Annotated in this window: 51 protein-coding genes; 27 read left to right on the top strand and 24 right to left on the bottom strand. The window is 56.9% G+C overall.

The window, feature by feature from the left end:
- The first annotated feature begins 399 nt into the window (after positions 1-399).
- The gene (locus THS5294_RS00750) at positions 400-915 is read left to right on the top strand and encodes a winged helix DNA-binding protein (RefSeq protein WP_038010086.1); all 516 of its coding nucleotides are present in this window, start codon (positions 400-402) and stop codon (positions 913-915) included.
- 19 nt (positions 916-934) lie between these two features.
- Here the strand turns inward: THS5294_RS00750 and THS5294_RS00745 are convergent, their stop codons facing one another.
- The 3 genes from THS5294_RS00745 to THS5294_RS00735 form a co-directional block, all read right to left on the bottom strand.
- Positions 935-2,236 (bottom strand): TRAP transporter large permease, encoded by a 1,302-nt coding sequence (locus tag THS5294_RS00745; RefSeq protein WP_038010088.1) that lies wholly within the window; start codon positions 2,234-2,236, stop codon positions 935-937.
- A 1-nt stretch (position 2,237) separates the two neighbouring features.
- On the bottom strand, positions 2,238-2,762 hold the full coding sequence (locus tag THS5294_RS00740) for a TRAP transporter small permease (RefSeq protein ID WP_038010098.1): 525 nt from the start codon (positions 2,760-2,762) through the stop codon (positions 2,238-2,240).
- Between the two features lie 105 nt (positions 2,763-2,867).
- Positions 2,868-3,830, bottom strand: coding sequence for a TRAP transporter substrate-binding protein (locus THS5294_RS00735; RefSeq protein ID WP_038010089.1), 963 nt, complete (start codon positions 3,828-3,830; stop codon positions 2,868-2,870).
- 111 nt (positions 3,831-3,941) lie between these two features.
- Here THS5294_RS00735 and THS5294_RS00730 point away from each other — a divergent pair, with 111 nt between their 5' ends.
- Positions 3,942-7,574 (top strand): hydantoinase B/oxoprolinase family protein, encoded by a 3,633-nt coding sequence (locus THS5294_RS00730; protein WP_038010092.1) that lies wholly within the window; start codon positions 3,942-3,944, stop codon positions 7,572-7,574.
- Complete coding sequence (locus tag THS5294_RS00725; protein ID WP_038010094.1) at positions 7,571-8,968, top strand: Glu/Leu/Phe/Val family dehydrogenase; 1,398 nt, start codon at positions 7,571-7,573, stop codon at positions 8,966-8,968. Before THS5294_RS00730 ends, THS5294_RS00725 begins: the two co-directional genes overlap by 4 nt.
- A gap of 354 nt (positions 8,969-9,322) precedes the next feature.
- On the opposite strand, the gene THS5294_RS00720 is transcribed toward THS5294_RS00725, so the two are convergent.
- The 5 genes from THS5294_RS00720 to THS5294_RS00700 are packed head-to-tail and all read right to left on the bottom strand — an operon-like array spanning position 9,323 to position 12,033.
- A complete protein-coding gene (locus THS5294_RS00720) occupies positions 9,323-10,027 on the bottom strand; it encodes a hypothetical protein (RefSeq protein ID WP_082644916.1) in 705 nt (234 codons plus the stop codon).
- Positions 10,024-11,136, bottom strand: a complete 1,113-nt coding sequence (locus THS5294_RS00715; protein ID WP_058122213.1) for a helix-turn-helix domain-containing protein — start codon at positions 11,134-11,136, stop codon at positions 10,024-10,026. Before THS5294_RS00715 ends, THS5294_RS00720 begins: the two co-directional genes overlap by 4 nt.
- A complete protein-coding gene (locus tag THS5294_RS00710) occupies positions 11,133-11,528 on the bottom strand; it encodes a VRR-NUC domain-containing protein (protein WP_058122212.1) in 396 nt (131 codons plus the stop codon). The genes THS5294_RS00715 and THS5294_RS00710 overlap by 4 nt, the downstream gene beginning before the upstream one ends.
- Entirely contained in the window at positions 11,525-11,788 is a 264-nt protein-coding gene (locus THS5294_RS00705; protein ID WP_058122211.1) for a hypothetical protein, read from the bottom strand. Before THS5294_RS00705 ends, THS5294_RS00710 begins: the two co-directional genes overlap by 4 nt.
- Positions 11,785-12,033 carry a MerR family transcriptional regulator gene (locus THS5294_RS00700; RefSeq protein WP_058122210.1) on the bottom strand — a complete coding sequence of 83 codons (249 nt, stop codon included), beginning with the start codon at positions 12,031-12,033 and terminating at the stop codon, positions 11,785-11,787. Before THS5294_RS00700 ends, THS5294_RS00705 begins: the two co-directional genes overlap by 4 nt.
- Positions 12,034-12,625: 592 nt before the next feature.
- Between THS5294_RS00700 and THS5294_RS00695 the strand changes: the two genes are divergently transcribed.
- Positions 12,626-13,891: a tyrosine-type recombinase/integrase gene (locus tag THS5294_RS00695; protein ID WP_058122209.1), complete on the top strand. Its 1,266-nt coding sequence runs from the start codon at positions 12,626-12,628 to the stop codon at positions 13,889-13,891.
- A 15-nt stretch (positions 13,892-13,906) separates the two neighbouring features.
- Here the strand turns inward: THS5294_RS00695 and THS5294_RS00690 are convergent, their stop codons facing one another.
- From THS5294_RS00690 to THS5294_RS00660, 7 genes are all read right to left on the bottom strand, one after another.
- Positions 13,907-14,503 (bottom strand): hypothetical protein, encoded by a 597-nt coding sequence (locus THS5294_RS00690; protein WP_058122208.1) that lies wholly within the window; start codon positions 14,501-14,503, stop codon positions 13,907-13,909.
- 944 nt (positions 14,504-15,447) lie between these two features.
- Positions 15,448-16,383 (bottom strand): sugar kinase, encoded by a 936-nt coding sequence (locus THS5294_RS00685; RefSeq protein ID WP_048599992.1) that lies wholly within the window; start codon positions 16,381-16,383, stop codon positions 15,448-15,450.
- Between the two features lie 2 nt (positions 16,384-16,385).
- On the bottom strand, positions 16,386-17,471 hold the full coding sequence (locus THS5294_RS00680) for an L-idonate 5-dehydrogenase (RefSeq protein WP_233486374.1): 1,086 nt from the start codon (positions 17,469-17,471) through the stop codon (positions 16,386-16,388).
- Positions 17,444-18,721 carry a TRAP transporter large permease gene (locus tag THS5294_RS00675; RefSeq protein ID WP_048599994.1) on the bottom strand — a complete coding sequence of 426 codons (1,278 nt, stop codon included), beginning with the start codon at positions 18,719-18,721 and terminating at the stop codon, positions 17,444-17,446. The genes THS5294_RS00680 and THS5294_RS00675 overlap by 28 nt, the downstream gene beginning before the upstream one ends.
- Positions 18,721-19,224, bottom strand: coding sequence for a TRAP transporter small permease (locus THS5294_RS00670; protein WP_233486373.1), 504 nt, complete (start codon positions 19,222-19,224; stop codon positions 18,721-18,723). The genes THS5294_RS00675 and THS5294_RS00670 overlap by 1 nt, the downstream gene beginning before the upstream one ends.
- A gap of 66 nt (positions 19,225-19,290) precedes the next feature.
- Positions 19,291-20,244 (bottom strand): TRAP transporter substrate-binding protein, encoded by a 954-nt coding sequence (locus THS5294_RS00665; protein ID WP_233486377.1) that lies wholly within the window; start codon positions 20,242-20,244, stop codon positions 19,291-19,293.
- A gap of 13 nt (positions 20,245-20,257) precedes the next feature.
- Entirely contained in the window at positions 20,258-20,998 is a 741-nt protein-coding gene (locus THS5294_RS00660) for a GntR family transcriptional regulator (RefSeq protein WP_048599996.1), read from the bottom strand.
- A 126-nt stretch (positions 20,999-21,124) separates the two neighbouring features.
- Here THS5294_RS00660 and uxuA point away from each other — a divergent pair, with 126 nt between their 5' ends.
- The 10 genes from uxuA (at position 21,125) to THS5294_RS00620 (ending at position 31,161) form a co-directional block, all read left to right on the top strand.
- A complete protein-coding gene (gene uxuA, locus THS5294_RS00655) occupies positions 21,125-22,330 on the top strand; it encodes a mannonate dehydratase (RefSeq protein ID WP_048599997.1) in 1,206 nt (401 codons plus the stop codon).
- Between the two features lie 2 nt (positions 22,331-22,332).
- Positions 22,333-23,799, top strand: coding sequence for a mannitol dehydrogenase family protein (locus THS5294_RS00650; protein WP_048599998.1), 1,467 nt, complete (start codon positions 22,333-22,335; stop codon positions 23,797-23,799).
- Between the two features lie 56 nt (positions 23,800-23,855).
- The gene (locus THS5294_RS00645) at positions 23,856-24,914 is read left to right on the top strand and encodes an Ldh family oxidoreductase (RefSeq protein WP_058122207.1); all 1,059 of its coding nucleotides are present in this window, start codon (positions 23,856-23,858) and stop codon (positions 24,912-24,914) included.
- A gap of 622 nt (positions 24,915-25,536) precedes the next feature.
- A complete protein-coding gene (locus tag THS5294_RS18930) occupies positions 25,537-26,007 on the top strand; it encodes a phage integrase N-terminal SAM-like domain-containing protein (protein ID WP_170863247.1) in 471 nt (156 codons plus the stop codon).
- A complete protein-coding gene (locus THS5294_RS18925) occupies positions 25,986-26,057 on the top strand; it encodes a site-specific integrase (protein ID WP_233486376.1) in 72 nt (23 codons plus the stop codon). The genes THS5294_RS18930 and THS5294_RS18925 overlap by 22 nt, the downstream gene beginning before the upstream one ends.
- 49 nt (positions 26,058-26,106) lie before the next feature.
- The gene (locus tag THS5294_RS18920; RefSeq protein ID WP_170863248.1) at positions 26,107-26,412 is read left to right on the top strand and encodes a tyrosine-type recombinase/integrase; all 306 of its coding nucleotides are present in this window, start codon (positions 26,107-26,109) and stop codon (positions 26,410-26,412) included.
- A 12-nt stretch (positions 26,413-26,424) separates the two neighbouring features.
- Positions 26,425-27,621, top strand: a complete 1,197-nt coding sequence (locus tag THS5294_RS00635; RefSeq protein WP_058122206.1) for an IS91 family transposase — start codon at positions 26,425-26,427, stop codon at positions 27,619-27,621.
- A 653-nt stretch (positions 27,622-28,274) separates the two neighbouring features.
- Complete coding sequence (locus THS5294_RS00630) at positions 28,275-29,570, top strand: sulfite oxidase (protein WP_058122205.1); 1,296 nt, start codon at positions 28,275-28,277, stop codon at positions 29,568-29,570.
- 57 nt (positions 29,571-29,627) lie between these two features.
- Entirely contained in the window at positions 29,628-30,338 is a 711-nt protein-coding gene (locus tag THS5294_RS00625; protein ID WP_058122204.1) for a c-type cytochrome, read from the top strand.
- A 73-nt stretch (positions 30,339-30,411) separates the two neighbouring features.
- Positions 30,412-31,161: a sulfite exporter TauE/SafE family protein gene (locus THS5294_RS00620; protein WP_058122203.1), complete on the top strand. Its 750-nt coding sequence runs from the start codon at positions 30,412-30,414 to the stop codon at positions 31,159-31,161.
- Here the strand turns inward: THS5294_RS00620 and THS5294_RS00615 are convergent, their stop codons facing one another.
- From THS5294_RS00615 to THS5294_RS00595, 4 genes are all read right to left on the bottom strand, one after another.
- Positions 31,162-31,902, bottom strand: coding sequence for a hypothetical protein (locus tag THS5294_RS00615; protein WP_058122202.1), 741 nt, complete (start codon positions 31,900-31,902; stop codon positions 31,162-31,164).
- Positions 31,899-32,609 (bottom strand): sigma-70 family RNA polymerase sigma factor, encoded by a 711-nt coding sequence (locus tag THS5294_RS00610; protein WP_233486372.1) that lies wholly within the window; start codon positions 32,607-32,609, stop codon positions 31,899-31,901. Before THS5294_RS00610 ends, THS5294_RS00615 begins: the two co-directional genes overlap by 4 nt.
- 977 nt (positions 32,610-33,586) lie before the next feature.
- Entirely contained in the window at positions 33,587-33,877 is a 291-nt protein-coding gene (locus THS5294_RS00605) for a hypothetical protein (RefSeq protein WP_058122200.1), read from the bottom strand.
- Positions 33,878-34,723: 846 nt separating this feature from the next.
- Positions 34,724-35,614 carry a LysR family transcriptional regulator gene (locus THS5294_RS00595; protein WP_058122198.1) on the bottom strand — a complete coding sequence of 297 codons (891 nt, stop codon included), beginning with the start codon at positions 35,612-35,614 and terminating at the stop codon, positions 34,724-34,726.
- A 192-nt stretch (positions 35,615-35,806) separates the two neighbouring features.
- Between THS5294_RS00595 and cuyA the strand changes: the two genes are divergently transcribed.
- The 5 genes from cuyA (at position 35,807) to THS5294_RS00570 (ending at position 41,211) form a co-directional block, all read left to right on the top strand.
- Positions 35,807-36,823 (top strand): D-cysteate sulfo-lyase, encoded by a 1,017-nt coding sequence (gene cuyA, locus THS5294_RS00590; protein ID WP_233486375.1) that lies wholly within the window; start codon positions 35,807-35,809, stop codon positions 36,821-36,823.
- Positions 36,824-36,857: 34 nt separating this feature from the next.
- A complete protein-coding gene (locus tag THS5294_RS00585) occupies positions 36,858-37,817 on the top strand; it encodes an ABC transporter substrate-binding protein (RefSeq protein WP_038003991.1) in 960 nt (319 codons plus the stop codon).
- A 75-nt stretch (positions 37,818-37,892) separates the two neighbouring features.
- On the top strand, positions 37,893-38,951 hold the full coding sequence (locus tag THS5294_RS00580; RefSeq protein ID WP_058122196.1) for a quaternary amine ABC transporter ATP-binding protein: 1,059 nt from the start codon (positions 37,893-37,895) through the stop codon (positions 38,949-38,951).
- Entirely contained in the window at positions 38,948-40,489 is a 1,542-nt protein-coding gene (locus THS5294_RS00575) for an ABC transporter permease (RefSeq protein ID WP_058122195.1), read from the top strand. The genes THS5294_RS00580 and THS5294_RS00575 overlap by 4 nt, the downstream gene beginning before the upstream one ends.
- A complete protein-coding gene (locus tag THS5294_RS00570) occupies positions 40,486-41,211 on the top strand; it encodes an alpha/beta fold hydrolase (protein WP_058122194.1) in 726 nt (241 codons plus the stop codon). The genes THS5294_RS00575 and THS5294_RS00570 overlap by 4 nt, the downstream gene beginning before the upstream one ends.
- 6 nt (positions 41,212-41,217) lie before the next feature.
- On the opposite strand, the gene gph is transcribed toward THS5294_RS00570, so the two are convergent.
- The 5 genes from gph to THS5294_RS00545 form a co-directional block, all read right to left on the bottom strand.
- Complete coding sequence (gph, locus tag THS5294_RS00565; protein ID WP_058122193.1) at positions 41,218-41,868, bottom strand: phosphoglycolate phosphatase; 651 nt, start codon at positions 41,866-41,868, stop codon at positions 41,218-41,220.
- The gene (locus tag THS5294_RS00560; RefSeq protein WP_058122192.1) at positions 41,865-43,181 is read right to left on the bottom strand and encodes a TRAP transporter large permease; all 1,317 of its coding nucleotides are present in this window, start codon (positions 43,179-43,181) and stop codon (positions 41,865-41,867) included. The genes gph and THS5294_RS00560 overlap by 4 nt, the downstream gene beginning before the upstream one ends.
- Entirely contained in the window at positions 43,178-43,747 is a 570-nt protein-coding gene (locus tag THS5294_RS00555; RefSeq protein ID WP_306434187.1) for a TRAP transporter small permease, read from the bottom strand. Before THS5294_RS00555 ends, THS5294_RS00560 begins: the two co-directional genes overlap by 4 nt.
- Before the next feature lie 38 nt (positions 43,748-43,785).
- On the bottom strand, positions 43,786-44,805 hold the full coding sequence (locus THS5294_RS00550; protein ID WP_058122191.1) for a TRAP transporter substrate-binding protein: 1,020 nt from the start codon (positions 44,803-44,805) through the stop codon (positions 43,786-43,788).
- A gap of 71 nt (positions 44,806-44,876) precedes the next feature.
- A complete protein-coding gene (locus THS5294_RS00545) occupies positions 44,877-45,539 on the bottom strand; it encodes a fumarylacetoacetate hydrolase family protein (protein WP_058122190.1) in 663 nt (220 codons plus the stop codon).
- 143 nt (positions 45,540-45,682) lie between these two features.
- Here THS5294_RS00545 and THS5294_RS00540 point away from each other — a divergent pair, with 143 nt between their 5' ends.
- The 8 genes from THS5294_RS00540 to THS5294_RS18480 all read left to right on the top strand — a co-directional run.
- Positions 45,683-48,088 (top strand): GcvT family protein, encoded by a 2,406-nt coding sequence (locus tag THS5294_RS00540; RefSeq protein ID WP_058122189.1) that lies wholly within the window; start codon positions 45,683-45,685, stop codon positions 48,086-48,088.
- Positions 48,088-49,626 carry a trimethylamine methyltransferase family protein gene (locus THS5294_RS00535; RefSeq protein ID WP_199484372.1) on the top strand — a complete coding sequence of 513 codons (1,539 nt, stop codon included), beginning with the start codon at positions 48,088-48,090 and terminating at the stop codon, positions 49,624-49,626. The genes THS5294_RS00540 and THS5294_RS00535 overlap by 1 nt, the downstream gene beginning before the upstream one ends.
- A complete protein-coding gene (locus tag THS5294_RS00530) occupies positions 49,623-50,243 on the top strand; it encodes a TetR/AcrR family transcriptional regulator (RefSeq protein WP_058122187.1) in 621 nt (206 codons plus the stop codon). Before THS5294_RS00535 ends, THS5294_RS00530 begins: the two co-directional genes overlap by 4 nt.
- A 360-nt stretch (positions 50,244-50,603) precedes the next feature.
- Positions 50,604-51,788: a site-specific integrase gene (locus THS5294_RS00525; RefSeq protein ID WP_058122186.1), complete on the top strand. Its 1,185-nt coding sequence runs from the start codon at positions 50,604-50,606 to the stop codon at positions 51,786-51,788.
- Positions 51,785-52,579 carry a hypothetical protein gene (locus THS5294_RS00520; protein WP_133244398.1) on the top strand — a complete coding sequence of 265 codons (795 nt, stop codon included), beginning with the start codon at positions 51,785-51,787 and terminating at the stop codon, positions 52,577-52,579. The genes THS5294_RS00525 and THS5294_RS00520 overlap by 4 nt, the downstream gene beginning before the upstream one ends.
- Before the next feature lie 57 nt (positions 52,580-52,636).
- Positions 52,637-52,849 carry a helix-turn-helix transcriptional regulator gene (locus THS5294_RS00515; RefSeq protein ID WP_058122185.1) on the top strand — a complete coding sequence of 71 codons (213 nt, stop codon included), beginning with the start codon at positions 52,637-52,639 and terminating at the stop codon, positions 52,847-52,849.
- Between the two features lie 410 nt (positions 52,850-53,259).
- A complete protein-coding gene (locus THS5294_RS00510) occupies positions 53,260-54,426 on the top strand; it encodes a hypothetical protein (protein ID WP_058122184.1) in 1,167 nt (388 codons plus the stop codon).
- A 96-nt stretch (positions 54,427-54,522) separates the two neighbouring features.
- On the top strand, positions 54,523-54,778 hold a 256-nt coding region (locus THS5294_RS18480), incomplete at its 3' end, for a hypothetical protein (RefSeq protein WP_233486371.1).

The raw sequence follows: 54,778 nt of genomic DNA, 5'->3' as shown, positions 1-54,778 counted from the left end.
TCCGTCCGGGGTCAGGGGAAACACGTCCCCAAGCGGGTTTGTGCAACAAAGCCGTCACACCAAGGTCGATAGCACAGTTCGTTATCTTGGAGTCGAGCTCGAAGATGCTTTGAGTATCGCCGAGCGTATCGACCTTTAAAGTGCTTTGGCGAATGGCCCTGTCGTTCGCCATTTCAAAGGCGGCTGTCTGTCACGCCACATTTGCTGATACTCAACCCGAACTAATGATACCAGATGCTCAACCCGGTGTGAAAGACTGCAGCCTTTGGCTGACCGGCACACCCATACCATACTCCATTAGCTTCTTGAGCAACGCCTAGTAGTGTTGTTTATCTAGAAGTCCGCACAGATTTCCATGTATAACGGTGTCGAAATCTCAACAATATATCGATAAAACACATGGAAAAATCTGCAAAACGCAAAATTGTATCTTCTCGTCACCTAGCAGATGGTGAAGGGTGGGAAGCCTCAGAATTCGAGTTTGGCCTCATCATTGCATTTAACGCGTTCTCGCGCTGGATGGTCAAATGCATGGCGGCAGCCGGACATACTGACATGAGCCCTCTGGAAATTCTGGTTCTTCACAACGTGAACCATCGTGGGCGAGACAAGCGTCTGAGCGACATCTGCTTTCTGCTCAACATCGATGATACCCACACCGTCAACTACGCTTTACGGAAGCTCGCCAAGGCGGATCTGATCGTGTCCGAGAAGCGTGGCAAGGAAGTGTTTTATAGCACATCCAACGAAGGAGCGGCTTTGTGCGACGAATACCGCACCGTTCGGGAACGCTGTCTTATTGATGGTCTGGGCCGCATGGACATTTCGGGAGAAGAGTTAAGCACCATCGCGGCAAGTCTCCGTGCCCTCTCAGGCCAATACGACCAGGCAAGTCGGGCCGCGTCTTCTTTGTGACGCCGCCCGACATGCAGATTTAGCGGCTCATCGCATCCGGCAGATATGTCACAATCTGCGGGAATAGCGTGATCAGGACAACGGCCAGCAACAGCAGAAAGAAGAACGGAAGTGCCGCTTTGGCGATGCGCAGGATGTCGATGCCTGTCAGTCCTTGAATGACAAAGAGGTTGAAGCCGACCGGCGGTGTGATCTGGCTCATCTCAACGACAAGCACCAAATAGATGCCAAACCAGATTGGGTCGATCCCGACGGCAAGGACCATCGGCATTATGATGGAGGTCGTCAGAACCACAACCGAGATACCATCGAGAAACAGCCCCAGCACGATAAAGAAGATCGTCAGGACCGCCAACAGTACATAAGGCGAGAGGCCCATCTCTCCGATCCACGAGGCGAGGTTACGGGGCAAGCCCGTGAAGCCCATTGAAACGGCGAGGAAGGCCGCACCAAGAAGGATGAAGGCGATCATGCAGGACGTGCGCGCTGCCGACAAAAGGGCATCCATGAAATCGGAACGCGTGAAGCTACCTGACAGGACGGCCAAGAGGATTGAAAGCAGCACACCGAGTGCGGCAGCGTCCGTTGGGGATGCAATGCCGGTATAAATGGCGCCGATGACGCCAGAAATGAGCAAGGCCACAGGGATCAGCCCGCGCGCTTCCCAGACCTTCTCTTTGAGGTTCAGCTTGATTGATTCCGCCGGGATAAGAGTGGGGTCCATCCATGCGCGGACAGCGACATAGGCGCTAAACAAGCCCACAAGCATGGCTCCTGGGATAAGTCCGGCTACGAACAAACGGGCAATCGATTGTTCGGTGGCCACGCCATAGACGATCAAGATAATCGAAGGCGGGATGAGCAGACCGAGGGTAGCAGAGCCCGCAAGGGTGCCCAGGATAAGGCTTTCGGGGTAACCGCGCGATTTCAGCTCGGGGATGGACATTTTGCCAATCGTCGCCGCCGTAGCCGCAGATGAACCGGAAACAGCCGCAAAAATCGCGCACCCCAGCACGTTCACATGCAGCAAACGCCCCGGAAGACCGCCGAGCCAAGGGGCAAGGCCATTGAACATGTCTTTGCTGAGCCGTGACCGAAGCAGGATTTCACCCATCAAGATGAACAGCGGCAGCGCGGTAAGAGACCATGAATGGCTGTGTCCCCAGAAAGTGACGGCGAGGTTCAAGCCAACGGACGAGTTCGAGAAGAATGCAAGGGCGAAAGCGGCGACGGCCGACAAGGACAGCGCGATCCAAAGCCCCCCTGCCAAAAAGACGAACAAGAGCCCAAGCAGAATAAGGCCAACGACAGGATCAGACATTTCAGGCTTCCTCTGATGCGGCGATAACGGGCTCGCCGCGCAAAAGTGTTTCAATCAGGCTGTGGATGACGGAGATGCACAAAAGCGTCATTCCGATGCCCATAGCGGTTTGAGGGATCCAAAGCGGGATGGGGATTGTCCCGTTGGAGACATCCCCAAAGTGGATGCTCTCGGCGACAAGGACCCAGATGTAGTAGACTGCGAAAGCGGTGAGAGCGGTGGCCGCAAAAAGTGCGATTACTTCAGCGACCAGACGCACCCGGACCGGCAATCGTGCGGTGACCAGAGACACCTTGATGTGGCCACCCGTGCGGAACGTGTAGGGCATCGCAAGGAAAGTGGCGGCAGCCAGCATGAAACCCGAGAAATCAGCATAAGACGGGATTGTGGACGGCAGCGGCAGGCCAAAGACTCGCGTCGCAAAATTCAAGAAGATCTGCGCGCTGATCAAAACGGCAATCGCCAGGATTGTGAAGGCCGATATCCAACCCGCAGCAAGATAGAGTCGATCCAGAAAAGTTCGCATGATGTGCCCCTCGTAAATTAGCCCGGCGCTTGGGCGGGAGAAGACCAGCGCCGGGCTCATGTTGGCAAACGAAAACCGACCTTAGGTCGGCCTTCGTTCGTCCGGTTACTGCTGATAGGTGCTCAGAATGGACAGCGCAGACTCAGATGCGCTGGCTTCCCAGTTCGTGAGCATCTGTGCACCAATCTCTTGCAGACCTGCAGTCAATGCCTCACTCGGCTCGACGATGATCATACCATTTTCTGCCATGATCGCCGTTTTGGCGTCTGCTTCGGCGGCTGACATTTCCCAACCGCGCGCCTCAGCTGCGGCGGCGGTTTCCAGGACGGCGGCTTGCACCTCGTCAGGCAAACGCTGGAACGCGCGCATGTTTACGACAACGATGTTCTTGGGAACCCAGGCGTTGATTGGCGTGTAGTGCGTGACAAAATCCCAGGCTGTGGAATTCGCGCCGGTGGATGGGGACGTGACCATCGCTTCGACCTGGCCAGTTGCAAAGGCCTGCGGGATGTCAGGGGCTTCCACCTGCACCGGAGCCGCGCCGGCCAGTGTTGCGAATTCTTCCAAGGCTGCGTTGTACGCACGGAAGCGCAGACCTGCGAGACCCTCGACCGTTTCAATTTCGCCATTGGTATAGAGCCCTTGGGCAGGCCACGGCACGGAGAAGAGTGGCATAAGACCTTGTTCAGCCAACAGCTCGGTCACAACCGGCTGCTGCGCCGCCCAAAGCCGCTGCGCATCTTCATAGCTCGTCGCCACAAAGGGCTGGCTGTCGATCCCGAAGGCGGCATCGTCGTTGACCAGGCGCGACAGGAAGAACTCGCCGATGGGAACCTGCCCGGACCGAACCACATTGCGAATTTCACCGTGCGGGAACAGGGAGCCGCCAGAGTGAACCGTAATTTCTAGCGCCCCATCCGTAGCGGCGGCAACGTCCGCTGCGAATTGGTTGATGTTTTGAGTGTGGAAGGTCGCGTCACCGTAAGGGGTCGGCATGTCCCATGTATCTGCGGCTGCGGCACCGCTCAGACCAACGGCAAGACCCGCGGCCAGGATGAAGTGTTTCATTGTTAAGCTCCTGTGTTGAACCGAACCCGGATAGGAATTCCAAATTCATTACGTTGACAAATTGTCAGCGTTTTGCACATAAAGCAACAACTTTATGTTCAGGAGATGAAAATGACTTTGCGCGCTGATTCCAAGTGGGACTTCTGGATTGACCGTGGCGGCACGTTCACGGACATCGTTGCACGAACGCCGGAAGGCGATCTCAAAACCCACAAGATTCTTTCCGAAAAACCAGAGTCTTACAAAGATGCCGCCGTACAGGGCGTGCGCGAAATCATGGGACTTTCCAAGGAAGACGCGATCCCGGAAAACGCGATCTCTGCTATAAAAATGGGCACGACGGTCGCGACAAATGCGCTGCTCGAACGCAAGGGTGAGAAGACAGTTCTGTTTATCACGCGTGGGTTCAAAGACCTCTTGCGAATCGGATATCAGAACCGCCCCGACCTGTTTGCGCTCAATATCCAGCTGCCGGATCTGCTCTATTCGGACGTTATCGAAATCGACGAACGGCTAGATGCCGACGGGACTGTCATCGAAGCTATGGACCTGCAGAAAGCACGAGAGGCCATCTGCCGCGCATACGGCAAGGGATATCGCTCCGTCGCCGTCGCCCTGCTGCACAGCTATCGCAACCCGGAACATGAAAAGAAGCTGGGCGAAATGGCGGTCCAGCAAGGCTTTGAACAAGTCTCCCTGAGCTTTGAGGCAAGCCCACTTATCAAACTGGTTGCGCGCGGGGATACAACGGTCGCTGACGCCTATCTGACGCCGATCCTGAAGCGCTACGTGAACCAAGTTCGCAGCGCTCTCGGTTCTGACGCTGTTGAAAGGCTGATGTTCATGCAGTCCAACGGTGGCCTGACCGATGCGGACCTCTTCCATGGGCGGGATGCCATTCTGTCAGGGCCTGCAGGCGGTGTCGTTGGCATGGTGGGTACGGCCACACAGGACGGCTTTGACAAGCTCATCGGTTTCGACATGGGAGGCACCTCAACCGATGTGTGCCACTATGCCGGTGAATACGAGCGCAGCTTTGAAACCGAGGTGGCCGGCGTGCGGATGCGCGCGCCGATGATGAACATCCACACCGTGGCTGCAGGCGGCGGCTCGATCCTGTCGTTCCGCGATGGAAGGCTGCAGGTTGGCCCCGAAAGTGCGGGTGCCGATCCCGGCCCGTCCTGTTATCGGCGCGGTGGCCCCCTGACAGTGACCGATTGCAACGCAGTCCTTGGCAAACTCCAGCCTGAGAATTTTCCAAACGTCTTCGGGCCAGACAGCAACGAGCCACTGGATGTGGACGCCCCGCGCCGCCTCTTCGAAGCACTTGCACAGGAAATAGCAGAGCAAACAGGCGAAGCGCCCTTGTCCGTCGAGGCTCTGGCGACAGGTTTCCTGCGCATCGCCGTCGACAACATGGCGAACGCGATCAAGGAAATCAGCGTCTCGCGCGGATATGACGTCACCGGCTACACCTTGAACTGCTTTGGTGGCGCGGGTGGCCAACATGCCTGTTTGGTCGCGGATGCGCTTGGCATGACGTCGGTGTATTTGCATCCCTTCGCCGGGGTCCTGTCTGCTCTCGGCATGGGGCTCGCGGACATCGTGTCGATGCGCGAACAGCAGTTACTTGTGCCCGTGTCGGACCTGGCCGCAATCACAGCCGCCTCTTTCGCCTTGACCACAGAAGCCACAGAAGAGGTCCTGCAACAGGGCGTCGCACGCAGCAACATCTCGGCTAGGGAAAGAGTTTATCTGCGGATGTCCACATCTCAAACGACCTTACCTGTGCCACTTGGATCACCAGAGGACATGATTGAAGCGTTCCGCATGTCCCATGAAATTGAGTTCGGCTTCCGCCCCCAAACAGACGACATCATCGCCGAAATGATCTCGGTCGAGGCGGTCGGCGCTTCTGGTGCAAACGCAAAACTGCCCAATGCCGAGACACAAGAAAGCCAGCACGGCACGACACAGATGTGGGCAGAACACCGTATGCAATCTGTGCCAACGCATGACCGGACCAAGATGGGTGTTGGGGTCGTTGTGACGGGCCCCGCTGTTATCAACGAACCAACAGGAACGACGGTTGTGGAGCATGGCTGGGAGGCCACCTGCATCGACGGAGGCGCGCTTGTCTTGCGACGCGCTGTCCTGCTCGTGCGCGAGGAAGCTATTGGAACAAGTGTCGATCCGATCATGCTTGAGGTGTTCAACAACCTCTTCATGTCCATCGCCGAACAGATGGGCGCGACTTTGGCTAAGACCGCTGCGTCTGTGAACATCCGCGAACGCCTCGATTTTTCCTGCGCCATTTTCGACGCGCGAGGTGATTTGGTTGCAAACGCACCGCATGTCCCGGTGCATCTGGGGTCCATGAGCGCGAGTGTGAAATCGATCCTTCGTGAGAATGCCGGTGCCATCCAACCCGGTGACGTCTTCATGATGAATGACCCATTCAATGGCGGTACGCATTTGCCGGATGTGACCGTGATTACGCCCGTTTTTGATGAAAGGGGTCAGGACATCCGGTTTCTTGTCGCCTCACGCGGGCACCACGCCGATATTGGGGGGAAGACTCCTGGTTCGGCCCCACCAGACAGCCGACATATCGACGAAGAAGGGGTACTGATCAGGAACTTCAAGCTGGTCTCTGGTGGCCGCCTGCGGGACGCCCAGACCCGCGTTCTTCTTGCATCAGCGACATACCCATGCCGCAACATTGATCACAACATGGCCGATCTGACAGCGCAAATCGCGGCCAACGCGACCGGCAGCGCAGAGCTTCAAAAGGCAGTGGCGCAATTCGGCGCGGATGTTGTTCAGTCGTATATGCGCCATGTCCAAGACAATGCCGAAGAATCCGTCCGCCGTGTCATTGATGTTCTGGACGACAGCCGTTTCACCTATCCCCTTGATAGCGGTGCAAAGATAGAAGTGGTCATTTCCGTTGATCGTGCATCACGCTGTGCAACGGTAGATTTCACCGGCACCTCCAAACAAGACGCTCTCAACTACAACGCCCCTTTGGCGATCTGCCATGCGGTGGTGCTCTACGTGTTCCGCACACTTGTCGGCTCAGACATCCCAATGAACGAAGGTTGCTTGAAACCAATCGAAATCATCGCGCCGGAAGGAAGCTTCATCAACCCGAACTACCCTGCCGCCGTTATCTCAGGGAACACGGAGGTCAGCCAAAGCATCGCAGACGCACTTTATGGCGCGCTCGGTGTCGTCGCAGGCAGTCAAGGCACGATGAATAACTTCGTCTATGGCGACGATACGCTGCAGAACTATGAAACGATCTGCGGGGGCACGGGGGCCGGACCTGATTTCAATGGGTGCTCAGCGGTTCACAGCCACATGACAAACACAAGGATGACGGACCCGGAAGTGCTGGAAAGCCGCTTCCCGGTGCGCGTGCGGTCGTTTGCAATCAGACAAGGCTCCGGCGGGGAAGGTCAGCACCGAGGCGGGCACGGGATCGTCCGCGAAATTGAATTTCTCTCCCCGATGACCGTAACCGTCCTGTCGTCGCACAGACGTACGCAAGCCTTCGGTGTGAATGGCGGGGCCGCGGGTGCGCCTGGCGAAAATCAAGTGCGCCGCAAGGATGGCACAGTTGAAAACCTGTCTGGAAACGATCAGCGTGACATGGCCCCTGGTGATGTCTTTGTGATGAAAACACCTGGCGGCGGTGGCTTTGGCGCGGCCGACACACAGGCACGGGTCGCTGCAGAATGAGCATGTCTTTCCTATCCGACGTTGAGGCCTTCTACGATCTCGCCGTCAAAGACCTCGCCCTTCCGACGGGTGTGGGTGAGAAGATCAAGGTCGCCAACGCAACTTACACCACACGGTTTGGTGTCCGGCTTCGCGACCGGATGTTCACGTTCACGGGCTGGCGCTCGGCGCATTCAAATCATCAGAGCCCCGCAAAAGGCGGCATCAGGTATGCGCCCAACTGTACGGTTGAGGAGGTTGAGGCGCTTGCAGCACTCATGACCTACAAATGCGCTTTGGTCGGTGTGCCCTATGGCGGTTCCAAAGGGGCACTGTGTCTCGATCCGTCAGACTGGACCGAAGCCGAGCTTGAGAAGATCACAAGGCGTTTCGCCCAGGAAATGATCCGCCACAGGTTTCTGGACTCCGCCAACAACGTTCCCGCGCCAGACGTCGGGACGAACGAACGCACGATGATGTGGATCGCGGATGAGTACAAAAGGCTGCGCCCGGAAGACATCAATGCGCTCGGGTGCGTGACCGGCAAACCTTTAGGTGGCGGCGGTATCGAAGGTCGCGTCGAAGCCACAGGCCGGGGCGTCCAGTATGCCATCCGCGCTTTCGTCGACACACCCACGCTGATCAAACCACTTTTCGAAGACGCGCGTTTGTTCGGCAAACGCGTTGCGATCCAAGGGTTCGGCAATGTCGGAGCGCATGCCGCCTTGTTCCTCAGCAAAGAGGACGGCTGCAAAATCACCTCGATCATTGAACGCGATGTGGTTCTAACGAACCCAAGCGGGATCAATGTATCCGACCTGATCGCGCACCGCGACGCCACGGGTTCGATTGCTGATTTCGCCGGTGCCGCATGCACAAGCACACCCCCCGAAGCACTCACCATCGACTGTGACATCCTGATCCCCGCTGCGGTCGAGGGCGTGATCAACGCAGACATTGCACGCCGAACGCCAGCAAGGTTGATCGTGGAAGCGGCGAATGGCCCCTGCACATTTGAGGCGGCCAAAATACTGGATGACCGGCAGATCCAAGTCATCCCGGACCTTTATGCAAATGCAGGCGGGGTCATCGTCAGCTACTTTGAATGGGTGAAGAACCTTGGGCACATGCCGTTTGGATTGTTGGAACGCCGGTACCATGAAAAAGGTCACCGTGTCCTGACTTCAACCATCGAACGCACCGTCGGGGCGTCGCTGCAATGGGACGAAGACGCAAGTTATCTGAGCGGACCGACGGAGCTTGACATGGTGCGCTCTGGTCTGGAAGAAATCATGCGCCGCACCCTTGGCCGGATCGTTGCAGAGCAATCCACCCGTGGCGGAGACCTTCGAAGTGCGGCCTATCGTCTGGCGGTAAATCAGGTGGCCGAGGCGTACCGCGCTATTGGTCTATAGACGGGTGCAAGCGGTAGGACTTAGTTGCGACTTATGCTGACAATCAGTTCAAACGGAAAAGGAAAAAGCGTCTCGACAGCGCTCTTTCACATTGCGAAGTTAGTTATCTACAGGGTCCCGGGTCTCGTAAGTCGATCTATTCTGCGGAGAGAATATGTTTTGAATTGCACCGTGATCGGCAGTTTTCAATGACCGCTCTGGCGGACGACTCCGCTTTGCAATAACGACCATGCCGCGCGCGCAACTAATTGCTGCGCCAGCAATAGCTGCGGGTGCACAAGTCCGCTTCGTCCCGCAAAACAGACCTCGAAACAAATCGCAGCGAATGTCTGCACTCCCGCCCGTTATACCTCATCATGCGCCCCACGGCCTAGCCCGTGGCATCCCTTCCATCACTTTGACCTCTCGCAACATACCCCCAACTTTGAGCCCGTCTCGCACCCAGCCCAGCGCCCGCCGCCAAGCCTGATAGTCGCGACGTGCGGCTTCAATCTGTTCCGGATAGGGCGAGTAAGTAACGGGGCATGCCCTGACCTCCACGGTGCGCCACTTCCCGCGAGACAGCACACGCTCCGTCCCAACCACCACAGTCGTTGCATGATCCCCATATCGGTTCCGCTTTATCTCTACGGGCACACAGCGCGGCACTGCGCCTGGCATCCAGTCCGGCGTTAGCCCAGCGCGTGCAAGCTCTGCCACACGAATGGCCATGCGCTTGCCGCCGATATCATCCGGCATCCCAGCCACGGTGGCGGCGATCACTTCAGCATCCTCATGGGTGTAGCTGTCCTTCTTGTAGCGCCCACCATCAATTTGGCAGCCTAGCGCGGCCCGCTGCATCAGGACGTGCTCCAGCCCAAACCCATACCCCTGCCTATGCTGGCGTTCAGGATCGGGTGGCTCTGGCAGCTCCAGCTGTGCGCATTCGGTGCGGAAAGCCCATTCCAGGGCCTGCTGTACGGTCATCGTGCGTTTTGCCCGTCCACTGCGCGTTTGAGGCCCGACGCTATGAGACGAGGGCAGGACGCGCCCGTGCAACTTGCGATCATACCGGCTCATAGCACACCCCGCATTTGCAATTGCTTACGGGTCACCAGCTTGCGCTCCAGCATGGCTTGGCACATGGCATGGCTAATCATACTGGGCGGGAGGTAGCCTTTGCCCTTCACCCGTTCAGCATAGAAGAATGCGAGCTCGTCAGTGCTGGGCGCTGGGCCAGAAGTCGGTTTTCTGCGCCGTGCTTTGCCGTCTTGGCTCCTAGGCTTATCCGAAGCCGCTTTGGCCTGCGCCTTGCGTTGGGCGGCGCGCTGCATGACCCGGTCCAGCGCCTTGGGCCCATCGGGGGGCTCAGGATGGTCTGCGCGGGAAGCTTTCGCGGCTTCCAGGATTTCAGCCTCAGTGAGCCCAAGCACTTCCTGCCAGCGCCGAACGTGCTCTCGAGGGGGCCAGCCCTGCCACCAGCCAGGAAGCGACCCGTCAGGATCGAAGCCCAGCGCTGTGAGCAGCTTTCCAAAAAAATCATCAAAGACCGTTTTGCGCGCTTGCGCGTCCTCCTCCTCCTTTACTGGTTTCCTTAAAGGTTCTCTTACAAGGTTAGTGTCCCGATTTGAGACACGGGAAACGCCATTTTTGAGACACGGGGTTGGCCAAATATGAGACACGGGCCGCCTGAGTTCTCCCTGTCCTGTTTTGGGACACGGCGTGGCAGGGACTGGCGGTGTTTTACCCTTGTCGCCATAGGGGGGGTCAGCGTGTGGCCCGTGTCCCAAATCAAGACATGGAGCTTTTGTGGTGTTTTGCGATGCGGATGATAAGATCTCTGAGTAGCTTGACGGGGCAGTGTCGGCCGCATCCGTAGCAGTATTTCCATCCGTGGGTGCGCTTGCGCCATCGTCGAACTCGAACCCCAGCAGATATCGCGTAGGGCGCTGCTGGCCGGTCTTGGTATCGACAATGCGCACACGCTTGATCAACCGGCGGGCCTCCAGCTCGTCGAGATGGCGGTTCAGGGTCGCGCGTCCTATTTCACAATCATGCGCAAGCCGTGCTTGCGTTGGGAAACAACCAAAGTCCGGATTGAATCGATCGCACAGATGCCAAAGCACGATTTTGGTGGTGGGCTTGAGCCCGCGCTGCTGGATGGCCCAGTTGGTGGCAGCATGGCTCATGGCGCAGCCCTCCCCGTTGGAGAGGCAACGCGCGTTGCGAAGCCATGATCAGCCAACGCGCCCAGCGCATCATCAAGCGTCCGGACCAGCGCCCAGCCGAAGCCCTGTGCCAGTACAGCGACCCGGAATGCCTCCTGCGCTGGGGTGAGGCGCCCTGTGGGCGACTTGAGCTCGAGAAAGAGCGCGCGGCCTTCACACAGGACCACCAAGTCTGCAAAGCCGGGATAGACACCCATGCCAACCAGTATGGCCTGCCGCCTGGCCCCACGCGGGCCAGCCTCCGTCACCTCATTGGCGCTGTGGTGAACAATTGCGCTCTTGGGGAGAGCAAAGCGCAAGGCGGTCACAACGGCGCGCTGCAAATCCGCCTCAGGAGTTCTACGACGCGTCATGAGCGGCCCGCCCGGTCTGGCGCAGGAAGCCGCCCAGGCGTTTTGCCGTCAAGGATCACTAGAAGGATCCGTGCGTCCTCGCGCTCCTCAAAGGTCTCACCATGTGTCGCCAGGACGTTACAGGCCAGTCGCACGAGGTAATCTGAATGGTGTGCAACATCGGCGATGACTATGCGCGCCTCACGCCGGCGCTCATCTAACCAGTCTTTGCGGGCGTGGTCGCGAGGGCTGGTCTTTCGGAAGGGTCGTGGGATGCTCATCGGCGGGACCCCGCACGGCGTGGTGCTGGCGCTTCTTGCCGCATCAACCAATCCTGCACAGCATCGCGGCGATAGTAGATCTTCCGACCGGCGCGCACGCAGGGCGGACCGAAGCGGATCTTCTCCCAGCGGTGCAGGGTTTCAACGGTGACCCCGAGCTCAAGGGCGAGGTCGAGGCGGCTTATCCAGCCGCTCATCAGGCGCTGAGGGCTACTGGATCGGGGGGCAGTTCCAATGTCTGGCATCTGGGTTCTCCTGAGTTGGGCCCGACGAGGGCAGAGTTCAGGTGTTCAGAAGCGCAGAGGGAAAAGGGTGGCGGGAAGGCAGAGACCGGCGGTGATGCGCCAAAACCCTGCCGGTCATTGATATCATTGAGCTTTTGCGGTTTTGTCGCTGACTGGCGGGCGCAGTCGAGGGTGCCGAAAAGCTCATGCAAATTGCCCGGCACAGAGTCGCAGCGACCCAAAACCGGCCAATTTACAAGATTTCGCCGTGTTTCAGCGGGTTTTATGGGTGTTCAAGGGTATTCGCCCAACCGGCAAGGGGTCCCGACCCTTGCCGGTCATTGATTTTAAACGGAATTTACAATATCAGGCCCTGCTCTGGGAGCGAGAAGCCATCCGGTGCGCGATTTAGGGCCCGAAACATACTCCGCTGGCCCACAGATTCGCCCAGCGCAATGAACGCCGCCTCGCATTTTCTCCCATGTTTTCAATGACCGGCAGGGTTTTGGTGCATCACCGCCGGTCACCGCCTATGTGCCGCCCAGATCCCCATGCTTCGCTTGATAAGCCTGCGCATCTACGCCTCTGTCATGCGCACCAAGGAGATATAAACATGGTCAATCGATTGCGACTAAATGATAAAACCGTGCGTGAGCAGATCCCGGAAGAGGATCGGGCGTACCAAGTCTTCGATACCGAGATACGGGGGCTTTCCATTCGCGTGATGCCCTCGGGCGAGCGGTCCTTCGTGATGGATTACCGCTTTGCCGGACGGCAGCGCCGCATGGCGATCGGGCGCTGGCCCGAATGGAGCGTCACAGCAGCAAGGGAGCGCGCCCGAGACCTGCGCCGTCTGATCGACGAGGGCACAGATCCCATGGAGGAGCGCGACACGCTGCGAGAGGCGCCTCGCTTCAACGACATGATTGAGCGCTATCTGATCGAGCACGCCTCAACGCTGACGTCCTTAAGCGCTGCGGATCATAAATCCTTCCTGACCAAGTTGGTCGCACCGCATTGGGGCAATAAGCTGGTGACCGAGATCACGCCTCATGACGTCACAAAGCTTTTGAACCTGATTGCAGAGGGCAGAGCACGGCCGTCGAAGGCAAAGCCCAACAACCGCGCGCGTAAACTGCAAGGGCGCAAGCCCACACCGGTGCGTGCCAACCGCGTGGGTGAAGTTCTGCGTAAGATGTTTAACCTTGCCATCCAATGGAGCTGGCGCACGGACAATCCTGCCGCTGGCTTCATGAAGCGCGTGGAGACCGCGCGCGAGCGGTTTCTTTCCCACGAAGAAATCGGCCGGCTGGCCGAGGTGTTGGATGCGGCCGAGGATCAACGGGCCGCGGGCATCATCCGTATCTGTATGCTGACCGGGGCGCGGGTGGGGGAGGTGCGCCAGGCGCAGTTCGAGCAATTCAATTTGGAGCTTGGGATTTGGTCAAAGCCCGCAGCGACGACCAAGCAGCGCAAGATCCACCGGGTGCCGATCTCGGCCGATGTTGCGGCGATCGTGCGTCAGCGGGCGCTCGTGGTGCCCAAGGGCAACCCGTGGCTCTTTCCCGGCGATGTACCAGGCCAGCCCGTCAAGGAAATCCGCCGGTTTTGGGTGAAGGTGCAGCGCGAGGCAGAACTGCCGGATGTGCGCATCCATGACCTGCGCCATACATTCGCCTCGCTCTTGGTCAGCGGCGGGGCTTCGCTGGAAATGATCGGCAAGCTTCTTGGCCACAGCCAAATGCAGACGACTCTGCGCTATGCGCATTTGATGGACTCGCCTCTGCGCGCCGGGGTTGATGCCGTGGCCGGCATGCTCCGGCCACGGCCTAAGGTCGTTCACAACGCCGATGCTGAGCACCTGGCAAAGCGCGGCTGAGGAATATGCGTCGGGTTACTTCTCACTGCGTAATGCGCGCCAGAAAGGCCTTAGGCGGCGCCGGATGGTACTCTCGTCGGGCATATCCGCATTGTCCGCTGTGTCCGCAAACCAGTCCTGCAGGATTGCAATAAGCTCGGCTTGGGTGGCGGGAATGCCGTGTTCGTGGACGTGCTTGAGCAAAGCGACATACATCCCTTCCCAATCATAGGGTGAGAGCGCGCCCGTACCGCCACCAATGCGGCGTAGCAGATCGTACTCATCCTCAAACCGCTGCAGGTCGTGGCCTGTGATCAAAAGGTCTGCGATCGACACTTCAACACCATCGGCAGGCTCTGTGACATAGCACCAGTCGTCCGAATGCTCCGGTTTGATCCGCTGGAGCTTGATCACCGTCGGGCCGGTCCCACTGCGGCGAAACAGCGGCAGCATATCCATAGGCGAGATTGTGATTTTGCCCGAGACTTTCTCGGCGTCACAGGTCACCACTGGAATGCCTGTCACGATGTCCAACTTGCCCTCCGTGGCCCAGCCGCCAATGTCGGCGATGGTGCAGCCCCATCGGGATGCGGTTTCGTGCAGGGTGAAGAATGCGCGTTGAGGTAGTGCCATGCAGGCTCCAGTTCTGGTGTTGGGGTAATGCGGCCGGCCGCCAAAAGACAGGTAAAGCCGTCGTGTAGGGAGCGAGACTGGAACGGCCTAAGTGCACGGTGCATGAAGCTGAGCCACTACTTCAATGAAGAAGCAGTGGCTAGAAATTCTTCAATTAGCTGGAACCCTTAGGTCGAATCTGTCTCCCGGTATTAATACCCCTGGGCCGTCTGTAGCGATTGCCGCGAAAGCGGCGTGATCGTATTCCGAACGACATCAAAGTTAAAAGGGGATGGTGGGTGTGGCACTGTAGTGGCGACGTGGATACAAGGACCGCCCAGCGCAGGCGACCGCGCCCAAAGAGGATCCACGATACTAGGGACCGCAGGATGCCAACGCCCGTACCGGATGCATTGGTTCGCGTGTTGCCATGATGCGGGGACCATCAGGGGCTGCGAAGGGGCTCGCACACTCGTCGATAGGGGCGGATTGCGGACATTCGCTGCGATCTGCACCGAGGTCTGCAATGCCGGACAAAACCGACCTTGGATTTCCAACCTTCGCTGATGCAGCATCTGTTCGCAGCCGCGACAAGGCTTTTGTTGCGACGCAGCGCATGTCACCGAACCGGTCGTTCACGAGCATCAAACTGGCCTGAACCGAGACCGCACCTTCACGTCGTTGCGTCGTAACCGGCCGGTGATGTCGCATCATGCCCATGTCAAACCTCGTTACTGTCCATTATCTTTAACTGGGCAGTATCTGGTCATAGCGACCTTCGGCAGAGCGGGGACACCGGACGGTTACAGTAAGCCCACGAAACCTGAATTCGTTCTTGTGACATGAGAGGGCCCTATGGTCCGATGCTGTAATGCGCATGCAGGACAGATTTAGAAGAGGGAAATCGCTTATGCCTCCGGTCGTCACCGACGTTACTCTGCATTCAACCCGTGATGGTTTTCTGTTTAGACCCCATCAGCATTCGGGCGGTCGGCGTTTACGGGAAGGATAGCGCCTTTGTGCATGACAATGCGGCACGCCAGTTCATGACCTTTGGTCAGTGCGTTTTCCTGTGTTGAGCCACGGAGTATCGCTGCGAGGTATCCGCCGTTGAATCCATCGCCTGCCGCGGTGGTATCGACGACATCCGATGCCCGGTCAAAAGTGACTTCAGCGCAATTCTTGTTGATTGAAAAAGGGCCCAGTGCGCCACGTTTGAGAGCGCCGAAACAGTTCTGATATGATGAAAAACGATCTAGAACTTCAGCTTCCGTGGTTTCCTCAAAAAGCGACATTTCATCGTCGACAGACGGTAATGCAATGTCGCAGATTTTCCAGGCGGATTGAACCGTTTTCCGTGCAACTTCGGCACATTCCCAAAGGTTTGGCCGATAGTTTGAATCGAACACGAACTTACCACCGGTCTGCGTGAACGCCTTGATCCTTTCCAAAAGCGTGCAGCGTGTTGCAGCGGGCAGGATCGCAAGTGTAATTCCGGAAAGATAGATGACATCAAGGCCATCAAGGACGGCAAAGCGGTCTTCATCGCCCCTCTGGAACATCTGTCTCGCGGCGGAGTTCTCGCGCCAATAATGAAAGCTCCTCTCGCCGGAACTGTCCGTCGTAATAGCGTAGGCTCCGGGCAGAAACCCGGGGAGCTGCCCCAACCGATCTGTCTCCAGCCCCTGTGAAGCAATGAATTTGGCCATGTCTTCTGAGATTTGATCTGCGCCCAGTAGGGAAACAAAGCTAACGCTGTGATTCACAGGCAGAGATCGTCGCAGATAGATGGCGGTGTTCAGCACATCGCCCGCGACACCGATTTGTGTCGTTCCGGGAATAGCAGATGGCGATAGTTCCACCATCGCCTCTCCGACGCAACCAATTCTCAAATTACCCATCGTCAATCTTCCGCGGCAAAGGCGACATGCACTTTCACCGATTTGGTGCGGTCGCTGGCGGTTGCATATGCTTCTTCAATGTCAGCAGGGTCGTATGTGTGGCTAACCAGCGGACCGAGGTCAATTTCGCCAGAGTTGATCACAGCAACCGCCTGAGCGAACTCTTCGTGAAATCGATGGGTTCCTGCGACCTTGATCTCTTTGCTGACAATTAGATTGATGGGAACAGATGCATCTCCTGTTACACCGACCATCACCATTGTTCCTCGTGGGCGCAGTGCCGTTAGAGCGCTTTTGATCGCAGGCGGGGCGGCAGAGCACTCGAACACGACGTCAAACAGGCCCTTGTCGAACTGCCACTTGCCCAAACCATCGGGCGCTCTGCGGACATTGACAGTGTCGGTTGCTCCCATCTGCCGAGCAACGGCCAACGGGGCATCTTCAAGATCTGTAACAACAATCTCGGATGCCCCGCCGTGCTTCGCCACCGCTGCACAAAGAATGCCAATCGGTCCAGAACCGGTCACAAGGACTCGAAGCCCGGTAAGATCAGGCGCTTGCGCCCGGGCATGCAAGCAAACCGACAAGGGTTCTGTGCAGGCTGCGGCACTGGGGCTTACTTCTGATGAAAATCTGTGCGTTTGTACTGCTGGCAACACAAGCGTGCCACGGAAAAAACCATTCTCATGGGGATCACGGTAAGCTGAGCCGGAAAACTGCATTTCCAGGCAGTGCACAAGTTCTCCGCGTTCGCAGAATTTGCATGTCATGCAGGGCCTGGAGGGGTTCAGAGCAACCAAATCACCGACCTTGACATTATCCACTCCCGGCCCGACTTCGGCAATGCGACCCGACGCCTCATGCCCGACAGTAATGGGATGTCTAACCCGGATCGGTCCAAAGCCACCTTCATGGTAATAATGCAAATCCGATCCGCATATGCCGCCAGTAACACTCGAAACCCTGACAGCACCAGTCGTCAGATCATCCACCTCTTCCTTTTCCAGGCGAACGTCGTGTTTTCCATGAAGTTTACAAACAGTCGTTTTCATAAGATTTCCTAATCGAATACCAAGCCCGGCAGCCATGTAGCAAATGCCGGAATGAATGAAACAAGCAGCAAAACGATGATGTTGCACAGGAGAAATGGCAAGATTGCGATGACGACAGGAGTGAGCGGCAGCCGGGCAATCCCAGAGCAAACGAATAGGCAAACACCAACAGGCGGGGTCGTAAGCCCAATCATCAGATTCAAAACAGCAAATATTGCAAAGTGAAGCGGTTCAATCTCCGCGGCCTGAGCAAGAGAAAGCAAAGGCACAAACAAAATGATGAGCGCTGCGATTGTTTCCATGAACATGCCAACGATCAGCAACACGACATTGATCATTAGGATAATCAAAATGCGGCTATCTGTCACTGACAACACGGCGTTGACAATCGCTTGTGGAATTTGCTCCGAAACCAGAATCCAGCCAAAGACATTTGCAAAACCGACCAAAGCGAGGATTGAGGCGGCTGAAACACCGCTTTCGACGACGATGCGAGGAATGGCAGAGAAACGCAACTCGCCATATATGAATACCCCTACGACCAATGCATATACACAGGCGACAATCGCCGTTTCTGTCGGAGTAGCGATCCCACTAAGAAGGCCAAAAAGAATGAGGCCGGTCATTGCGATTGCCCAAAATGCCTTTCCAAATGAGCGAAGCAACTGGCCAAACCCTCTCCATTCTTCCCGGGGGAAGTTGCGGCGTTTTGCAATGATGTAGCAGGTAATCATCATCGCGAGCCCCATCATGATGCCAGGAATGGCGCCAGCCAAGAACATCTGCCCGACCGAGATTCCTGAAAGAGCTCCGACAATAATCATTGGCACACTCGGCGGAATTATGGGACCAACCGTCGATGAAGCGGCCGTTACAGCAGCGGAGAAGTCCGCCGGATAGCCAGCCTTCTTCATTCCGGGGATCATCACGCCACCAATTGAAGCTGCATCGGCTACGGCGGTACCTGTTATGCCGCCAAAGAGCATTGATGCGCCAATATTCGTAAGCCCCAGTCCGCCACGTATCCATCCAACCAGCGCATTGGCAAACTGAATGATCCGTTCGGTAATTCCGCCGTTGTTCATCAGGTTTCCGGCCAAAATGAACCCGGGAATGCTGAGAAGTACAAAGACGTCCATCCCGGCGAAAATCTTTTGCGACATGACCACAATGGGGATGCCAGTCAGCAACAGGTAGGCCAATGATGACAGCCCGAGCGAAATGGCGACTGGTACGCCTACGATGAGACAGATCAAGAAGACAGCAAAAAGAACGGCGACTTCCATTATTCAGACCCTCCAGCGACAGATCGGTAGTCGAGCTTAAGAATGTCCATCATGGTACGAAGGACGGCGAACGCCAGCAACAAGCCCATCATGGCGAGGATTGCGAAGTGTGCGAATGTCATTTGAAGTCCCAATGCCGGAGATATCTGTAAGCCACCGATTTGGAAGAATTTCCACGCGCCGGGTAGCAGTGCGATTGCCAAGATGGCTGTCAAAATTGAAGAGGCAATTCTGAAATATCTGGGAAACTCTCCGGGGAGGAAGTCGCAAACAATATCCACATTTACCAAATCGCCGGTCATGAGGCCGAAACCGGCGCCTAACGCAGCAAGATAAATTAGCGCAAATCGCGTCAATTCTTCGGTCCAAACAGGCGAGCTTCCAACGCTTCTGCCTAAGACTTGCGTAAGAACCGCAAGGGCAAGGACCGCAAAGGCGATAAAGATACAAATCCGAGACATGGCTGAAAACATGTGGAAAAGACTAACGATTATCCTTGGCATGAGCACCCCTCGGAAGTTGAAAGTCTTGCCGCCCATGACGGGCGGCAAGATCAAACGTTTAGCAGTTTATTGAGAGTCAAACAGCGATTCTACGATTGGTTTAACTTCGTCGTTCACATTGGCCAGCACAGCATCCTTTGCTGCGGCAGCAAATGCGGCACCATCCACATCGGTGAATGTCATGCCCTTCGATTCCAGGTAAGCACGATCTTCGGCAAGGCTGGCTTCCAGCAGACCACGTTCATACTCCTGTGCTGTCGCCGCCGCAGCCATGACATGCGACTGATCTTCGGCACTCAGTTTCTGCCATGTGGATTCTGCCATGGTCAGATAAATCCAGGAGCGAACATGCTCAGTCAGGTTTACGTGTGTTTGAACTTCATTAAAATTGGCTGATCTGATCAGTGCGAGTGGGTTTTCCTGAGCACCGATGGTTCCGTTTTGCAAAGATGTAAACACCTCGGAAAACGCCATCGGGGATGGGCTTGCGCCAAGGGCACTCCAGACGTCAACGAAGAGCGGTACATTCGGAACACGCATTTTCAAGCCATCCAGCTCAGAAGGGGAGGTGATCGCGCGGTTGGACGTCAGGTTACGGGGTCCGCGCGCAAAATATGCGATTGGCCTGATCTTTGCGCGCTCAATGATTTGCGCCTCGATGTCATTGCCGATTTCGCCGCCTGCAACTTCATCCATATGATCCAGAGAAGAATAGGCATAGGGCACGGCCAGAAGCGCGGCCATCGGTGCCCAATTTTGAAGGCTTTCGCCGGTAATTGTCATGTCAACGGTGCCAAGCTGCATGCCGTTGATCATATCGATTTCTTTGCCCAGAGACTCGTTGGGGAACACTTCAACGGCGATACGTCCGTCGGTCAGTGTATTGAGCTCTTCGCCAAATTTGACAGCCGCGAGATGCCAGGCATTTTGCTCATTTGCAAGGTGGCCAAGCTTCAGTGTCATGTCCTGCCCGAACGCAGGGGAAAATCCCAAAGTTGCTAGCAGGGTACCCGCCACCATCGATTTGAGTTTGTTAGTCATCGTTCTTCTCCCTTTTTGGTAGTAGTTTTGAGCTTTCGAGCCCGGTGATATTTTCGAAATGCTCAGGATTCTGCTGAACGATCTCCGGTAGCGTCCTAAGCATTTCATTGAGGTGATTTCGCATTGCAAGGTTGGCACCTCCCTGATTGCCAACTGCGATCTTTTCCACGATGTCTGCATGTTGCTCGATGAGCGCTTCAATCGGGAAAATTCCATAACTCAAGACCCGCACCCGGTCCATTTGACCATTGATTTCGTCAATGTACTTCCAGGCGACACCTTTGCCGGCCGCCTCCATAAGGATGCGGTGGAAGTCCTGATCAGCCCTATAGAACGCTTGAGGATCACCCTTTCGGATCGAACGCTGCCTTTTCAGCTCCGCCCTCAGGTCCTTGACAAGCGAAGGATCAGGATCCTCTGCCAGGGTGCTGACGATATCTGCCTCGACAGCTTCACGCACGAAGCGCAATTGCAGGACTGTCTCGACATCTATTTCGCGCACCAATGTGCTTCTTTGGGGGCGGATCATTACAAAACCTTCACCAGCCAGTTTTATGAACGCTTCGCGTACAGGCTGACGGCTGACACCCAACTCCTTTGCAATTTCCCCTTCGGACAGTTTGTGGCCCGGCGGCAAGTCGTTGTTCACAATCCGGTGGCGAAGCAACTTCCAGACCTGCGGCGAAATCGTCGCGGTCGGGTCTATCGATTTTTGCAGATCATGTTTGTTCATGGTTCAGCTCCCTTTTCCTGCATAACGGTTGCCTACCATACTAGTCAACTCCTTATTGACGCCGCGTCTCCGCGCTACTATTACGGTCCCATAAGAACGGCAATTTTTGAATGCGAGAAGTCCAATATGTACGAGACATGGCGATGGTTCGGCCCGAAGGATCAAGTAGACCTTCAGGACATAGTTCAGTCGGGAGCCAGCGGAATCGTGACCGCTCTACACCATATTCCACCGGGAGAGGTTTGGACTGCAGATGAAATAGGTCACCGCAAGTCACTGATTCGCACCTCAGGGATGGCGCTTCACAGTCCGTTGAATTGGTCTGTCGTTGAAAGCCTTCCCGTATCCGAGAATATCAAGCGCCAGTCAGAAGATTGGCGCTCGCATGTCGAAAATTACAAGACGAGTCTTGTCAATCTGTCCGAAGCTGGAATCGACATCGTCTGCTATAATTTCATGCCAATCCTTGACTGGACCCGTACCGATCTCGCCTATCAGCTTCCGAATCAAGCCACTTGCATGCGCTTCGATCTAGTTGATTTTATTATGTTTGACGTTTTCCTTCTTAAGCGCCCCGGTGCCCAAGAGGATTTTGATGAGCCCCTTGTCGAAAAAGCGCGCGCCAGGTTTTCGGCGTGTGATGGCGCGTATAAAAAACGGCTGACAAATAACGTGATCAGCGGTTTGCCGGGCGGGGCCGATACGATGACGATGGATCAGATCTCAGATCATCTTAACCTTTACGCGGATATCGATGAAGATCAGCTCGTTCGGAACCAGACCGACTTTCTCGAAATCATCGCTCCGCATGCAGAGAAGCTGGGGCTCAGACTGTGCTGCCACCCAGATGATCCACCGATACGCTTGCTGGGGTTGCCACGGATCATGTCAACGGAAGCCGACTATCAACGGCTCATTTCTACGGTCGACATTCCCGCCAATGGCATAACGTTCTGTACTGGCTCACTGGGCACACGCGCCGATAATGATCTTCCGACGATGATGCGACGACTGGGTGATCGGGTGCATTTCATTCATCTGCGTAATGTCGTTCGCGAACACAAACAGACTTTTGGCTCTTTTCATGAATCCGAACATTTGTCAGGCGATGTTGATATGGCGGCGGTCGTGTCAGCAATCGTTGATGAGGAAACACGACGCAAAAGCCTCGGTAGGAGTGATCACTCCATTCCGTTCCGTCCAGATCACGGGCAGGACATTCTTGATGATCTCAATCGAAAATCACAACCGGGTTATCCGGCGATCGGCCGTTTGAAAGGTCTCGCCGAGCTGCGCGGGCTCATCGCCGGGCTAGAATACAAGGCCGCCTGATTATGCACTCCTCTTCACTCGGCAAGGCCGTGCAGTTGAATGACAAAATGTTGCCTTACGAACCGGAGCAAATCGGGGTGGGCATAGTTCATATCGGGCTTGGTGCCTTTCATCGCGCGCATCAGGCTTGGTATACACATAATGCACTTTCCAAAAGCAATGGGGACTGGCGAATAACTGCGGTTAGCATGCGATCGCAGGCGCTCGCGCATTCACTTGAAGCCCAGGACGGGCTCTATTTTCTTGAAGAATGCGACGCCGAAGGGGCCACAAATACGCTTGTTGGCAGCATCGCTCACTCGTATTCCTTACGGGATAAGCGTCGCCAGATCGTAGAGGCGTTGGCGCATCCTGATTGCAAAATAATCACTCTGACCGTCACCGAGAAAGCATATCATTACGATCCAGAAGCGCAGGGTATCGTTCTGGACCACCCCGACATACAAGAGGATCTGGAAGAGCTGAGCGCTGCGAACACGGTGCCCGGACTGCTCGTTCATACGATGAACCTCAGGCGGCAGACAGGCAAGCCGGGCTTGACCATTCTCTGCTGTGACAACCTTCCGCATAACGGCCGCGTGGTTCGTGCTGTCACATTGACGATGGCAGAGGCTGTCGATCCGGAGCTGGCGGCATGGATTGAGATCAATGTCGCCTTCCCATCCAGCATGGTGGACCGGATTACACCCGCCGTCACCGAAGAATTTGCTCGGAACATCGAAGTTCAAACGGGCTATTCGGACAAATGCGCAGTCCGCACAGAGCGTTTTTCGCAATGGGTCATCGAGGATGACTTTCCTCGCGGCCGCCCCGCGTGGGAGCGCGCAGGTGCTGTCATGACAAGCAATGTCGGACCCTATGAAGAAATGAAGCTTCGCATGTTAAACGGGTCTCATTCTCTTCTGGCCTATGCGGGCTTTGTATCAGAGCACCCCACGATCAAATCTTGTATGGAAAATCCGGTTCTGCGTGCGCTTCTTCGCCGTCATCTCCGCTCTACCGCCGCGACTTTGAAACCGCTCCCTGATTTCGACTACGACGACTATGCAGAGGCGCTCATAGATCGCTTTGATAATCCGAATATCGCCCACTCGACATTTCAAATTGCCATGGATGGAAGTCAGAAGATGCGACAACGGATATTCACCCCTACTAAGGCGCTGGCGCAGCGTGGCATGGCCTACGATACTTACGCTTTCGCGACCGCAGCTTGGCTTCGTTATACGTCCGGCAAGACCGAGTCGGGGGATATTTATCGCCTTCAGGACCCGCTGGAAAAGGCGCTCATCAGCTCATGGACGGGAACCACAACACCGCAAGAGGTGCTGGCCGCTATCGGGCGAATTGATGGCCTGATACCCCAGACATTAGCGGGCGACCCACGATGGAAAGCGCGCGTCACGAGCCATCTGGGCGCAATACAATCGGATGGAATGATCAAGGCGGCGCAGGCCCTCCTGGACGGGTGAGCCGCAATCAGCCATCTACGTGTCACTTTGAGAAACAGAACTTGCCGGAGGCAAACATGACAACCCAAAACGAAACGTTAGTCTCAGAAACCGACCTCAGGGCGCTCTGTCTGAAGATGATGGAACTGGCTAAGCTGGACTCCAAAGGCGCTAGAGCAACGGCAGATGTACTGGTGACAACGGACATGTGGGGTGTTCATACGCATGGAACACGGCAGCTCCCTAAACTCCTGGAAAATTTCGAGACCGGAAAAATGGACCTGAATGCGACCGCCTCTGTCATCGATGAAGGTCCGACATGGGCGTCTATCGACGGCAAAAGAGCAATGGCATTCCAAACGGCAATCGACGGCATGGAGATGGCCATCAATAAAGCACGCGATGCCGGGACCGCCACTGTAACTGCTCGGAATATTGGGCATTTTGGTGCCGCGGGCTATTTTGCAGTCATGGCTGCGGAAGCAGGAATGATCGGTATTGCGATGTGCAATGTGGATCCATGCATAGCCGTACCGGGCACAAAAGGACCAGTTCTGGGCACCAACCCGTTCGCTTATGGAATTCCAACTTCGGGCAGACCTGTATTTTTCGATATCGCGACATCAGCCGTCGCTGCGACCAAGGTGTTTCGCGCCAAGGCAAGGGGTGAAACAATACCCGACGGCTGGCTTGTGGATAAGGATGGAGTCCCGACCAACGATCCTTCACACTACCCCGAAGAAGGAGCCCTGCTGCCTTTCGCAGCGCATAAAGGCTACGGCTTCGCCTTCCTGATCGAAGCTTTATGTGCCGGTCTCAGCGGCGGCCCCACGCCGGATAAAGTCAACTGTTGGGTGTCATCAACACCTGAACCGGTCAATCAGTCCTTCACCTTTATTGCAATTAATCCCGACACCTTCGCCGCGGGAAGAAATTTTTTGAATTATATGGACGGGCTGACAGCTCACGTCCAAAGCGCTGACAAAGCCGTGAATGCGGATCACATTTACCTACCCGGTGAAATCGAGTGGCGGAAATACCAAATTGCCCAACAGCAGGGGATTGCACTTCCTGCGGACGTCGCCGATGTCTTGCGGTCAGCGGCCGCAAAATACGGTGTCGATTTCCCTGTATGAAACGGGAATAGAGAAGGCAACCGGTCGGGACCGTTAAGCAATCTTGATGCCAAACTGGCAATTGCCGCACAGAACAAAGCATTCATTGGGTTCAGTTAGGAGACGACCACCAAATAAATGAACTCGCTGCTTCAGTGAATGCCCAGCCTACCGGAATACGCCGCAATATTGCCTCGAGCATTGCAGACCTTGGTCCAAACGCGGCGGATTCACCCTTTGTCCGCGACTTGATCCTTAGCCGCTATATCTATGCTGCGGGTTGTGCGAATGGCTGTTTCTTACGCCGTATTGCACATCAAAATCTTCGCTAATGCAGCACAATCCACGCTGCGAGCGCACGCTGCACAAATTCGACTCTTCCGCAGTGGGCTCATTTTAGTCGTTCGCTGCGCGGACCACCGAGGGCCGCTCTGCACCGTCGACGTCGCTCGACACGATTGGCGGAATGTGGTCATTCGCTGCACAGAGCATCAAGGTCAGCTATGCGGGACTTGGACGAAGCCGCTACCGCGGCAAGGGCGCGTGTGGTGAGGTTGGCGCGGTGATCTGAGTATCGTGATTTTGGAAATGAGCGCGTCTGTCTGACGATTGGGACCTCTCAATCAACGGACAGGAGGATCCCATGGTGGATCAAAAGACCACGCCACTGCGCGAACGGATGATAGAAGATATGCGGATCAAAGGCCTGGGGGAGAGCTCCCAGAAAGCGCATATTCGGGCGGCTCGCTACTTGGCAGAGTTCATCAGCCGCTCACCCGACACGGCGACTGCGGAAGACCTGCGCGCCTATCAGCTTCACATGGTGAACACGAACGTCACGCCTTCAACGTACAACGCGCGGCTCGTTGGGTTGCGCTTCTTTTTTGAGACGACGTGCAAGAAGCTCGAGATGAAGCAGTGTCTGCACTTCCGCACGGAGCCGCGCAGACTGCCTGTCGTGCTGAGCGTCGAGGAAGTGTTCGAATTGCTGAAGGTGGCACCCGGACCGGGGCTGAAGTATCGCGCGGCGCTCAGCATTTCCTATGGCAAGGGCTTCGTGCGTCGGAGGTGTGCAATCTCAAAGTCACTGACATCGACAGCGACCGGATGCTGATCCATGTCGAACGCGGTAAAGGCGGCAAAGACCGCAAGGTGATGTTGTAACCGGGTTTGTTGGGCCTGCTGCGCGATTATTGGAAAGAAGCGCGGCCCGATGGCTGGCTTTTTCCCGGAAAGCCTCGGATCAATCCGATCTCACCGCGCCAGCTGCACCGGGCGTTTAGCGCAGTCAAGCACGTGGCCGGTATCAAGACGCCGAGGAGCACGTTGCACACGCCGCCATAGCTTTGCCACCCACCTTCTCGAAGCTGGAACCGATGTTAGGGTCATTCAGGTTTTACTGGGCCACGCCAAGCTTAGTACGACGGCCCAATACACTCATGTCGCGACAAAGCTGATCCGGGACACTGACAGCCCCTACGAGTTGCTGGCGCAGCTTCAGGATCGAAGGTCAGAGTGACGGGTCCGGGCTTTGCCGCGCCCAAAACTAGAGGTCGCTGACATCTTTCGAACACACGGCCCTGCCTATCGGAGGGTAAATGCGGGGCACCTGAACCTTGCGCAGTTGAGGGTTATGTCTGCGATTGAGGCTTGCCGGACGGAGGCGCTCGGCGGGCATGTGGCGGCGTGCACCAAATGCAACCATCAACACATCGCGTATAACTCGTGCAAAAACCGACACTGCCCCAAATGCCAGGCACCTGCGGCGCGCGACTGGATGGCAGCGCGTTCAGAAGACCTGCTGCCAGTTGAGTACTTCCATGTAGTCTTTACGCTGCCCGCGGAGATCGCGCAGGTCGCCCTCTGGAACAAGCGGGCAATCTACGGGCTGTTGTTCAAAGCGTCAGCTGAGACGATAGCCACCATCGCAGCCGATCCCAAACGCCTGGGTGCACGCGTTGGTATGACCAGCGTGTTGCACACCTGGGGCTCCGCGCTCACGCATCATCCCCACATCCACATGATCGTTCCTGGCGGTGGCCTGTCGTCGGATGGCACCGAGTGGATCGCCTGCAAGCCGGGCTTCTTTCTGCATGTGCGCGTGCTGTCACGGCTGTTCCGGCGGCTGTTTATTGAAGGTCTGATGGCTCTGCACCGCACAGGGCAGCTGAAGTTCTTCGCCGACCTTGCTGGATTGGCAGATGCCAGCGCCTTCGCCGAATGGGTGGCTCCACTGCGCAAAGTCGACTGGGTCGTGTATGCCAAACCGCCATTTGGTGGGCCCGAGGCAGTACTCGCGTATCTGGCCCGCTACACCCACCGCGTAGCGATCTCCAACCACCGACTGGTCAGCGCTGATGCTGGTACCGTGGCGTTCCGATGGAAGGATTACAGGATCAAGCAGGGTGATCGCATGAAGGTGATGCGATTGCCGACTGGCGAGTTCATCCGCCGCTTCCTGATGCATGTCCTGCCCGATCGGTTCCACCGCATACGGCATTATGGCTTCCTCGCAGGCGCTCGCCGTAAGGACAAAGTCGCCAAGATCCGTGATTTGCTCTGTGCAATTGCAACGGCTGAGCCAGCCCCATCGATCGACAATCCCGCGCCGCCGCTCACATTGCGGGAACCGTGCCCCGATTGCGGAGGACCCATGCGCATCATCGAGACCTTCCGGCGCGGACAGAAACCCCGAACCCGAGCGCCGCCAAGAAAGCAGGCCGCATGATGAAGAGCCCGTCTTTGAAATATTCTCCGATCCGACAATTGACGCGTCGGTCAACGATGCGCTTTGGCCAACGCACGTCCTCACCGCACAAGCCGATAAAAACTGCCCCGGCAAGACCCACGATGGTTCCTGAAACTACCACGAAGGCCATGAGGCCAAACGACCAAGCTCAGCAAACCCGGCGAAACATCAAACAATATCAGGGACAGATGCCTGCGCTTTCCCCATAGAGCGGCACACGCATCCCGCGGCTTCCACCTTGTCAGATTTGTCAACGCGGGCCACACCGCCCGAAACAAACCTAACGCACTGGCCCGCATCAAAAAATCTTAGACTTTGCCGCCGTCTGCCACTTTATAGCGAACGGCTGTTTTTTGCGTTTTGTGACGGCAACGAAAAATAGCAAGGGCGGAGACCGTCTTTCGCAGCTCATGCACTCACGTCGAACGGCAAACTCAAAAGCGGACACTGAAAATCGCGTTAGATAACAGATGGCTGGCATCAGTGGGCTTTTTTGCGTTGCAAACTCGGACACACGAACCGGCGTGTCAAAAAATTCTCAAACGTTCGGAATAAATCGCCTTCCCCGTACGTCTCTCTATCAAATGATGGTGTGCATTTGTGCACCGCACCAACAGCCTAGGGAGGAAAACATGGCGCTAGATGAGGACAAGAAACGCTCGGTTCAGGAGTTTTTTGCGGACGATCCGGAGAAGGCAGACAAAGAGTTTTTCGGACGGGTCGCGAACCCGGACCGGCGCGGGTTTCTGAAGCGCACTGGCCTTGCCACGATGGCCGCGATGGTTGGCACTTCAATCCCGTTCCACCGCAACATGCCTATCGGTTTTGTGCCCGCCGCGATGGCGCAAGAGAATGTGCTGTTCGGCAAAGACGGGCTGACTTTGCTCAATGACCGCCCCCTAAACGCTGAAACACCACCCGAACTGCTGGATGATGCGATCACGCCCACCAGCCGCCACTTCATTCGCAACAACGGCATCCCGCCGGAAGATGTCGATCCAGCTACGTGGACGCTGACCATTGACGGTTTCGTCGATACGCCGCTTGAACTGACCATTGCTGATATGCGAGAGCAGTTCGAGGTCGTGACGATGGCGCTGACGCTGGAATGCGGCGGTAACGGCCGCGGCTTTTTCAATCCACCAGCCAAAGGGAACCAGTGGACCTATGGCGCGGTGGCCTGTTCAGAATGGACCGGCGTGCGCCTCAAGGACGTGCTCGAGAAGGCGGGTGTGCAATCAAACGTTGTCTACACCGCGCACTACGGCGCCGACGGACACCTATCAGGCGACCCGGACAAACTGCCGATCTCGCGTGGCGTACCCATTGCAAAGGCCATGACCGACAACATCCTGATCGCGTTCGAGATGAATGGTGATGCGTTGCACCCGATGAACGGCGCGCCGTTGCGTCTTGTCGTGCCGGGCTGGCCGGCCTCGACAGGACATAAGTGGCTAACCCGGATCGAGTTGCGCGATCAGGTGCATGACGGCCCAAAGATGACGGGAACGGCCTATCGCGTTCCGGCCTATCCAGTTTCCGCAGGGCAGGACGTGCCGAAGGAAGATTTCGTGATCATCGAGAGGATGCCGGTCAAATCGCTGGTAACCTTCCCGGCAAATGGCGCGGAGTCCGGAATGGAGACCGAGGTGCGCGGCCACGCATGGTCAGGCGATCGCACCGTCAGCAAGGTCGAGATTTCGACCGATTTCGGGTCAACGTGGATGGACGCTGAGCTGGATGCGCCGGTAAACGACGGAGCCTGGCAGAATTGGCGCGCCAACGTCACGTTCCCGCAAGCGGGTTATTACGAAGTCTGGGCGCGCGCAACCGACAGCGAAGGCACCATGCAGCCCTTTGCCATCGACTGGAACCCGAAAGGCTATCTGAACAATACCATGCACCGCGTGGGTGTTCGAGCAAGCTGACCAATACCGGGGCGGTTTCAAGCCGCCCCCCCAACACTTCCAGACTGGAGTAATCTCATGTCCTTCGCAACTCTGCGAAATCTCTCTCTTTTTGCACTTGCCTTCGGGCTTACCTCGCCTGCTTTTGCTGACCTTGACGCAGCCCTCGCCGACGCAGACGCCACCAAGGGGGAGCGGGTCTTCAAGAAATGTGCCGCCTGTCACACCGTCGAACAAGGCGACAAGAACAAAGTCGGCCCGAATCTTTACGGCACGGTCGGTGGACCGGTTGCGGCCAGCGACGGCTTTAAGTATTCCAAAGTTCTGATCGAATATGGCGGCGATTGGACCATTGACCGCCTCGATGCGTTTCTCACAAAACCCAGGGCCGAGGTCAAAGGCACCAAGATGAGCTTTGCTGGGCTCAAGAAAGAAGAAGATCGTGCGAACTTGATCGCCTTTCTGAACACGTTCTCCGACGACCCCTTAACCCTCGGCGCGACCGAGGCTGTATTGGAGACGACTGAGGGTGAAGAAGAGTACGAATTCGGAGTTTTGTTCGATGCGCCGGGCGTCGAGACAACGTACTATAGCTGCATCGCCTGTCATTCCGAGAAAATTGTCGCCCAACAGGGGCTGACCCGCGACGAATGGGACAAAATGTTGGAGTGGATGGTCGAAGAGCAAGGGATGTCCGAAATCGAAGAACCCGACCGAACCGAGATCCTCGACTATCTTGCCGAACACTACAACACCGACAGGCCGAACTTTCCGCGCCCGCTTAACTGAATAGATGGGGTCAGTAACAAGTCGAATTGTCAGGGCCTGACATCCTGATGTCGCTCTGTACTGAGAATACGCGATGGAAGCATTTGACGTCATTTTGATTGGTGCAGTTTTGGGAGTGGCGGCGATCCTGTACTCGTCTGTTGGTCATGGCGGCGCGTCAGGGTACATCGCGATCATGGCGCTTTTCAGTCTGTCACCAGACGTCATCCGACCGATTGCCCTGTCACTCAATGTTGTGGTCGCCGGGTTCGCAACTTGGCGGTTTTCGCGGGCTGGCTACGTGGATTGGAAATCGGCCATTCCAGTCATTTTGGCGTCAATGCCGTTGGCGTTCATCGGCGGCAGCATAGAGTTGCCAAGCAGTGTATATCGGCCGTTACTCGGCACGCTGCTAGTTCTTTCCGCCGTCTACATGGTGTGGTCCGTGACCCGATCACCGCAGTTCTACGACGATGCCAAGCGAGGACTGCCATTGATCGGGAGTGTTTCGGCAGGCGGTACCATCGGGCTTTTCTCCGGCCTCTCGGGTATCGGGGGTGGTGTCCTGCTCAGCCCGCTCTTTGTGATTTCAGGTTGGGCGGGTGCCAGACAGACTGCAGGCATCGCTGCCGTCTTCATTTTTTTCAATTCGCTCGCTGGTTTGGCTGGAAACCTTACGAATGTGAGCAGCATCCCTGGACAATTGTTGCCTTGGGCACTGCTTGCACTCGTCGGATCAATTGTCGGCACTGGGCTGGGAGTACGGTCGTTGCCCGTCAAACCACTGGTTTTTATCCTGGCATTGGCAGTCTTGATTTCTGGTCTGAAGTTCGTGCTGCTTTAGCTAGCCAACGCAACGGGCTGCATTCGCCGTCGTTTCGGCTAAAGATGCCATCATCAGTTTGTTGGCCTGCAATCCGGTCGTCAGTTTTAGATAGGCTGCAATCGCATCAAACTTTTCTTGGTCCATGCCAGTTGCGACAATCATGTGCCAGACAGTGTTAGGCGCAGTCCACGCCGCGACCTGAAGATCAGACGTGGGGTTCTGCTTCATCGGATCAAATGTCCCGCGGAAGTAGGACAAGCGGCACCCATTTTGACCGGCGTAGTGGGTCACCTGCCTGTCTTGCAACTGCCGCGTCGCGACTGGTGTCAAGTTTGCGTCGGCCAAATCAGGAGCATTTAAACTCTGACCTGCCGCCACTGAGCGAACTGCCCCGGCATCGATAGCGAATGACTGCGCTGCGAAATCCGCGTGAATATCAGTGGCCGACGGTGCCTCAAAGAACTGAGGGCCAACAACAACCGCTAAAGCAAAGGCTGCCGCGACCGCCCCGCTGATAAGCCACCTCGCAGGTCGCAAATTTTGGTTCGCTGGGGCCTCTGGGTGCAGAGATGAAATCTGCTGTATATCCGGACGCAGGGTGCCGAGGCTTGCCGAGACGCTCGAAACATCCCTCAAGGCTTCCTCAAGCAGCGGATCCGACAACAGTCGCGACTCTAGAGCTCGGCACTCCGTATCGCCCAACTCGCCGTCATGATAGGCGTTGATCAGTTCCCAGTCTTTCTCGTTCAACTCGTTCATCTTCTACTTTTCTCAATCTCACCGCGAGCATCCGTCCCCTCGACCAGCGCCAACAGGGCTTTCCTGGCTCGACTGATCCGGCTCATGATCGTGCCATTCGCTACACTCATCACATTCGCTGCTTCGGCGTATTTCAATCCCATAATGTCCACAAGACACAGCACTTCGCGCATGTCCGGCGGCAGCTTTTCAAAGGCCATGCGAATGAGGATGTCCCGTGCTACGTCCGATGGTCCTGCTTCATTAAATAGACGTTTCTCCGCCGCCAAATATTCCCGGCGGACACGTCTTTTTCTCAAATCATCGTAATGCAGGTTGCGGATCACCCGAAACATCCATGGTCTCAGCTCATCAAGCACAGTCGGACGGTTCTCGGTTCTCAGTGCCCGCTCGATGGCGTCCTGCACAAGCTCTTCGGCATCATCGGAGTACGCACAAATGGCAATCGCATAGGCCCGGAATTCCGGGAGAAGAACTTCAATTTGAGTAAGCGACGCCATAAAAGCACTATGGTGCAAATTATTGGTTTGGTCAAAGAATCTGGGCGTTTGACCAGCTCGAGGTCCTTTGCTGGTGCGGCGAATGGAAGCAAGGCGGGTCGCAGCCGCAGCATCCGGACACGTTGGCAAACGGCAGGAATGGGTCAACCTTACCCTTCCCAATGTCAGCATCGCGCGCTTCGCAGCCATCCGTACAAGATGCAGCATTACGCATTTTGGGCTCTTTGCCGCCGTTCGCTGTGCGAACCACCAAGGTCCGCTTTGGGCCGAAAATGATTATCTCTCCGCTTTTCGAACGATCATCTATGTCAACGCCATGTCAACGAACGTACGTCATTTTGTTAGTGTGAGGCAGGGTGGACGTGGGCCAATGTCAGCGAGTTTCAGGGGTGAAAATTTGTGAATTCAAAGGCTTGCCGCCTATGCCTTTGAAGTTAATAACTTATTGGAATCATTGAATAATGGGCTCATAACCTGAAGGTCGTAGGTTCAAATCCTACTCCCGCAACCAAAAATATGAATTGTTATAGTATATTAGCGCCCCAAGGGGCGCTCTTTGCGTTCAAGCAACCAGAACTGAGATGTTAAATCGAACCCCAGCTTATGTGCGAAAACTTCCCGATCGACACATGCTAATCATTCAGTCTATTCTAAGTCGACTGGCAGCTCGAAAACCTAATTTCTCATAAGTCCGAAGCATCAGCCATTAAGCACAAAGTGCGAAGCGTCTGGAGGACAGAAACTCTGGAAAGAGGTCTACAGAGGAGCCGGGGGAGGTCGCGGGTGATCTAATCATCCGCGCGAGAAACATGCACTTACTTGCCTGTTTGATGGCTGTACCAGGCATTGTCGGGGAGGCGGTTGCCTTGACTAATGTCCAGCCGACGACCGTGAGGAGCTAAGAGATGCAGATGGTACTGATGCGGTATTGTTCGTAGCTCCGAATATACACCCGACGCTCAGCTGTAGATTATGAATTGTCTAACTGTGTAAGATAGGGACGGCGATTGGGTGACAGTCCCTAATGGCCACCTAGGCTTCTTGTCTATGTGAAGACGCAAACTTGGCAGTTAAATGCGCCTACTATTCAAGCCAACTTCAAGTTGCACCGGATCCAGAGAAATAGGCAACCAACAAGCCCTGTATCCCAAAAGTGTAGTATTCAGTAAGCGTGCGCATCCCACTCATTCGCTGGAACTGTCACCAACCACTTCGTAAAGGCCGGAACGTGCCGTTCCTACGCGCCGTATCTTGCCCTCTTCAATGAGCTTCTGAAGCCCGCGAAATAGGGTTGGATACGCAATCTCAGCCGTGAGTTTGTGCTTCTTTAGCTCAGCGAGGGAAGCGTGCTGACCGTCTTCAGAGAGCAGTTGCAAAGCATAATAAATATCTTTGCTATGCTCAGGCCAATCAGTGAACCCAAGGTCTTCTTCCATCGCTTTGAGCAGAGCTCTTAATTTTGCAGCCGTTGGCATGTGTACCCGTATGATCTAGCGTCATCTTGCCGATATTTTTAAGACTTTGTTATTACAAAGCCATCCTAGTTATCGTCGTTTTGCTCCCTGGAGCAAAGGATTTCAAGTTATATCTTTTGATAATATGCCGTTTCTCACCGAAAGTCTATATCTTAAAGTTCAAGATGAGACTTCGTATCAGGGGTGGTGCAAAGGGCGGTTTTGGTAAGAAAAACGACCATGTGTACCAGTAATGTATTAAGAATTACGTTCTTAATCGAGTCTTTGATCTTCTCTACGGTGTATTTTACCTTACACGCGCTTGATTTAAGTATCACACCGGTCCTTGTGGGGGAACTGCTGCCGAATACTGACGTGGCTTCCCCTATTTTCTTACCACATGGTCTCAGTGTGCTCGTTGTGTGGCTTTATGGCTTAAAGTCGATCCCCCTCCTGCTACTGCCTGCAATATGGATGCAGTCCTGGCTTAGTGATTCTATCGGTTTTGGATCGATTTCGGCGCATAATCCCCTGCTCTCTCTCGTAGCTCTTCCTCTCGTTTTCATTGCTGCACGTAAGCTAGGGCTACGGGTCTCAAGCGCTGTGAGCGGATTTAACTGGCGCCACATAATGATCAGTGGGTTTGTTGCCGGCGCTTTCTGTGCTTCCATCTCAAGTCTCATGAATGGGAACTCGTTGGAACACTTTGCGTCCTTGGCGCTTGGTGCCATAGTTGGTCAGATTGTTTTCTTCGCTCTTCTTCTTCTTGGTTACCGCTTGCTGCGGTTGTCTCCACGGCTGATCTTTACCTCCACCAAGACAGATCCAGCATAGCGGATTATCTGACTTAAGAACCGTCGCATCAGCTCAGCTGCTTTGAGTCCAAAGCTCCATTAGGGATTGGGCGGTTGGCATTCTTGCATCGGCATATACCGCGACTTGCAGCGGCTCCTTACCATAAGCGTTTGCCAGCGAAATCAGTGCGCCACTTTGCACCTCTTGGTGGACCATGCTGAAGGGCAGCCACCCAATCCCCAGTCCCGCTAGAATGAGCTCGCGCACACCGCTGGAAAATGCAGTCACGGTGCAGGAACTCCCGTCCGAACCCGGCACCCCAAATGGCCGGCGACTGTTATGCAGAACTTTCCCGAAATAGCTGTCTTCAGGGTACACGATTGTGGGGGTGTCAGGATCCACACGCCCCTTGTCCCTTACGCGGTACCTAAGGGCGCCTCCTACTACCGGAATAAGATAGTCGTTCCCCCAAACGCCACGCAGAATGTCCGGCCCGAATTGTAGGGGGCCCACACTTTCTGCCTCATAGCAAAGCAACATGCTGGTGTCGCCGCGAAGAAACATCGTCACGCAGTCGTTCAGGTTCCCGGCGCGGAGGCGAAACTGAACCCCCGGAAGGGCCGCGCGCGCCCTAAGCGCCATATCCGGAAAGCTTGAGCAGGTGGCGGCATGCTGTGCGGCAATTGCCAATGTGGTGCGGGTTGCATCATAACGCCCAATCTTTGTGCGCAACTCGCGCAGACGTGCAATGAGGGCGCGTATCTCTCCCTCATTCGAAATCAGCGCCTGACTGATGTCCACGCGATTGGTGTGCCGATCCAGCACCTCTACCCCAAGCCAGTCTTCAAACCCCCGAATGCGCCGCGAAAACGCTGGCTGCGTGATGTTTCGGCGCGCGGCTGCCCGCGAAAGATTGCCCTCTTCGAGGAGAACAAGAACATCATCAAGCGACTGTAAGTGCATAAGCCTCACCCCTTTACTCATACCAAAGCTATGAGCGGCCATAGAAAAAAGCACTGTTTTTCTGATTTGGCCCATCAGAAGCTTTCACCAAGCACAAAATTGGGGGGCGATGTGACAGTAACTGATCAAATGATGAGCCATGATGACACCGAGATCGCGGATCTAACGGCCAGCCGGTGCAAGGATCTTGCGATCCAACTGGCTCGGTTTCCACGGGTTCAATTGGGCCACCTGCCGACACCGCTCGAACCGATGGACCGATTAAGCGAGCTGCTGGGCGGCCCGCGTCTCTGGGTCAAACGGGATGATTGCACAGGGCTTTCGTCTGGCGGCAACAAAACCCGCAAGCTGGAATACCTGATGGCGGACGCCCAGGCCCACGGCGCCGACACGATCATCACCCAAGGCGCAACACAGTCCAATCACGCACGCCAAACAGCAGCCGCCGCAGCCAAGCTGGGCATGGCCTGTCATATACTCCTTGAGGATCGCACCGGCTCAAACGACCCCAGTTATATCATGAGCGGCAATGTTCTGTTGGACCGTCTGCATGGCGCAACCGTCTCCAAGCGGAGCGGGGGCACCGACATGGCGACCGAGATGGAGGACCTTGCCGAAACGCTCCGATCAAAGGGGAAATCCCCCTATGTCATCCCGGGGGGCGGCTCAAACCCCATTGGCGCCTTGGGCTACGTGAACTGCGCCCGGGAATTGGTCGAACAGGCCAACGGTATGGGCCTCAAGATTGATGCACTGGTACACGCTACCGGCAGTTCGGGCACTCAGGCGGGCCTCGTCGCGGGCTTGGCTGCGTTGCAAAGCGATATCCATTTGCTCGGCATCGGGGTGCGCGCCCCGCAAGAGAAACAAGAGAGCATGGTCTATGACCTCGCGCAGCGGACCGCGGCGCATCTTGGCGCGTCGGCACAAATTGCACGCTCCGACGTCCGAGCCAACTGTAACTACGTCGGTGCGGGTTATGGCCTACCCACAGACGGAATGGTCGCGGCGATCAAACTGCTCGCCGAAACCGAGGGCCTGCTGTTCGATCCAGTATACTCCGGCAAGGGCCTCGATGGGCTGATCGATCTGGTCCGAAACGGCCACTTTGCGGGGATGGACAATGTTGTTTTTCTCCACACCGGCGGCAGCGCGGCGTTGTTCGGCTATCCTGAAACCTTCGATCTGCCCGGCTACACGACTACCTAAAAATCAAAAATTGACCAACAAGGAGATCCACAAAATGACTATGAAACGTAACTTGATGGCCGCCGCGCTGGTAAGCGTGATTGGTGTGCCCGCCTTTGCGGAAAACGTGAACATTGGCGTTCCATCCTGGACTGGCGCCCAAGCGATTGCCTACGTTCTGGGCGAAGTCGTCACGACCCGCATCGGCGGGACGGTCGACTATGTCCCCGGCAACAACGCCACGATTTTTCAGGCGATGGATCAGGGGGAGGGTGACATCGACGTGCACCCAGATGTGTGGCTGCCCAACCAAGAAAGTTTTACCAAGCAATACGTGGATGAGGCCGGAACAGTGACGCTTTCGTCGAACCCGTATCAGGGCAACCAAGGCTTCTGCGTGTCCAAGGATTTCGCCGCAGCTAATAGCATCACGGACATCGCTGATCTGGGGCGTCCGGATGTGGCGGCCTTGATGGACAGTGACGGCGATGGCCTTGGTGAAATGTGGATCGGCGCGCCCGGTTGGGCCTCTGCCAACGTGAATGAGGTCAAGGTGCGTGACTACGGCCTTCTTGATTTTCTGGAGCCGATCCGCGCTGAAGAAGCCGTCAAAACTGCCCGCATCAAGGACAGTATCGCCAAGGGCGAAGGCTACGCGTTCTACTGCTATGAGCCACACGCCGTGTGGTACATGTTCGACGTCACAATGCTGACGGAACCTGCCTATGACCCTGAAAAGTACGTGATGTTCCAACCCTCTGACGACGCGGATTGGTACGAAAAATCCATGGTCGCAAGCAAGGATGACCTCAAGCAGGTGCAAATTGCTTGGTCGAATTCGCTTGAGGGCCGCTCGCCCGCGATTGCGGAGTTCTTTGCCAACTTTGAACTGACCGCAGATGACGTGAGCAGTCTCGCCTTTGAGATCAGCGCCAATGGTCGTGAACCTGCGGATGTGGCGGCGGAATGGGTTGCGGCAAATTCGGACCGCGTGGATGCGATGCTGGGCCTTTAGAGCCGCGTCGCGCAACACAAACGTCGGCACGGGCAGCAACCTGTGCCGACATTCCTGACGGTGGGTGGGGCCAATATGAAAAGTGACGACCGCGTCATTGAGATTTCAAACGTCTGGAAGATTTTCGGCGGCAGGCCCGAACTGGCGCTAAAGGCGATCCAGGATCGTGGCCTGAGCAAGGCCGAGGTTCTTGCGGAGTTCAACGCGGTTGTCGGCGTCGCTGACGTCAGCCTATCCGTGAACCGTGGTGAGATTTTCTGCATCATGGGCCTATCGGGCAGCGGCAAGTCGACCCTCGTGCGCCATTTCAACCGCTTGTTGGAACCCACCGCTGGCAAGATTGAGATTGAGGGCACCGATGTAATGGCCCTCGCTCCCAAAGAGCTTCAGGCCTTTCGCAACCGCAAGATTGGTATGGTGTTTCAGAACTTTGCTCTGATGCCGCACCGCTCCGTTTTGGACAACGTGGCCATGCCCCTCGAAATCCGCCAAGTTGCCAAGAATGAGAGGATGCGGCAAGCCGCAGCTATCCTTGATATTGTTGAGCTCGGGGCCTGGGGCTCCAAGTTCGCGCATGAACTTTCGGGCGGGATGCAGCAGCGGGTCGGTTTGGCGCGCGCCTTGGCGGCGAACCCCGATGTCCTCCTAATGGATGAACCTTTCTCAGCGCTTGATCCTTTGATCCGGCGGCAGTTGCAGGACGAATTCATTCGGCTGTCCAAGATCCTCAAAAAGACAACCATCTTTATCACCCATGACCTTGATGAGGCCGTGCGCATCGGCGATCGGATCGCAATCATGCGGGACGGCAAAGTTGTCCAGATCGGGACCGCCGAAGATATCGTGATGAACCCCGCCGATGATTACGTGGCCGACTTCGTGGCGGGCATTTCGCGGCTAAAGGTCGTACATGCCCATGCGGTGATGCAGCCTATTGCGGCCTACATGGCCCACAACGGCCCTATCACGGTTGATGCCCCTCGCGTCGATGGACACGAAACGCTCAGCAACTTGATCACCCTTGCGATTGATGACGACAGCCCAATCGTGGTGAACGCAGCTGGGGCAGATGTCGGCATTATTACGCGTGCAGATTTGCTGCGCACGGTCATCGAAGGCACGGAGGTCTCATGATGGACGCGACTGTAAACCCTCTCGACGATCCCAACAGCGACGCGGCCATCGCCTATGCAAAAGAGCGGCGCGATAACATCCGCACCTTCGTTCGCACCAACCCGGATTACTACATCAAGAACTTCAACAAGATCGGCGCCTCGGCTCGCTTTACCCCGACGTTCAACCTGATGGCGGGGCTGTTTGGCCCGATCTGGTTTGGGGCGCGGGGGCTTTGGTCATGGGCGCTGCCATTTTTGATCCTTGAGGCTTTGGCCTTGGTGCAGATCGCGCGCGGATTGTTCGGAGATTTGGGGGCCGACGCGATGGCGCGGATTGCCTCCATTGAGGGGACGCTCGACTTGCGCCGTCAGCAATTGGCCGCCGCGATTGAAGCAGGCTCTGACCGGGTGGATGCGTTCCGCCGCGCCGTCGAAAGCCTCGAGCAAAATATAGGGGGCATCCGCGAAGAAGCCGCCGCCTTGGCCGCCCAAGGCCCACAGATCGTTTTGATCGGGGTGTGTATTCTGTTGCTCGCCAAGGCCGCGCAGGCCACCGTCGCGAACTGGGCACTAGAGGCGCGCTTTTCGGACTGGATCTCTGACCGATCTATCCGGTCGGGCATGCCCGTATCGCAAATGGTGTTCAGTGCTGTTTTCATGGCCCTAATCGTGCTCGCCGCAATGCTGCACTACAGCCTGCCGGGGCGATTTACCTTGCTGAGCGCCTTTCCAACGGACCCCGATATCCGCCTAGCTAGCATCGATTGGGTTGAGAACTTTTTTAACTGGGCGGTCCTAAACGGCGACGCGCTGTTCGACGGGATTACTTTCGTGATCAGGCTCGTGCTGGACGCGCTTGAGATCGTCTTTGTCAGTACACCATGGATCGTGATCGCGGCGCTGATCATCCTTTTGACGTGGCTCACAGCGGGGGTGCGGATGGCCATCTATTCCGGCGCATTCCTGTCCTACATGGGGCTTCTGGGATTTTGGGAAAAGGCGATGACGACGCTGGCTCTTTTGGGTACCGCTGCGTGCCTGTCGATCCTGATCGGCATCCCACTGGGCATGTTCGCGGCGCGACGCCCTCGGTTTTATGCCGCGATCCAGCCGGTGATGGATTTCATGCAAACCATGCCCGCGTTCGTGTTCATGATCCCGGTGATTGCGTTTTTTGGCACCGGCAAACCGGCGGCCGTCGTCACCACTATGATCTTTGGCGGCACGCCGGTTGTGCGCCTAACGGTGTTGGGTCTGCGCGGCGTCCCCGAAAGTGTCCGTGAGGCCGCGATCTCTTTTGGGGCGAACAAGTGGTATCTGCTCACGCGCGTGGATCTGCCACTGGCCAGCCCCTCGATCCGGGCGGGCATCAATCAGACGATTATGCTGTCGCTTGCAATGGTTGTTGTGGCCTCGCTGATCGGAGCGAAGGGGCTGGGCGAGGACGTCCTTGAGGCGCTGCAATATGCCAACGTCGGCCAGGGTATCCTCGCAGGCTTTGCCATTCTGTTTTGTGCCATGATCCTTGATCGCATCGTGCAGGGGCAGCGAAAGTGACACCGCTTGTCATGGTGCACGGGTTTTTGGGCGGCAGCGCGCAGTGGCAGGGCCAAGTGGATGCACTATCGGGCACCTGTGATGTGATCGCGCTGGACCTGCCGGGGTTTGGCCGCAATGCGCATTTGCCCGCGATCCAGTCTATCCCGGCCTTCGCGGACTGGGTAGTGGATCAGTTGGACGCCCTTGGCGTGGATCGTTTCAACCTGTTGGGGCACTCCATGGGTGGTATGATTGTCCAAGAGGTCGCGCGCCGCGCGGGCACGCGGATCGACAAGTTGATCCTGTACTCGACTGGCGCGCTGGGCGTTTTGCCGGGGCGGTTCGAAACCATTGCGCAAAGCAAGGCGCGCGCTCAATCGGACGGCCCGCGCACAACCGCCCGACGTATCGCGGCCAGTTGGTTTTTACACGGCGCCCAATCGCCCGGGTATGAGGAATGCGCGGCCATCGCAGAGCAAGCTGGCCCAGACGCAATGCTGGCGGGTTTGGACGCAATGCAGGCGTGGTCCGGCGTGGATGCGTTGGCGCAGCTACAGCCTGAGACGTTGGTGATTTGGGGGGATCGAGACCGCACCTATGCGTGGCCGCAAACCGAACAATTGTGGCAGACGGTTCCCCGCACCAGTCTGGCGGTGTTTCCCGATTGCGCACATGCGGTGCATCTTGAAAAGCCAGACGCCTTCAACCGCACCTTGATCGATTTTCTAACAAAGGTTTAGGCCCCGCTAGGCGGTCAGCTCCGCCACGATCCCGGGCAAATCGGTCCAGTCGGTCAGGGTCGCGTGGATGGTCAGCGTGGCAGGCGGCACGTGGCAATACCCGTGGGTAAAGAACACGAATGGCACTCCTGCGGCCTTGGCCGTTTCGGCATCGACCTCGCTGTCGCCGACATAGATGCAGTCGGTGTGCCCAAGCCGCGCCATCGTTTCACGCAAGGGGCCTGCGTCCGGTTTGCGGGTCGCGCATGTGTCACCGCCGACCACAGTTTCAAAGAACGTGTCCAGCCCGAATGTCGCCAACACCTTGCGGGCAGGGGCCTCGGGTTTGTTGGTGCAAACGGCCATCGGATGCCCGCGCGTGCGCAGCTCTGACAGGGCCTCGAACACTCCCGGATAGGCGTGTGTAAGCGTTGCCGGCTCCGCGTTGTAGTGCGCCAACAATCGCGCGGTCAGATCGGGCACATCCGCGGCGGATAGGCCATGATGCTCAGCAACCCGGGCGCACAAAACGCCGATCCCATTGCCGATGAATGAGATCACCGTTGCCAGATCAAGCGGCTCTTGGCCGATCTCGCCCATCAGGCGATTAACGGCGGCTTGGATGTCGGGCGCGCTGTTCAAAAGCGTCCCGTCGAGGTCAAAGATGATGGGTGTCATGGCGCAATCAAGAACAATGTGATGCCGGGGAAAGCGACCAAAATGATCACCCGCACGATGTCCGAAGCGACAAAGAACAGAACCGACTTATAGGTTTCGATCATGGATGTGGTTTTATCCATGGCGTTGATAATGAACAGGTTCATTCCAACCGGCGGTGTGATCAGCCCGACCTCAACCACAATCAACACAAGGATGCCGAACCAGATCGCGACATGCTCTGTCGTCATGCCGAAATCCAACGCTGAGATCACGGGGAAAAAGATCGGTACGGTCAACAGGATCATGGATAAGCTGTCCATCAGGCAGCCAAAGATCAGATAGAACACCAAGATCAGGCACAGCACGACCATTGGGGCAAAGCCTTGCTCCACCACAAAGGCCGACAATTCTTGGGGCACCCGCGTCAGTGCGAGGAACCCATTGTAGAACGCGGCCCCCAGCACGATGAAAAAGATAAACCCGGTGGTTTTCGCGGTGGACAGCAACCCTTCGGTTAACACGCGACCCGATAGCCCACCCTTGTTAAGCGCGATTAGCGCAGTGCCCATTGCGCCCACGGCCGCGCCCTCGGTCGGGGTAAAGATACCGCCATAGATGCCGCCAACCACCGTTAGGAACACCATCAAAACGGGCCAAACCCGCCATAACGCATCAAAGCGCTGGGCCCATGGCACGGCGGGTTTTGTGCCCGCAGCATTCGGATAGAGCCGCACATAAATCGAGATCGTCAGCATGTAGCCCGCTGCGGCCAATAACCCCGGCGCAAGAGCCGCCAGAAACAGCTTGGCGATGTTTTGCTCCGTTAGGATCGCATAGATCACAAGGATGACGGATGGTGGTATCAAAATACCCAACGTGCCGCCCGCCGCCAATGTTGCGGTCGAAAACCCGCCGGAATAGCCGTAGCGGCGCAGTTCGGGCAGGGCGGTTCGACCCATGGTCGCCGCCGTTGCCAGCGATGATCCGCAGATCGCGCCAAAGCCCGCGCAGGCCCCAACAGCGGCCATCGCTACACCACCGCGCCGGTGCCCCAAAAACCCCTCAGCCGCCTTGAACAACGCCTGCGACATGCCGCCAACGGTCGCGAAATATCCCATCAACAGGAACATCGGCACAATCGAAAGCGAGTAGTTCGAGAATGTCGTGAAGCTTTCGGATTTGAGCCGCGCGAGCGCCAAGTTCGTGGAACCTGTCACGAGGTACAGCCCAACAAACCCTGTTGAGAACATGGCCAACCCAATTGGGACCCGCAAAAAGATGAGGACCAGAAGGGCTGGAAAGGACCATGCGCCTATTTCCAATGGGGTCATTGTGCGTCGGTCTCCAACAGGCTTTCATCCGCAGTCAGCACGGCCCAAAACCGCAGCACGACCATGTAACACGCCACAAGCGCCGCAAGGCTCGCGGCAAACAAGCTGGCGAGATAGGCCCACCAGATCGGGAATTGCAGCAGGAATGTCGTCTGGCCCGAGCGCATCTTGGACTGCGTGCCCTCATAGAGTTGCAGCGCGATGATGATTAAGACCGTGGCAAACAGGACCTCAATTGCAGCCTTCAGGACCCGCAGGCCCCATGGCGGCAGTTTGGAGGTAAAGATATCGACCGAGGCATGTGCCCCCGTTATTTGACACAGCGGCAAGAAGGCAAAGATCGCAAAGGCCATGCCCGCCTCAACCAGCTCAAAGTCGCCGGTGACAGGTCCGATGCCAAGGTTCAAAAGGGTTTTGGCCAGCGCAAAGTCGCCCATGCCGTGCAGCACGCCATTCAATGCGCGCCCCATGATCGACACGCACACAAGGGTGATCAGCGCGATCAACACCAACCCGCCAACCAAGGCCATCGCCCGGCAGACTGTCATCATTGCCCGGTGCATCATGCCCGACCCCTCCAAGCGAACGCCCGGCCTTGGACGCTTTAGTTGCCGTGCGCAGCCATAAGGGCCTTTGCTTCGTCAATCAACGCTTGTCCGTCGATGCCCTTGGCCTCCATCTCAGCGATCCACGCGGTGTAGATGGGCGCGGTTTTGGCGACCCAATCGCTAGGATCGGTGATTGTCGTGATCGTGTTTCCACGTGCAACTGCCACCGCGCGGGCCGGGGCATCTGCGTCCTGTTGGATGCGGCCTGCATTGACCGAAAACTCTAGGCCAGAGTTCGCATCGACCACGGCCTTTAGGTCATCGGGCAGGGCAGCGTAGCTGTCCGGATTCATCGCCAACACAAAGGTCAGTGTGTACAGCATGTTGCCCTCAAATTCGGTGTGGTTGGATACCAATTCGGGCACCTTTAGCCCGCCCGTGACCTCCCACGGAATTGTCACGGCATCCACTACCCCCTTTGATAGTGCCTCTGGGATAGCAGGCACAGGCATGCCCACGGGCGTGGCACCCAGTTCGCCCAAAAGCTGGTTCACCATTCGGCTGGCACCCCGCGCTTTGACGCCGGTCATATCCTCGGGCGCGGTAATCGGAGCCTGTGAGTGGATCACCCCGGGGCCATGCACCCATGTGCCCAGCACGTGGACATCGCGAAATTCCGTGTCGCGCATATGGCGTTCGTACATCTGCCAATATGCGCTGGATGCGGCGGCGGCATCGCTGACGAAGAACGGCAGTTCGAACACCTCCGTGCGGGGAAAGCGGCCGGGCGTGTACCCGACCACGGTCCAGATGATGTCGGCGACACCGTCAATTGCTTGGTCCATCAGTTCCGGCGGCACACCACCCAACTGCATGGAGGGGAAGCGGTTGATCTGAATGCGCCCGTCTGAGTCCGCTTCAATCGCATCGGCCCAAACGTCTAGGATCAGCTTGGGCACGTTGGCTTGGGCCGGCAAAAACTGGTGTAGGTTCAGCGTGACGTCTTGTGCCTGAACGGGATGCGCAAGGCACAGGCCGGCGGCGGCGATGACGCCCAAAATGGTGCGACGGTTCATGGCGGTGTCCTCTCATCTCCCCACGGTACCCGGAAGTCTGCCCGAGCGCGCACCACCGAGCCAGCGTTTTTTCAGGCTGGATCAGTGATCGTTAGGTCAACTGGTGCCAGCCCGTTGATCGTGCCGCGCAGCACATCGCCCGGGGTCACGGGGCCAACGCCCGCAGGTGTGCCCGTCAGGATCACATCACCGGGGCGCAGCGTATAAAAGCCGGACAGATGACTGATCAGGTCGGGCACGGACCAGACCATATCCGCAATCGGCGCGCTTTGCTTTTCGGTGCCGTTTTGGGTCAGGGCAATGTGATGGGTGTGGATGTCAGTCACTTCTGCGGCGGGTGTGATGGGCGCCATTACTGCGCCGCCCTCAAGATCCTTGCCTAGATCCCAAGGGCGTTGCTTTTTCCGCTCACGAATTTGCAGGTCCCGGCGGGTCATATCCAGCGCGCAGCCGTAACCAAACACCTCCGTGCCGTTCAAATACACGGCCATCTCCATTTCGTAATGAAAATCCTCGGTGCCGGGCGGGTAGGGCAGCGTTGCACCCGTGAGTAGGGCGTTCACAGGGGTCTTGGTGAAATAAAACGGGGCCTCACGGTCCACCTCGTTACCCATCTCGGCGGCATGGGCGGCATAGTTGCGCCCAACGCAGAAAATCCGGCTCACGGGGAACAGGGCGTCGCTGCCCACAACGGGGACAACAAAGGGCTCAGGTGCAGGAAAAACGAGGGACATAGGCGCTCCGCTAGAGTGTTTTTCAAAGCCTAGCGCGCAGGTTTCGAAAGGACCAGATGCAGCGGTCTAGACACAAGTGTCTAGACGGATCGAGATTTCGACCCTAGCGTTTTTAAAAACGGACTGATTCTGGGAGGCTTGTCATGAAATCGCACTACCGCGTTGTTGTCATCGGAGGGGGCGTTGTCGGCGCCTCAGTCCTGTATCACTTGGCCAAATTTGGCTGGGATGACGTGTGTCTGTTGGAACGGTCAATCCTGACGGCGGGGTCATCGTGGCACGCGGCGGGTGGCATCCACGCGCTGAACGCGGACCCCAACATCGCGGCTCTTCAGGCCTATACGATCGACCTTTTGCCCGAGATTGAGAAGGAATCCGGCCAATCCATCGGCTTGCACATGACCGGCGGGCTGACCATGGCTGGCACGCCCGACCGCTGGGAGTGGTTGCAATCGGCGTATCGCACGTTCCAATCCATCGGGATTGAGGATTGCCGTCTCGTGACACCGGAAGAGGCGCATGAATTGTGCCCCATCATGTCCCCCGAAGGCCTTTTGGGCGGCATGTGGGCCGACCGAGAGGGCTATGTTGATACCACCGGCACCGTCCAAGCCTACGCGATTGCAGCCAAGAAACGCGGTGCATCTGTGTTTGAACATACCAAGGTCGAAGCCTTGGAACAGACCAAAGACGGCTGGCGCGTGATCACTGATAAGGGCGTTGTCACGTGTGAGCATGTGGTGAACGCAGGCGGGCTATGGGCCAAGCAGTTGGGCCGTATGGCGGGAATAGAACTGCCGGTTGCGCCGCTCAAACACCACTATCTGATCTCGGACACGATCCCACAGCTAGAAGAGCTGGATTTCGAGGTCCCCATGACCGTGGACCTAGAGGGCTTTACCTATCTGCGGCAGGACCAAAAGGGCGTTCTGCTTGGTATCTATGAGATTGACCACGAACACTGGGCGCTGGATGGCGCGCCGTGGGATTACGGGATGGAGCTGTTCCAAGAACAGACCGACCGCATCGAGAATGAATTGATCCTTGGTTTTGAACGCTACCCGGCGCTGCAAGAGGTCGGTGTGAAAACGTGGGTCAACGGGGCGTTCACGTTCTCACCCGATGGGAACCCGCTGGTCGGGCCGGTGCGAGGCAAGCCCGGGTATTGGTGCGCCTGTGCGGTGATGGCAGGCTTCCTACAGGGGGGCGGCGTCGGCAAATCGCTGGCCGAGTGGATGATCCACGGTGAGCCAGAGGCCGACGTGTTCGGTATGGACGTCGCGCGCTATGGCAAGTTTGCCGAAAACCGCCAGTTCATCCGCGAAACCACGGGCCAGTTCTACACCCGGCGCTTTGTGATGACATACCCGAACGAACAACTCCCCGCAGGGCGTCCGCTGAAAAAGGCTTCAGCCTATGATGCGATGTCGGCGGCGGGCGCGCGTTGGGGGGCAAGCTACGGCTTGGAAATGCCCCTCTATTTCGCTCCTGAAGGGTTTGAGGAAACACCCACGCTCAAGCGCTCAAACGCGTTTGATCTGGTGGCTGCGGAATGCAAAGCCACCCGTGAGGCCGCGGGCCTGTTGGATATCTCAGGCTTTTCCCGGTTTGAGGTGTCCGGCCCCGGCGCAGAGGCGTGGCTTGACCGGATCATGGCGTCCAAACTGCCCAAACCCGGTCGCGCGAAACTGGCCCCGATGCTGTCGCCCACGGGCAAGCTGAAGGGGGATTTGACCGTCTTTAACTGGGGCGACGGGACGTGGTGGATCATGGGCAGCTACTATCTGCGCGAATGGCACATGCGCTGGTTCGATGACCACATGGACGACGGCGTGACCGTCACGGACATCGCGGATGCCACCGTCGGGTTCTCGGTCTCTGGGCCGAACGCGCGCAAGATCATGGAGGCCGTGACGCAAGACGACATCGCAACGCTGCCGTTCATGGGATGCGGCACGTTCGACATCGGGATGTTGCGGTGCAAGGTCGGGCGTCTGTCGGTCGCGGGCGAGTTGGGCTATGAAATCCACTGCTCGGCGGCGGAACACATCACCCTGCGCGAAACGCTTTTGGCAGCAGGTGCAGCCCACGGCATCAAAGAGATCGGCTTCAACGCGCTCCTGTCCCTGCGGCTGGAGAAAAGCTTTGGCATCTGGTCGGCTGAGTTCACCCAAGGCTACACCGCTGCGCAAACCGGTATGGACCGCTGGATCGACTGGTCCAAGGACTTCGTCGGCAAAGCTGCGGCAGAGGCCGAGCGTGCTGGCTCAGGCCCGGCCCAAGTGCTTGTGACGTTGGAAGTGGATGCCAAGGACGCTGATGCCAGCGGCTATGAACCGATCTGGCGTGATGGCGAAAAGGTCGGTTTCGTGACCTCGGGCGGGTACGGACACACGACGGGCAAATCGCTTGCAATGGGGATGGTGAACCAAGACTGCGCTGCTGAGGGTACGGAATTAACCATGCACGTCGTGGGTGTGGAACGGGGAGCGACCGTTATTGCGGCCTCTCCCTACGACCCGGCGGGCAACGCCATGCGGGGGGCCTGATGCAGGAGCAAGCCCCCCCAATGCGTCGCGGCCGCAAACGCGCGCTGGCGGACACAACGCCCCGGCGCACCGTCAACTATCGCCAGTTGCGCAATCCGTTCACGCCGCAAAACGTGTTTTCGGAGGATGAGGTGGCGGAGCTACACGCCACCTCCCTGCGGGTTCTGCGCGAGCTTGGCATCAAGGTTCTGTTGCCAGAGGCGCGGGACCTTTTTGCGGCGGCGGGCGCGCGGGTGGTGGACGATATGGTCTATCTCGATGCAGATATCGTGGATGCGGCCCTCGCGACCGCGCCCAAATCCTTCACGATTCACGGCGGAACTGCTCCGCGCGAAGTCGTCATGGAACTCGGTACGCTCTCGTTTCAAAGCGGGGCAGGTGCGCCCAATGTGACCGATCTCAAGCGGGGCCGCCGCCCCGGCGCGCTACGTGATGTCGAAGAGCTGACACAGATGGTGCAGCACTTTGATGCGATCCAAATGCTGAGCCCCGGGGTCGAGCCGCAGGATATCGCGCCCGAGGTCCGCCATTATGCCTTTACCAAGGCGCAACTGACCCTTTCGGACAAAGTTCCGTTTGTGTTTTCGCGCGGGTCCGAACAGGTGAGAGATTGCTTTGAGATGATCCGCGCGTTCCGCGACCTGTCTAAGGCTGAATTCCGCGCAAAGCCACACTGTTATACGATCATCAACACCAACTCTCCGCGCCAGATCGACATCCCAATGGCGCAGGGGTTGATTGATTTCGCCCGGTACGGTCAGCCGTCTGTGGTCACGCCATTCTGCTTGATGGGGGCCATGGCACCTGTCACGGTCGCGGGTGCGTTGGTGCTCAGCCACGCAGAGGCCATGGCCGCGATCACCCTGACGCAATTGGCAAATCCCGGCGCGCCGGTGATGTACGGCTCATTCTCATCCAACGTTGATATGAAATCCGGCGCGCCTGCGTTCGGTACGCCCGAGCAGGTAAAGGCCAGCCTCGGGACGGGGCAAATGGCCCGCCACCTGGGCCTACCATGGCGCAACGCTGCCGGGTGCGCGGCCAATATCAATGACGCCCAAGCTGCCCACGAAACTGAGATCAGCGCTTGGGGCGCGTTGATGGCTGGGGCTACCGTCATCATTCACGCTGCGGGCTGGCTAGAAGGTGGGCTAAGCGTATCCTACGAGAAATTCATCACCGACATGGAGATGGTGCAGGTCATGGCTGAGCTGTGCACGCCCACCGCCGCAAATGAGGCGACGATGGCGTTCGAAGCCCTCAAGGAGGTGCAACCCGGTGGGCATTTCTTCGGCTGCGCCCATACGATGGAACGCTATGCCAGTGCATTCTACGCGCCCGTCGTGGCGGATTGGTCCAACTTCGGCACATGGACAGAGCGCGGCGCGCTCGATGCCTCCACCCGCGCGACAGCCCTATGGCAAGAGATCGTTGCAACCCACAAGCCCCCTGCCAACGTGACCCCCGAACGGCTGCGCGCGCTCAACGCATTTATCGCCGCGCGCACCGCTGAGGGCGGAGCGTTTCCAGTCAGTTGAGCGGTCCAGACACATCCCTTCCCCAGACCAAAGCCACCCGAGAGGATTGGCTGCGGGCTGCGATGGATATCTTGGTCTCGAACGGGGTGCAGGACGTCAAAATCATGAAGATCGGGGCCGCGCTGGGCGTCTCGCGCTCCAGCTTCTATTGGTACTTCAAAAGCCGCGAAGACCTCTTGGACCAACTCTTGGCTGAATGGGAGCGAACAAACACCGGTATTCTGATCCACCACGCCAACCTGCCCGCCGCCACAATCACCGAGGCGCTGTGCAATTTTTTCATCTGCGTCGTGCGTCCAGAGGGTTTCAACTATCAACTGGATTTCGCGGTGCGAGAATGGTCACGCCGCGACCCGGCTGTGCGCGCCGTCATCGACCGTAGCGATACGGCCCGCACCGATGCGCTGCGCGATATGTTTGCCCGCTATGATTACAGCCCCGCCGAGGCTGATATCCGCGCCCGCGTGCTATACTATCAACAGATCGGCTACTACGCGCTGGAGCTGTCCGAAAGCCTCGACATCCGCCTCTCCCGCTTGCCCGGCTACTTGCTGGCCTTCACAGGTCAATCCGCCAGCACAGCTGAGATTGAGGCGTTTCGCAAAGCAATTGCGTGACCGGCTCATTGCGCGGCAGAAATGGCCACGGTCATTTGATGAGCTATGATTCGATGCGTCGTCGTGCGTTTTGAACGGCATGCGGTCACGCGAGTACTGCAGCAGAACAAGCTATGCCTACTACGCCACGCGTTGTTTTAGAGAAAGTGGCGATCCCTTGAGGAATCGAACCCCAAACCTGCTGATTAGAAGCCGCGTTTTTACACTTCCCTCACTTACTCTTGCGTGCGCTAAATTACTGTATTTACTTTGTTATTCTTGACGCCGCTCACGACGGATTTCTATCTCTTACTCCACAGTTTTCATCCGCCCGCGACCACTATGCTTCCAAGGTTTCGGGCTGCATTTGGAGAAAGAGATTTGCCTAAGATCACAAAACGCGCTGTTGCGGCGCTCAAACCCAAAGACACGTCTTACTTCGTATGGGATTCCCTGGTCGTTGGGTTCGCCGTTCGGGTCATGCCGTCCGGCACCAAGACGTTTCAAGTTCAGTATCGCAAAGGTGCACGTACCCGTCGTGCCTCACTCGGTCGCTTCGGCGTCGTGTCCGTCGAGCAAGCCCGCGATCAAGCGCGAGAGATGCTTGGACAAGTTGCAGGCGGCAGTGATCCGGTTGAGCAGATTGCACTTGAACGGATCGCACCCACAGTCTCAGACCTCTGCGACCGCTTCCTCGATGTGCATGTCGCAGTGCATGTGAAGCCGTCCACTGCCAAGGATTACTCCTCCACGATCCGCCGCATGATCCGCCCTGCGCTTGGTATGTTCAAAGTCACCGACGTGCTGCGCAAAGACATTGCCAACCTGCACTACCGCCACCGCGACACGCCGATCCAAGCAAATCGGATGCTCTCGGTCCTGTCCAAGATGTTTAACTTGGCGGAGCTTTGGGGCCTGCGCCCTGACGGGACCAACCCCTGCCGCCATGTTCCCAAGTACAAGGAGAACAAGCTGGAGCGGTATCTGACGGCTGCTGAGATTCAGCACCTCGGCCAAGTACTCAAACGCTGTGAGGACGACGGTTCCGAGACGCCGCACGTTATAGCAGCGTTTCGTTTGCTGCTCCTTACGGGATGTCGCTTGGGTGAGATTCAGACGGCGAAGTGGGAGTATGTGACCGAGCGCGGGCTAGAGTTACCGGACAGCAAAGTGGGCAAGCGGTGCGTTCCTCTGCCTGCCGCCGCCCGCGCTGTTCTCGATGGCCTTCCCCGCACAGCGGGCAATCCGTTCATTATCGAAGGTAAGCTGCCGGACACGCACATCACCGATATGCAGCGACCGTGGCGACGTATCCGCGAACTGGCGGGCCTTGAGGACGTCAGAATTCACGATTTGCGCCACACCTATGCCTCGATAGCGGTGTCCGGTGGGATGCCGATACAAATGGTGGGCCGCCTCTTGGGACACACACAACTGCAAACAACCCTGCGCTATGCGCACCTTGCCGACGATCCTGTCCGTGCAGCCGCTGAGGAAAATAGTACGGCTATTTTTGCAAGCCTTGGTGCGTCTAAACCGAAGAACCATCTGCGGGTGATTAAGTGAGCGACGACCAGACAAATAGAGACACTTTAATCCAGTTCGCTCAGGCGATGGCTGATGCTGGGGCAGATCCTGAGCAACCCTTCACGACGGACGTTTTCGCTCCGATTGCTCGACGATATGGTTTCTTAGACGCGCTTACTCCGGTGCTGCGATTTACTTTGAACTTTGCCGCAAACGCTACAGGCTTCGAAAAAAGCTACCCAGAAGCTCGGAAAGAACTTGGTGCCTTGCGCCGCACCATTAACAAGCTCGACCGTCAGATAAACATTCTGGAGCCCGAAACCCGTTTTCTGGTCGAACGCGCAAGTGCCTGCCAGAAGCTAATGCCAAACGTCGATATTCTCCAATCCGGCGACTTCGAGAGCATACCGGAGGCGGCTTTGGCGTCTTTCAAGACAATCGCGCAAACGAACCGCGAAGGACTTGCCTTGATCGAAGAATTGTCTGAGTTGTCTGCGAAGCTCGATTGCTACCTTGAAACCGCAGAGAGAGTAGCAAGAGGTCAAGGCGGTCGGCCCGCCAATGAGGACTTGGAACTGTTACTGTTGGCTGCCTACCAAGCCTACGTGAATGGTACAGGCGCGCCATTTACCTTGGATTGGCACACAGACGATGCACCACTGTCCAATGCCGCACGGTTCTGTGTTGATGTTGTGAGCGTCGCTTTTCCCGATGTGTCATTTGCGCAAGTCCGCACTGTCAGCAGGCGGGTGCGAGAAAAATCCATTCCAGTCAGCAACATGCAAAATGCTGCAACTTTCTTGGCGAGTTTCAACAAGCGGGATCGCTAGCTGAATCCACGTATCCTATCGTAGCAAATCCTCATTGAATTAATCGATGAGGATGCGATGACTTATTTGAATACTAGTGACATTCCCCGCCCGTTTCTAAACGAGAAACAGGTCGCGGACTTAATTTGCCAATCTGTCCGCACGATCCAAAAGTGGCGCATGACAGGTCATGGGCCTGCCTTTCACAAGTTTGGGCAATCCGTGCGTTATCACCAAACGGATGTCTTGGCGTGGGTCGAGGCGCGGCGTCAGGAACATAACCCCCAATGACGCGGCCTGCCAATCAGAACAGCGACGCCGTAGGGGCGCACCGCTTGGAACCGCGATCCACCCTGTTCTCAGCGACTGCTTGTGTCGGTTGGTGGGGGAGTGATCACGTCCAAGTCTCAGTTCCGGAGGGACGAACGCAGAGCGCAGAGACGGTAGAGCTTTGCGCCGCGTGTCCTGCAAGACTGCGATTGCCGCCGTTCACCGCTACTGCATTCACCGCATCACCGCCGACCATTGCCGTTCAATACGGTGACGCTGGAGCGTGCTCGGGCCGTTCGATGCGTTCAAGTGGCTGGAACACTGCGTGGGGGCGGCGGGCACCAGCCCGCGTGGGTCCGCGCGGTGATCCCGCAAAAAGGGGGGTCTTTGTAACACCCCCCTCTAGAAATACAAAAATAGGAAAAAGATAAATGAAATTAATAAGAAAAGGATTTGATGGTCTTGATGTGTCGTTCCCGTTGACCGTCAACGAAGCCGTGGCTGCAAAGCTTCTGGAAGCTCAAGAGCAAAGTAAACTTGCCCAGCAGGACGTGGGCATCTTCACCCATAATGGGCTGACGATGCTCGTTGCCCAAACGGGCGCCAGTGGAGGGTACGCCTATCGATGTAGCACCGAACCCGGCACCCCATTTGGCGAGAATTGGTTTCTGAAACACCCTCGCGACAATGGTGACGAATGGGGCGTTTGGGTTTCCTGCGGTGCGCTCTCGCTCGCCTTGCATGGTCTGCAAAAGGTCCGCGCTGACCTTGAGCAAAAGTTAGAGAGGTTGGAGCTGAACTACGAGCTTGGTTCAGAAAGTATCGGGCGTGTCGATTTCGCCTTTGACTTTCTCGCTCCAGACCTGCGGCCTCAAAGGGACCACTTCGTCACCCACTCCCGTACCAAGGTGCGCGAACATGCGGATCTGTCCATCGATGTGGATGGCAAGTCGGGTCGTGTTGAAACGATTACGGTCGGTAAGAACCCCGGCAGACAAGTGATCCTCTATGACAAGCGAGCAGAGATTATCGCGAAGAAAAAGCCCTATTGGCTGAACATTTGGAATGATGCGCGGCAACAGGACGGTCACGCCCCGCTTGTGATTGAAGATCGTGCACAAAGCGAAGTTTGGCGCGTTGAGGTGCGGGCTTTCAAAGAGCACTTGAAAGGTCGCTGGGGCGTCACCACTTGGGGCAACCTCAAAGCGCGCTTGCCACAGATTATAGAGACGGCCTTTGATCAGGTGCGGTTCACGCTCCCGACCTCGGACACCAACCGCTCCCGATGGCCCGATCATCCGATTTGGGTGGCAGCACGTGCCGCGTTAGACGGTGAATTCGACGAGCTAGCGAGCATGGCCGATCCAGACGAAATACGGGAGATTTGCAAGGCGGTCGCCGATAAAACGCTTCTCGCCCAAGTCTCGGGCTGCATGATCGCACGCGCAGGCCTACACGGGGTAAGTGCCGATCAGCTGCAAACATTCATCGCAGGGACTGCCGACCACATCGGACGCGAAATCGGGCGTCACCCTGATCGCGCCACCCAGAAGTTGGAGGCCGCAAGGGCGAGGTATGGCGTTTGTGATAATTATTGAAATCATAAAATAAAATTGTTAGCTGCGCGTTGTTTCCGGATGAAACACCAGCGATACTTCGTTGGCGCGAAATACTCCCAGTAAAGGGCCTCCACTATGATTGACACAACGACCGCAATTTTAAGTTGTGGTGGCCGATGGAGCGACAAGCTTGCTGATATTAAGCCCACGGAACGTGTCGCCGCGCATCGACGTGTAATCGGAGCTGGCGATCAAATAGCGTTCTGCTCTCTTAAGAGCGAAATCAGCTTTCTGGACAAGCCGTTGGGTGAACCACCACTTTTTGTTTCGTACTACACGGCTTTGTTGCACAAACCCGCTTGGGGACGTGTTTCCCCTGACCCCGGACGGA

This window comes from Thalassobacter stenotrophicus (genome assembly GCF_001458315.1).
In the GTDB taxonomy this organism is placed as follows: Bacteria; Pseudomonadota; Alphaproteobacteria; order Rhodobacterales; family Rhodobacteraceae; genus Thalassobacter; species Thalassobacter stenotrophicus.
Note: the sequence above shows the minus strand (reverse complement) of the source record. Positions and strands in the feature narration are given on the sequence as shown.

Excerpts from the sequence above, each read along its gene's own strand:
- THS5294_RS00750 (WP_038010086.1), top strand. The coding sequence starts at position 400 with ATGGAAAAATCTGCAAAACGCAAAATTGTATCTTCTCGTCACCTAGCA.
- THS5294_RS00745 (WP_038010088.1), bottom strand. The coding sequence starts at position 2,236 with ATGTCTGATCCTGTCGTTGGCCTTATTCTGCTTGGGCTCTTGTTCGTC.
- THS5294_RS00740 (WP_038010098.1), bottom strand. The coding sequence starts at position 2,762 with ATGCGAACTTTTCTGGATCGACTCTATCTTGCTGCGGGTTGGATATCG.
- THS5294_RS00735 (WP_038010089.1), bottom strand. The coding sequence starts at position 3,830 with ATGAAACACTTCATCCTGGCCGCGGGTCTTGCCGTTGGTCTGAGCGGT.
- THS5294_RS00730 (WP_038010092.1), top strand. The coding sequence starts at position 3,942 with ATGACTTTGCGCGCTGATTCCAAGTGGGACTTCTGGATTGACCGTGGC.
- THS5294_RS00725 (WP_038010094.1), top strand. The coding sequence starts at position 7,571 with ATGAGCATGTCTTTCCTATCCGACGTTGAGGCCTTCTACGATCTCGCC.
- THS5294_RS00720 (WP_082644916.1), bottom strand. The coding sequence starts at position 10,027 with ATGAGCCGGTATGATCGCAAGTTGCACGGGCGCGTCCTGCCCTCGTCT.
- THS5294_RS00715 (WP_058122213.1), bottom strand. The coding sequence starts at position 11,136 with ATGAGCCATGCTGCCACCAACTGGGCCATCCAGCAGCGCGGGCTCAAG.
- THS5294_RS00710 (WP_058122212.1), bottom strand. The coding sequence starts at position 11,528 with ATGACGCGTCGTAGAACTCCTGAGGCGGATTTGCAGCGCGCCGTTGTG.
- THS5294_RS00705 (WP_058122211.1), bottom strand. The coding sequence starts at position 11,788 with ATGAGCATCCCACGACCCTTCCGAAAGACCAGCCCTCGCGACCACGCC.
- THS5294_RS00700 (WP_058122210.1), bottom strand. The coding sequence starts at position 12,033 with ATGCCAGACATTGGAACTGCCCCCCGATCCAGTAGCCCTCAGCGCCTG.
- THS5294_RS00695 (WP_058122209.1), top strand. The coding sequence starts at position 12,626 with ATGGTCAATCGATTGCGACTAAATGATAAAACCGTGCGTGAGCAGATC.
- THS5294_RS00690 (WP_058122208.1), bottom strand. The coding sequence starts at position 14,503 with ATGGCACTACCTCAACGCGCATTCTTCACCCTGCACGAAACCGCATCC.
- THS5294_RS00685 (WP_048599992.1), bottom strand. The coding sequence starts at position 16,383 with ATGGGTAATTTGAGAATTGGTTGCGTCGGAGAGGCGATGGTGGAACTA.
- THS5294_RS00680 (WP_233486374.1), bottom strand. The coding sequence starts at position 17,471 with ATGGCTGCCGGGCTTGGTATTCGATTAGGAAATCTTATGAAAACGACT.
- THS5294_RS00675 (WP_048599994.1), bottom strand. The coding sequence starts at position 18,721 with ATGGAAGTCGCCGTTCTTTTTGCTGTCTTCTTGATCTGTCTCATCGTA.
- THS5294_RS00670 (WP_233486373.1), bottom strand. The coding sequence starts at position 19,224 with ATGCCAAGGATAATCGTTAGTCTTTTCCACATGTTTTCAGCCATGTCT.
- THS5294_RS00665 (WP_233486377.1), bottom strand. The coding sequence starts at position 20,244 with ATGGTGGCGGGTACCCTGCTAGCAACTTTGGGATTTTCCCCTGCGTTC.
- THS5294_RS00660 (WP_048599996.1), bottom strand. The coding sequence starts at position 20,998 with ATGAACAAACATGATCTGCAAAAATCGATAGACCCGACCGCGACGATT.
- uxuA (WP_048599997.1), top strand. The coding sequence starts at position 21,125 with ATGTACGAGACATGGCGATGGTTCGGCCCGAAGGATCAAGTAGACCTT.
- THS5294_RS00650 (WP_048599998.1), top strand. The coding sequence starts at position 22,333 with ATGCACTCCTCTTCACTCGGCAAGGCCGTGCAGTTGAATGACAAAATG.
- THS5294_RS00645 (WP_058122207.1), top strand. The coding sequence starts at position 23,856 with ATGACAACCCAAAACGAAACGTTAGTCTCAGAAACCGACCTCAGGGCG.
- THS5294_RS18930 (WP_170863247.1), top strand. The coding sequence starts at position 25,537 with ATGGTGGATCAAAAGACCACGCCACTGCGCGAACGGATGATAGAAGAT.
- THS5294_RS18920 (WP_170863248.1), top strand. The coding sequence starts at position 26,107 with ATGGCTGGCTTTTTCCCGGAAAGCCTCGGATCAATCCGATCTCACCGC.
- THS5294_RS00630 (WP_058122205.1), top strand. The coding sequence starts at position 28,275 with ATGGCGCTAGATGAGGACAAGAAACGCTCGGTTCAGGAGTTTTTTGCG.
- THS5294_RS00625 (WP_058122204.1), top strand. The coding sequence starts at position 29,628 with ATGTCCTTCGCAACTCTGCGAAATCTCTCTCTTTTTGCACTTGCCTTC.
- THS5294_RS00620 (WP_058122203.1), top strand. The coding sequence starts at position 30,412 with ATGGAAGCATTTGACGTCATTTTGATTGGTGCAGTTTTGGGAGTGGCG.
- THS5294_RS00615 (WP_058122202.1), bottom strand. The coding sequence starts at position 31,902 with ATGAACGAGTTGAACGAGAAAGACTGGGAACTGATCAACGCCTATCAT.
- THS5294_RS00610 (WP_233486372.1), bottom strand. The coding sequence starts at position 32,609 with ATGCTGCATCTTGTACGGATGGCTGCGAAGCGCGCGATGCTGACATTG.
- THS5294_RS00605 (WP_058122200.1), bottom strand. The coding sequence starts at position 33,877 with ATGCCAACGGCTGCAAAATTAAGAGCTCTGCTCAAAGCGATGGAAGAA.
- THS5294_RS00595 (WP_058122198.1), bottom strand. The coding sequence starts at position 35,614 with ATGCACTTACAGTCGCTTGATGATGTTCTTGTTCTCCTCGAAGAGGGC.
- THS5294_RS00585 (WP_038003991.1), top strand. The coding sequence starts at position 36,858 with ATGACTATGAAACGTAACTTGATGGCCGCCGCGCTGGTAAGCGTGATT.
- THS5294_RS00580 (WP_058122196.1), top strand. The coding sequence starts at position 37,893 with ATGAAAAGTGACGACCGCGTCATTGAGATTTCAAACGTCTGGAAGATT.
- THS5294_RS00575 (WP_058122195.1), top strand. The coding sequence starts at position 38,948 with ATGATGGACGCGACTGTAAACCCTCTCGACGATCCCAACAGCGACGCG.
- gph (WP_058122193.1), bottom strand. The coding sequence starts at position 41,868 with ATGACACCCATCATCTTTGACCTCGACGGGACGCTTTTGAACAGCGCG.
- THS5294_RS00560 (WP_058122192.1), bottom strand. The coding sequence starts at position 43,181 with ATGACCCCATTGGAAATAGGCGCATGGTCCTTTCCAGCCCTTCTGGTC.
- THS5294_RS00555 (WP_306434187.1), bottom strand. The coding sequence starts at position 43,747 with ATGATGCACCGGGCAATGATGACAGTCTGCCGGGCGATGGCCTTGGTT.
- THS5294_RS00550 (WP_058122191.1), bottom strand. The coding sequence starts at position 44,805 with ATGAACCGTCGCACCATTTTGGGCGTCATCGCCGCCGCCGGCCTGTGC.
- THS5294_RS00545 (WP_058122190.1), bottom strand. The coding sequence starts at position 45,539 with ATGTCCCTCGTTTTTCCTGCACCTGAGCCCTTTGTTGTCCCCGTTGTG.
- THS5294_RS00540 (WP_058122189.1), top strand. The coding sequence starts at position 45,683 with ATGAAATCGCACTACCGCGTTGTTGTCATCGGAGGGGGCGTTGTCGGC.
- THS5294_RS00535 (WP_199484372.1), top strand. The coding sequence starts at position 48,088 with ATGCAGGAGCAAGCCCCCCCAATGCGTCGCGGCCGCAAACGCGCGCTG.
- THS5294_RS00515 (WP_058122185.1), top strand. The coding sequence starts at position 52,637 with ATGACTTATTTGAATACTAGTGACATTCCCCGCCCGTTTCTAAACGAG.
- THS5294_RS00510 (WP_058122184.1), top strand. The coding sequence starts at position 53,260 with ATGAAATTAATAAGAAAAGGATTTGATGGTCTTGATGTGTCGTTCCCG.